The sequence below is a fragment of the Trichocoleus sp. AS-A1 genome (assembly GCF_039962015.1).
In the GTDB taxonomy this organism is placed as follows: domain Bacteria; phylum Cyanobacteriota; class Cyanobacteriia; order Cyanobacteriales; family FACHB-T130; genus FACHB-T130.
Genome location: NZ_JAMPKG010000032.1, coordinates 1 through 57671, shown reverse-complemented (window position 1 = coordinate 57671; position 57671 = coordinate 1). Strand labels below are relative to the sequence as shown.

Here is a 57671-nt window from a genome sequence, read left to right as displayed (position 1 = left end):
GCTTTTGACTGGTGAAAGCAGAGAATCGCTTTTATATGTTCTTCCAAAGAATGATAAGCCGCCCCCAAATTCGAGAGCGTTTGCACCTCACCTGGACGATCTTGGAGTTCCCGCACAATCGCTAACCGTTGTTGCTGGTACTCAATCGCTTTTGTATCCTCACCGAGAATGTAGTAAGCATTTCCCAGATTTCCCAGCGCATTTGCCTCGCCGCGCCTGTCTTGGATACGTTGAGCGATCGCTAAGTGCTGTTGATAGAATGCGATCGCCTGAGGTAAATCTCCTAAAGCCTTATACGCAGCCCCCAAATTGCCTAAAGCCGCTCCCTCAACGATACTCGCTTCGCTGCCTCGACAGAGGCTAAGTGCCTGTTGCCAAGACTGCATTGCCTCTTGTAGAGATGTAAGAACCTTTGTTTCTACATACGTCTGATATTGCTCAATTCCTTGTTTCAGTAGTCGGTTCGCTTCGTCGATCATCACCGCAATGTACAGATGAAGTAAAGCTTTTCGAGGCTCAAACTTTTCGCTCCCCGGCATCCTCTTCACTCCCGAATCCTCCCCTACAAGGCAGGAACAAAGATTAAATTTTTTTAGGCTGGAGAGGGGCTGGCTCCCCTTCCCCGTAGAAAACATTTATTCGGCTTCCCTCTCCTTGTAGGAGAGGGTTAGGGAGAGGTGGGAAGGGGCTGAGGGTTAGGTTTTTTTGAGTCCACTGAGAACCGCTAGCAGCAGAGATTTTCTCAGGCTTTTGAAGCCATGCGCTCCGCACAGGTTCCAGTCAAACAAGCTCGATCCAAAGTTACACCAGTCAAGTTAACACTATCTAACTCAGCGCAGAGCAAATTTGCTCCTGTCAAATTTGCTCCGGCAAGATTTGCACCCCGCAAGTCTGCTTCTTCTAGATTTGCTTCGCTAAGCAAAGCGCCACGTAAATCCGCTTGGCTTAAGTCTGCACCTTGCAGATTGGCTCCGCTCAAGTTTACACCCCGCAAGTCAGCGCTCCGCAAATCCACGCCTTGCAAGTTGACACTCATTAAGTTGGCACCGCTCAAGAAAGCACCAGCAAAAGACGCTTGAGTAAGCTTGGTTCCCATCAAGTTAGCGCCTCGCAGATTTGCCCCGCGCAAGTCAGCACCGCATAAGTCAGCTTGCATCAAGTTAGCGCCCAGCAGGTTTGCCCGCAAGTCAGCGCCTACAAGTTGCGCTTCGATTAAATTTGCACCATCAAGACGGGCGCGTTCCAAGTTGGAGCCACTAAAATTTGTGCCGACGAGGTTGGCACCGGCGAGATTGATACCTCGCAAATCTACTCCTGAAAAATCTTCATCTTCTAAATCTGTACCTGGCAGTTGCTTGAGTTTGCCGGAGCGAATTGCTTCAATGTCCATTTGCTAATTGCTAATTGCTAATTGAAGGATTGCTAATGAGGAAAAAAGTTTTAAGTTGTAAAAGGCTTGCGGTTATCGCGTCTGAGTATGGCATTAAAAAGCTCTCTTTTCACTCAAAACTCATAACTCATCACTTTCATTACCCATTGCCCATTAAGGATGGTTGCACTGCTGTCCCGGCATAAAGATTTGCATCCAAGAGCCACATTCCCGCCGTCACTTTGCTTGGCGTGACAGGTAGAGTCAAACCCTGTTGCATCCCCATGACGAGGAGTGAGAGCGTTTCAACCAATTTGGGATCGAAGCGATCGCCCTGTTGTTGCCGACACTCTTCTAAAGCTTTGGATAAATTCTCTTCGCTGTCGGGATTGGCATTTCTCGCTTGCGCCAGTCGCCACTGAAAGTCTGAGACTAATTCCAAAATTCTCGATTCCAAGGGAATTTCATCACCCGCTAACCCGGCTGGCTCACCCGTCCCGTTCCACCACTCGGTTTGGTGAGTGACGATTTGGGCAACTGCCCGCAATTGTGACATTCTTCTCAAGACTTGCGCTCCTGGCACCAACGGACAAGTCAGCGCACAACTCGGTGCCTCTTCGTCGTAGCGACTCGACTTAGCCGCAGCCAATACACTTTCCGCCCCTTGCAACGGATCGATGCGGTGCAGCAACCCGGCAAGGCGCAGGCGTTTCATCTGCCAAGCGGGTAAATCGAGCATTTGCCCGATCATTTCGGAGAACGCTACCACTTCTGCTGCTGCCATTGGGTTAGTGACATCTGCCATATCCATGAGTTGCGCCATCCGCAAGAATGCCTGGATTTCGTTGGAAACTAAGTTCCGATCCAGCGCTTGTTGGCGAGATCCGGCGGGGATGTCTAGATTGGTGCCGGTTGATATATCATCTTGCCCATGCTGGAGATACTCCACTACGGAAGACACCACTGCACCGAGATTGTGAGGGGTTCCTAAGGAGGGCTGCATGGACTCCTTGCAGGCGATGAGTTTTTTCTCTAGTTCCGGGTTGTAGCGACCAATATGGGCGATCGCTATATCCACCGTTTCTTTCACTAACTCTGGCTCAAACGTCCACAGCCCATAGAATTTGCGCTCCAAGTCAGACGCGGGTAGCCCTGCTGCACCATAATCTTCTTCCGAAAGCTCTTGACACAGCACCATCGCCGTGTATGTCGGCGAAAAGATGATTAAGTGCCACTCTTGGGCAACCGGATCGGAGGGATCTAAGCCCACTAAATCCACGTTTGGGCGTTGGCTAGTTGGGTGTTCGGTAAACCCCGAATCTGACGCCGCCATAATTGCGATCTGACCTGCTTTCTGTGCGATGTCTCCATAGCGATCGGCTTCTTGCAGATACCATTTGCCTCTTTGAAAAGCGGCAATGGTCAAGGGAGAACTGTCCTCCGTTAAGATGTGGTCTTCTAGCGCATGGCACAGGGCAACGAGGGTGTTTTTGTAGTACACCCCAAATCGAATTGGTCTTTTACTCGATCTGTGGGCAACTTCTAGCTGTTGCAGAATGGAGCCTTCTAACATAATTTTGGTTTTATTAAATGAACCGCAAAGACGCAAAGAGCAAGGGAAGAAGAGCAATGCAGGCTAGGGTGGGCAATCGCTACTTAGCTATTTATGAAGCTAAGATACCGTAACTAGGTGTTTTTCTTTTGGCTGAATCGGTGCCGCAAGGGCTTCTTCTAAGTCGGCACAACCAAGTTTTTCCTCTAGAATTTTCATCACTTCTCGCCCGAAATCGTTGGGGTTTTGCTGCCATGCTTGCAGGCAAACTTCCCCAAAGAATGAGCCGAGGGGTTCTGGATTCCAAAGTAATTTTTTGGCTGTCCACGGCATAATGCTCATGGGATTGTATCCGGGTTTAAGGACATTCTGATCGAAGGCATATTCTTCTAAATGAGTATGAGGTTGTAAGCCAATAAAGAAGATTGCCGGTTCGACTTTATCTGCACCAAAGATACGCTCTAGTTCCCGGTGGTAGGCAATGGTTTGGCGAATCGTTTCATGCGTTTCGTCGATTACATTAAATGAGTAATTGACGGAAACTAAATCGTTGAAACCTGCTGCTTTTAAGTCGCGGCAATTTTCTAAGACGGTTCGCAGGTTATAGCCCATCCGCATCTTCCGCACAAGTTCTTGAGAACCACTGGTGATGCCGATTTCAAAGTAGTTCATGCCGGTTTTCGCCATCAAATCGCATAACTCAGGCGTTAAATTGTCTGCCCGAATATAAGCTGCCCAATGGATGTCTTTCATCCCAGCATCGAGGATTTTCTGCAATAGCTCAACGGCGTCATCGATAAATTTCCGAGCTGGGATAAACTGAGCATCAGTAAACCAGAAGTTACGAATCCCTCGGTCATAAAGTTGTTGCATCTCTGCGACAACTTCATCGGCTGGGTTAATCCGTACCTGCTTGCCCTCAATCACTGTATAAATGCAGTAACAACAGTTGTGGGGACAACCGCGCTTTGTCTGCACGCCAACGTAGAAATCTTCGTCTTGCAGATAATATTGAAACTCAGGCCAAATGGTTTCGATGTAGTCGTAATTGCAGGCGGTTTTTTCGATATTCGTAGGACGTTCGTGGATCATGCGATCGCGTGGCGTTGTCTCTCCCACCACATAGCATCGTTCATCCCGAAAATCCTGCCCTCGCAGCATTTTCTCCAGCAGCGCTTCGCCTTCACCCACCGAAACAACTGTCCCGGATGGCAGACTCTTACCGAGTTGTTCGTAAAATACGCTCACAGCACCGCCACCGACAACGGCTTTGGCTTCTGGATGATATTTTTGAGCGCGTTTGAGTCCCCGTTTGATTAATCCCAGGTTGCGCCACAGTTCGGTGTAGTATGCCGTGGTGACGCGCAACCCTCCCAGTGCCCCGCGCAATTTCAGCAGCGGATTTTTGGCGTAGTAAAACTCAAAGGCGTGCTGGAGTGGGTTGCCACCTCTGCCGCCCACGGGCGCATAAATCTGAATATCGCGCCAGGAAAATACCAGCAATGTGGGTTTGAATTCATCAACACACGTATCCAACGCCCCAGTGAAATCCAGAGGCGGCACGGTTCCTAAGTCAAAGATCCGCTGTTCGACTTCTGGGAATTGCTTGTGTACGTGATCGGATAAGTAAACCACTCCGATAGGGAAAATCGGGTTGCAGGGGAGGCGGACGTAGAGAATTCGATTATTCATCGTGTCTTTTTGTATCTAAATTTACTACTACTGAGATGGAAAGCGACAAATGCGATCGCTTTCTCAAAAATTATTCTGGCTATGACTTGCTCTCAGGATTCGAGCCATGTTTGGTATCTTTAGCGACTAGATGTGAATCCGCCATTGACCCGCAGGACTTACTGGCGACAGCAGCACCTCTGTATCTATAAATGAAATGATTCTGAAAGGTCTTTATATAACTTTACGATAACATTGACTATCCTCAGTCTTGCCCTGATTTTGGTTCTGGAGCCAAAAAAGAAAGCCGAACACTGCAAAATCGATCTCTAGTGGCAGCCGGTTCTCAACAACAAGTCAAAATTCAGCACCAATTCATTGCTTATCCTGGAAAAACCTTGGCTTCGCTTGCATTTTCATCTGGCAATGCTGGCATGAGACGTGAGGGAGGTATTTTTACCGGGAGTCATAGTGCGAGTCGGAAGCTTAAGCACGGAAAATTGCCGTTACAATCGCCAGTAGCAAAGGTTACTAAAACGGGAATTTTTTCCTCTAACTTTGGGGGGATATCTCACCAGAATATTCAGTTGGTATTCGTGTTTACAACAAGCCGGGATCGCCGAATGTTAGCTTAGTTATGGTAATCCTAGGCAGTGGCGCAAAGCTCCTCAGCAGTTATGGCTCAAATACTCGATCCCCTTCCTTCTGGTAACAGCGATCGCATTCTGTGCTGCTACGTTAATGCTACAAGCCACATTCAAATTGCTCGGATCTCTAACATTCCGAACTGGTACTTTGAGCGCGTTGTCTTTCCAGGACAACGCTTAGTGTTTGAAGCAATGCCCGAAGCGAATCTGGAAATTCATACAGGGATGATGGCAAGTGCCATCCTCTCAGATACCATTCCCTGCGATCGCCTGTGTATCAGTGAAGGCAATGATTCCGAGTTGAATACAATCGACCTACACGATGAGGAAAAAAAGATAATAAACGATAATACCCGGAAGCTTGAAATCCAGAAAAAGAGAAATTTAGAAACCGTAGAATCTTTAACAACCGCTTATATTGGCTAGTTTTGCTGAAAAAATTCAGTAATTTCAGGGTTGTCATAAGCGACAGCTCTTTTTTATAGGATTTTTAGAGATTAGCGATTAGCTTTTCGGGAAATTAACTGGTTAATTCTCGTATACGTAGATAGACAAATTCTTTTTTCTCAGCGATCTAGCAGTCCTATTATGATTCGTAAAAGCGAGATCCTAGGGCACCTCTTCCGAAGTCGGGGAGCTGAAGGGCTGGTATCTCTCCGCTAAAAGTAGGATTGCTATTGCACCAAGCGAACAGCTTAAGATGAAAAGTAGATGCTGCTGTAGCTGAATGTAAGTAAGTAACGAGTGAATCTACCTTCTTTTCTCTGGCTCTGGAAAATTGCTGCATGGTCGATGGGCTTGTCGATATTAGCCTACCTATTGCTGGGAGTTACTGGCAGTTGGATGTTTGCGGCTCGTCAGCAAAGAAGTTCGCAACCGCGATGGTTGCGTCTTTTTCACTACGCCACTGGCGCAATTCTGGTGGCTCTCGTCTTGCTGCTGCTCGCCATTGGGATTGTCGGCACGTTAGGTCATTATGGCAGCCTCGCTCACTCGGCGCACTGGATTGCCGGGTGGGCAGTGGTTGTATTAGTGTTGCTCTCAGCGGGAAGTGCAATTCTGATTAATCCCAACCGAGCTTGGGCGCGTTCGGTTCATATTGCAACCAATCTAGTGTTATTCGTAGGATTAGCTTGGGTTTCGTTAACCGGCTGGAGCGTGGTACAAAAGTATTTACCCTAGATTTAACCTTACTAGGATGGTCACAGACTAAAGTCTATGCTGTTTAGATAACCATCTTTCTTCGCAAAGCCTGTGAGCATGGATGGGGAACCCCCGCCGCTACAGTGCTTTTTCACGGAGCAGGCTGGAAATCCGTCGGTGGGGTGAGTGGCACTAGCCGAAAATTCGTGAAAATACACAAAGTTATTTCCTTAAGCGAACAGCTTAGGGTTTTTGACTCGACTAAGATGAATTAAAGTAAGCCTTTACCGCTGAGCGATGCGCGATCAAATAATCCCAGGCGTGATTTTCGTAGTAGCTCTTGCTATTTTTTTAGGCGGTATCGTGGGCGTGCGCTTCCCCCTCGGTAGTGAGAGTGCGGGGCAAGTAGTTCCTGCGGGTAGTCAAACGACAACACCATCGCCCTCTCCTACACCGACCACTACGGTTAGCCCAGTTCCAACCGTAACCCCTACGGCAACAACCCCTCCAGTAACGCAACAGCAACAACAACAACAACAACAACCTGCAACCCGCAGCAATCCTTATACCCCATCGCAGGTAGACCTACCACCCGAAGAAGATCCGGTGCCAGCGTTGTGGTAATCGGCTTTTAGAAATTGCAAAGGAATACAACGTGCGATGGAGTCGCTACACGAGGTTCGTGTAAGCGATCGCATTCCTCTCGCCATAAAGTCGTATCGTCGCCTACAGTAAGACAAGCGCGAACCGACAGGTCGGCGCTTCGCTATCGCCAAGGTTAATACTCATAGAAATATGGGCGGCTTTAATCTCGCGTTCTGCAAGAAAATCAGCCGCTTATGCCTGCAACTTTAATAACGACAAACCTTTTTATAAGACTTTTAAAGTTAATTTTTTATTCTACGATTAGAGTTAAATAGCTTACGACCTATTCTTAACCAAAATCTAATTTTAATTAGTTAGAATTATTTCTATTTGTTTGTTGGCAAAAATTATGCGGCGACGCCATTTTTTTTGGTATTCCCTAATATTAATCACAAGCTGTACCGCAGCAAGTAACCCTAATGATAGAGATTCGCCTTCAAATGCCAGAAATTTCCCTGAAAAGCTCCGATTTACAGTAACCGAGATTCCGAGCCTTGAAGAGTTGCAGCGTAATTATGGGGGATTGCGGACGGCACTAGAGGAGGTACTGGAAACGAAACTTGAGTTTGTTCCCGTTGAAACATACATCGCCGCCGCCGCCGCCTTACAGTCAGATCAGCTGGATCTTGTTCTCACAGGCCCCTCGGAATATGTAATCATGCGTGCTAGGACAAATGCGGTTCCTGTCATCGGCATCACTCGACCAAACTACCATGCAGCTATCTGTGTCTCTGCTAACAGCAAGATCGAGTCAGTAGCACAGTTGAAAGGTAAAAAAATTGCCATGTGGCAGTTAGGCTCAACCAGCGGTTATCTGGGTCCCACCAAGTTTTTGATTGATGCTGGATTAGATCCTAAATCTGACCTAAAAATCCTCATGTTAGGAAGTCAGGGACTACCCGCCTTGAAAAAAGGTGAGGTTGATGCTTGGGGAGGGTCTACTGTTAAGTATGAGAAATTCCTCCAAGATGAAGGCTTATCTGAGAGTGAGTTACCGCTAATCGTGAAAGGGCCGCTTCTCCCCAAGGACTTATTTGTTGCTAGTAGTAAGCTCGCTCCTGAATTCGTTAAAGAGATGAGAGATCGCGCAATTAAAAATCAGGACAAACTAATTCAAAGTCTTTTATCCGTCGAGGAAGGTAAGTACAAAGGCTCTCAGATAGTTCCGGCGAATGATGCTGATTACAATATGATTCGCGAGGTCTATAAAGCTATTGGACAAGGTAGTTTTGTTCAATAGCTTTAATCGCTTGATTCGACTATTTTTGGATATTTTTTTTGTTTTTTTAAACCTCTAGACTTTCCTCAATGGATCTCAAAAGACATGGGGTTGCAGATAAGCCTAACTTAGATAACCAAGGGAACACCTTGAAATTTTCTACAAACTGGGTAAGACGCTTCATTCCGCGCTTGAGTATAGCCAAAAAAATTGGTTACGGTTATTCCTTGGCTATCGGCATAGCGGTTTTAGGAACAACGATTGGTCTAATTAGCGGAGACTATTACGAAAAGAAGGCTCAAAAGCAGCTAATAATTGCCGAGAAGCAGCAAAATCTCCTCAGTAACTTAGAAAATGCTGTTGGTGAACTGCGAGCGCACCCACAGCGGCTGGTTATTGTACTAGGAGAACCAATTTGGTTTGACTACGAAACTGCTAAGTTTTTTACAAGTGTTAGTCGGAGCCAGACAATATTATCAGAATTCCACTCTTTTATAGACAGCTACCCCGATAATTTAGCAACAAAGCCTACAGATTTAAAGAATTTATTGAATGGTTATGAAACCAATATCGAATCCTACACTCAGTTAATTAAGTTTCTCTGGCGGCAGATTGATCCAGCTAACTTGAAAACAGAAGAAATTTCGGTAGCGCAGCAAAAGTTCTTGAATTCTATCACAAGCAAAACAGCGACTAATATCATTGTTAGTTTCGACCGATTAGCAGAGAGTTTAACTAGGCTGAAAGAGACAGCAGAATCTCAACAGATAGAAGCAAAAAACAAGCTTGGGCAAGCCGAGACACTAAGGCTGCAAATTATTGTTGGGAGTATGCTGCTGTCAGTGGCGATCGCGGTGGCGTTGGCGATTATTACGGCTCGTGCGATCGCTCGTCCCCTCGAAGCAGTCACTCAAGTTGCCAGAGCCATCACTCAAGAATCTAATTTTGACCTCCGCAGTCCAGTTACCACTGAGGATGAAGTGGGGTCATTAGCAACCTCTCTAAATTGCCTAGTGCAGTGGGTAGGAGAATATACCCACGAACTAGAGTTAGCTCGTCAGACACTAGAGGAGCGAGTAGAACAACGAACCGAGGAATTGACACAAGCGCTTCAAGAACTCCAACAAACCCAATCTCAACTCATTCAAACTGAAAAAATGTCCAGTTTGGGAGAGCTAGTTGCAGGTATCGCTCATGAAATTAATAACCCCATCAATTTCATCTACGGTAATCTGGAACACGCTAACGTTTATACGCAAGAACTGCTTAATTTAGTACATCTGTATCGGCAGCAGTACCCTCACCCTTCCCCTCTTCTTCAACACGAGATTGAAGCAATTGACGTGGACTTCCTTACGGAAGATTTTACCAAAATCCTGTCTTCTATGAAGATGGGCACTGAACGTATTCGGCAAATTGTTTTGTCTTTGCGAAACTTCTCCCGGCTAGATGAATCTGAGATGAAACCAGTCGATATCCATGAAGGGATAGAAAACACGTTGTTGATTCTCAATCACCGCCTTAAGCGGGGAATTGAGGTAATCAAAGAGTATGAAGATTTGCCTCTCGTTGAGTGTTACCCAGCTCAACTCAACCAGGTATTTATGAATATTATCAGTAATGCAATTGATGCTTTGGAAGAGACCAAGAGCAAAAATGAGAGACAGGAAGAAGCGGAAGCAATAAACAAGGGATTTCCCATCCAAAATAAAAAAATAATAACCGAAAAATTGCAGATTCTGATTCACACGGAACGGTTCAAGTCTAACTATATTCGGGTAAGAATTCGAGATAATGGTTTTGGAATTCCTTTGGAAATTAAAGACAAGCTGTTTAATCCCTTCTTCACAACGAAGCCGGTAGGTAAAGGCACTGGCTTAGGACTCTCCATCTGCTACCAAATCGTTGAAAAGCACAAGGGGAAAATCGAGGTAATTTCGGAGTTTGGACAAGGAACAGAGTTTGCGATCGCATTGCCGATAAAAACTCACAACTAGCGTTAGCTCTTAAAAGAACTGCTATAGCAATCCGATTTGAGTTGTGAGATGCCAGCGAAAGCGAGATCCTAGGGCAACTCTTCCGAAGTCCGGGATCTCGGTTTCGCTGTGAAGAGCGCATCCCTTTGCTAAGGCTACAAAAAAGGAGGCAGAAGTTTATCTGTTGCAGACAAACAACAAAATAGTATATCGCTTCACGCGCAAACCCCGTCCTCTCTATCGTTGCCTCGCAGATGGATGTTAAATTGTTTAAGATCCTCTGCAAAGACTTTCACAGCTTGCCCCCAAAGAGCGGCTGCTGTCTTGAAAGCAAAGTTTTTTCTAAATAACTTTAGCAGGAGTCCTACGACCCACTCTCCCCCATTGAGATAGAGCAAAGATGAATCGTGCCTTTTCACCCCTCCAACAGTTTCTAATCACTTGGCTGCTCGTTCTGACAAGCGGTTGGGTGACGATTTTGGCTCTGAGATATGTGGGTGAGTTGATTAGCATTTTGCTGACCGCCGGACTGATTGCATTTTTTCTTAACTATGCTGTTGCCGTTTTGCAAACTTTCTTGCCCCGGAGTGTGGCAGCAATCTTAGTTTATTTAATAGCAGGCTTAACTCTGGTACTCATTGGTCTGACTGTAGTACCGCCAGTGTTTAATCAGGGGCGGCAATTGGTGACAAATTTACCTTCGCTCCTAGAGTCTGGACAACAGCAATTAGCCGCCTTCCAAGCTTGGAGTGCCGAACACAATTTACCGTTTGACGTGCGAATTTTGGCTTCTGAGTTGTTGGCACGAGTACAAGCGCAAGCCCAAGCGATCGCTACCAGAGGTTTTGGCTTAGTATTAGGCACTTTTAACTGGTTTTTTGACTTAATTCTAATTCTCGTTATTTCTTTTTATATGCTCATTGATGGTGAGCGAGTTTGGCGGGGACTGACGAGTATTTTCTCATCCAAAATTAAAGATGGTTTGACAGAATCATTGCAACGAAATTTGCAGCGATTTGTGTCGGGTCAGGTGTTATTGGGTGTGTTTATGGCAACGACTCTTTCCCTCGCATTTTGGGCATTGCACGTGCCATTCTTCCTAGTATTTGCGGTTTTTATTGGGTTGATGGAAATCATTCCCTTTATCGGAGCAACTTTAGGAATTGCCACGGTTGTGATTGTGGTAGCGTTTATCAATTGGTTTCAGGCGCTGCAAGTCTTAGCCATAGCGATCGCACTTCAGCAGATAAAAGATAATTTGGTCGCACCCCGAATTATGGGCAATTTGACAGGTCTATCGCCAGTGATTATCTTTGTCTCTCTCCTACTCGGAGCGAAATTGGGGGGATTGTTAGGAGTGATTCTAGCAATTCCCCTAACAGGTGTCGGGAAAAGTCTTGCAGAAATTGTCCTCGATCCCATGCTGCCACCTCAAACCGGATCGTTTTTTCACAACCCCTTTGCGAAGGAAGTCGTTATCACCACAGAGGAGCAAAGGGGAATTCCTAGCAATTAGCAATTCCTTAAATTTCCTTAACCCAAGATTGAATGCGGCTGAGCGCTGTTTCTAACGCAGATACTATCTCAGTCGTTCCTGCAAGTTGGTAGTGGGAGGCGAGTTCCTCCAGCTTTTGGGCATTGCTTCGCATCCCCTCTACTCCGACGTTGGCACTCGCACCTTTGATGTGATGAGCTTCTTTTGCAAGACTATCAAAGTCATTGATAGCGATCGCTCTTTTCACCGATTCTAGATGAGCCTGAACTTCCGTGAAGAACATTTGCAACAGTTCCAACTCAAACTCCCTGCTGCCCTCAGAAAGTTGATGCAGATGTTCCCAATCCACTAAATCTTGTAAAGACGAGAATCGCGTTTCTACATCTTCCCGTGTGGCAACACCCCCACTGCTGGCATTTGCATCTTGAAAAATGACTTTCGTCCAATGGTCGATTAGCAATGCTAACTGTTCCCTTGATACTGGCTTACTCAAATAGTCATCCATCCCAGCATCAAGACAGCGTTTGCGGTCTTCTTTCATCGCGTTAGCGGTTAGGGCAATGACAGTGGTACGGCGCGAACCTTCTCCTTGTCGCCGCCGAATCTCTCGCGTTGCTTCATAACCGTCGAGAATCGGCATCTGACAGTCCATCAGAACTAAGTCATAGGGAATTTTTTCCAATAACTCTACGACTTCCTTCCCATTCGCAGCGACATCGGCTTCATAACCCAAAGTATTTAGCTGCTTGAGGGCAACTTTTTGATTAATCAGATTGTCCTCAGCTAGCAAAATTCGCAACTTGCTTTGGGGAATTGGAATTCGGGAAGGTTGGGGTGAAAAATTCTTCTCCTCTACTTCTTTGCCTACCTCTTTGCCTCTGTCCCGCTGTTCCTCTTGCTTCCCCAAGATGGAGACAATGGTATCCAATAAGCGAGATGGCTTGACTGGCTTAATCAAATGGGCAGCAAATCCTGCCTTCGTCGCCCGTTGCGCCTCCCCTCGCTGATCGGCAGAAGTGAGCATAATCAAGGGTAAATTAGCCAGCATGGGATTTCCTTTGATTTGCTCGCCCAAAGTAATGCCATCAACATTGGGCATTTGCATATCAATCACCGCCACATCATAGGGAATTCCCCACTCCAGAGCTTCTTGCAAAACTCTCATGGCGGCGGCAGCACCATCCGCCTCATCTACTTGCATTCCCCAGTGCGCCGCCTGAGAGCGAACCACTTTGCGGTTCGTGGCATTGTCATCAACTACTAGCAGACGCCGTCCCGCTAGATTGGTAGAAGTTTGGATGGGTGGTGTTATCCGTTCCGCTTGCTTTTTGAAAGGCACTGTAAACCAAAACTTGCTTCCCTTCCCTGGTTGGCTCTCAAAGCCAATTTCTCCTCCCATTAAGGTGACGAGCTGTTTGCAGATGACCAGTCCCAAGCCGGTGCCGCTATACTGGCGCGTGGCAGAGGAATCTACCTGGGAAAAGGGTTGAAACAATTGGCTCATATTTTCTGGGGTGATGCCAATGCCCGTATCGGTGACAGAGAAGCGAATCGTTACCACGTCCTCTGATTCGCCCTTCCCAAGAGAATTGGGGGAGGTGTCTGATTGTAGTTCTGCCCTCACCACAATTTCACCGGCGTTGGTGAACTTAATGCCATTGCCAATCAGGTTGGTGAGAATTTGCCGCAGACGACCAACATCGCCTTGGAGGTGGGTAGGAACGTTGCGATAGACCAAGGCAGCAATTTCCAGATCCTTGGCATGAGCTTGGGGAGCTAATAAATCTAAGACTTCTTCTACACAAGTAGATAAGTCAAAGTCTAAAACTTCCAGATCCATCTCTCCAGCCTCTAGTTTGGATAAGTCCAAAATCTCATTAATCAGGCACAGCAGGGCATCTCCACTAATGCGAATCGTTTCAACAAAATCCTTTTGCTCTGTAGTCAAGGGCGTGTCTAAAAGCAGCCCAGTCATTCCCAAAACGGCATTCATAGGGGTACGGATTTCGTGGCTCATGTTTGCCAAAAAGGCGCTTTTGGCTTGAGAAGCTGACTCAGCTTGGTGACGGGCGATCTCTAGTTCCTGGCGCTGGAGGGTTTCTTCTTCTAGGAGTTGGGATTGAGCCAGGGCAATGCCGACTTGGTCTGCGAGTTGTTGCAGCAGTTCGACTTCAAAGCTAGACCACTGTCGGGGTGAGGTGCATTGGTGGGCAATCAGCAGTCCCCAAAGTTCGTTTTTCTGCAAGATCGGGATGACTAATTTTGCCTTGACTGCCAAATGCTGCAAAAATTCCCGATGACACGGTGAAATCTCAGCATTTTCTACGTCAGCCACGATCCTGATCTTTCCGTGGCAGTAGTCCTCATGGTAAGCTTCGGGGAAGATTTCCGCACTGAAAGTTTGCCCTAATAAGGCGGGCAGACCAGAAACGACATTTTCGGTGACGATGGTACCCGTTTTATCGGCTGCCAGACGATAAATCACTACGCGATCGCACGCGAGGGATTTTCTGACTTCGGTAACGGTGGTTTGAAGAATTTCTTCGAGTTGTAAGGACTGGCGAATTTTTAGGGTAATTTCGGAAAATAATTGCGATCGCAAGTTCTGTCGTTTTAATTCCTCTTGTGCCTGTTTACGCTCGATCCACAGGGCAATCCTGTCCGCTGCAAATTCCAGCGACTGGAGAACGGATTCATTTAGGGGTTGACGAGCAAATATTGCTATCACTCCCATTACAGAGCCTTCAATAATCAGGGGATATCCAGCGAAGGCGACCATTCCTTCCCGCACCGCCCATTCTCTATCCAGAATCTGAGGATCGTCTACGACAGAATTGGTTAGGTAGGGTTGGCGAGTTTGGGCGATTTTGGCGATTTTCAGGGTGCCGATCGGAACGCGGCGATATAAACCCTCAACCTGCGCGTACATCCCAGCACTGGCTTGCAGTTCCAGCATCCTTTCTTCCCGGTTGAGCGTCCAGATCCGCCCAAATGCTGCGTCCAAATACTTCACCATTGCCTCGGTGCAGCGCTGCAAAATGCTTTGCAGGGTGTCGCTTTGAGTGAGGGCAGAATCCACCTCGGCGCGGAAGTGAGCGAGACGGGCTTGCAGCGCTAATGCTTCTTGTGTCCTTTTGTGGTTGGTAATGTCCCGCGTCACTTTGGAGAATCCGCGCAGGTTTCCAGCGTCATCATATAAGGCGGTTACGACAGCGTGCGCCCAAAACCGCGAACCATCCTTCCGCACACGCCAGCCTTCGGCAACGCTATTCCCTTGAGCGATCGCAATTTCTAGTTCGCTTTGCGCGATCGTTTGTTGATTTTCTCCTGGCTCATAAAAACAAGAAAAATGTTGCCCGATGATTTCCTCCGCTCGATATCCCTTAATCCTTTCTGCTCCCGCATTCCAGCTCACAATATATCCCTTGGGGTCGAGCATATAAATTGCATAATCTTTGACCCCTTCTACGACTAAGCGGAAGCATTCTTCGCTTTTTCGCAGATCCTCCTGCGCCTGCTTGCGACTGGTAATATCTTCAGAAATCCTTAATAAATACTGTGAGTTTCCTTGGGCATCTAAAATCGGTAATTTTTTAGTATGTAATATTCTTAAACCTTTATCTTTTGTCTGTATCCGCTCTTCTGGGATATCTAAAATTTTTCCGGTTGCCAGCACTTCTCGATCGGTAGCGGTGAAAAAATCTGCTTCTTCTTTGGTAAACAAGTCATAGTCATTCTTTCCCAGCAACTCTTCAGGATTACGACCAATTAATTTTTGACCCGCTTTATTGAAACGCACAAAATTAAGTTCTTGAGCATCCTTGACGAAAATAATGTGGGGAATATTTTCGACAATTGAGTTCAGAAATGTCTGGGCATTCCGCATTTCTTCTTCATGACGCTTGCGCTCGGTAATGTCATGAGCGACTGCGTAGATTGCTTGCTGTTCAGACAAGGGCGTTGCTTTCCACAATAGCCATCGATAAGAGCCGTCTTTGCAGCGGTAGCGATTTTCAAAAGAAATTGTATCTATACCTGTAGCAAGTTGTTGCACTTGGGCAATCGTTGCTTCCCGGTCGCCTGGATGCACAAATTCGATAAACGGTTGGCTTTGAAGTTCCTCATTGGTGAAGCCGAGAGTCTTTGACCATGATGGATTTAGACGTTTAAAATAGCCATCCATCCCGGCAATACACAGCATATCTAGAGACAGGGTGAAGAATTGAAGCTGTTCTTCTTGTGCCTTGTCACGCTGTTTTATCGCCTGTGCCAATTCACGATTATTCCGTCGCAACTCCAGTTGCGTCATCACCTCCCGGCTGAGTGCTTGCAGCGCCACCCGCTGTTGGGGACTCAAATCTCGCGGTACGGAGTCAATCACACACAAAGTTCCCAGTGCCAAGCCTTCTGGGGTTAACAAAGTAGCACCCGCGTAAAACCGGATATTCGGATCGGAAGTCACGAGGGGATTATTGGCAAACCGCTCGTCAGTGGATGCATCGCGGATAACAAATAGGTCGGTTTGCAGGAGAGCATGGGCACAAAAAGCAATATCACGAGGAGTTTCCTGAGCCGTGATGCCAACTTTTGATTTAAACCACTGCCGATCCGTATCAACTAAGCTGACGAGGGCAATTGGTGTACCGCAGATGTGTGCAGCCAAAAGCGTCAGATCGTCAAATGCCTGTTCTGCGGCGGTATCGAGGATTTCATACTGCTGTAGCGCTTGAATCCGTTCTGGTTCGTTTTCGGGTAAAGGTGCTTTCATCTACGTTTTTGAAGGGTAGCATTCTAATTTTTACAGGTGTATTCAAAGCAATGCATATTTGTAAAGTTATTCAAATCGAGGGCGATCGCTATATCTCCTGCCTCGTTATGGCTTCCCTAAGAGCGATCGCCCAAATTTTCTGTTAACATCCACAAAAATGCCGATTGCAAGAAACTGCTGGAACGTTCCAGATTGCCTGCTAATGTAAGTAATTATACAGACAATAAATTTCCGCTCATTTAGGCAAGAGTGAAATCATTCATCATTTCTATGACCCAGCAAGAATACCTAAAAATTCTATTAGTTGAAGATAGCCTTGTGAGTCAGACCGTTGTATTTAAACAGTTAAAGAAGTTAGGGTATGAAGCAAATGTTGCTGCTAATGGTCAAGAAGCATTATGGATGAGATCCCAAGGAAAATATGACCTAATCCTCCTCGATTGCCAGATGCCGATACTAGACGGTTATGAAACTGCACAAAGAATTCGTCAATTAGAAGGTGATGCGCGACAGACAATCTTGATTGCAATGACTGCCAACGGCATGAAAGCAAATCGGGATCGCTGTCTAAAGGTCGGCATGGATGATTATCTACTTAAGCCGGTTCGTGAGGAAGAGTTGGCAGCTAAATTAGAAAATTGGATTGAAGTTATTATTAAAAATAAGCAGGCAATCGCATCCTCATATGCCTCCTCATCTATAGATTTAACAAGTAAAATTCTTCCCGTTGACTCCAGTGCCAACCCGGACGAGTCAAGCGTCAATGACTGGGTGGATTTAAATCGCTTAGACGATATAACCTTGGGGGATCTGAAATTGCGAAACGAAATTCTACAAGCCTTTTTAGAAGATACAAAAGTAAACTTATCATCGATAAAATCAGCAACTTTTTCTAAAAATTTTGAAGCGATTGAACATAAAGCCCATCAAATTCGGGGTGCTAGTGCGAATGTTGGCGTCAACAAATTAAAAAAATTAGCCGACCGATTAGAACTTCAGAGCCAACAAAAAAACTTTAAGGAAGTGACTCAATTGGTAATTCAAATAGAAAATCATTTCCAAAAGATTCAATCTTTTTTGTTTGAGATAATTGACTGGGAGAGGGTGGAGGGTGAAACTCCAGTCCTTCTTCACGCCAATCGGTCTGGAGGGACGCAGGTTGGTTCCACGTCAAAAATTTTAATTATTGATGACGATCCTAGCGTTCGGTTAGTCGTCAAAAACTCACTCCAACTTCTAGGTCATGAAGTCATAGTAGCGGCGAATGGTGAAGAGGGATTAAAGAAAGCAAAGCAGCTACACCCTCATCTAATTATTTGTGATTGGATGATGCCAGTCATCAATGGGCTGGAAGTGTGCCGCCAGGTTAAATCCGATCCAGAATTATCTTTGGCATTTTTTATTTTGCTGACGATTCGTGGGGATGTAAAAGACCGGGTGGAGGGTTTAGATACTGGCGCTGATGAGTATCTCCCAAAACCAATTGATATGAGTGAATTACGGGCGCGGGTGGGCGCGGGATTGCGATTGCAGCGGTTAACGCAAGAATTGAGCGAAGCGAATCAGGCACTGCGACAAGCGAATCAGCAATTGACTGCCCGTAATGAATTGCTAGAATCTTTGTCGCTGACCGATCAGTTAACAGGTTTATTAAATCGGCGGGCAATGGATCAGGCATTGCCTCATATGCTGCGGCAAGCCGGCAACCGCGATGCGAATACTCGCTACCGTTATTTGTGTGTATTTCTGATTGATGTGGATCATTTTAAGCGGGTGAACGATACGTATGGTCACACAGTGGGGGATTGTGTGCTGCAAGCGATCGCAGGACGACTACAATCCAATGCACGCCCTAGCAGCCTGTTGTATCGCTATGGCGGTGAAGAGTTTGTCTGCATCACCCTGGGACTGAATCTGCACAATGGTTTAGAGTATGGTGAAAGTTTACGCTCTTGCATCGCCGAATGCCCTTTCAAGATTTCTAACGATCTGCTGCTACCCATTACGATTAGTATCGGTGGCGCGATCGCTAGTGCTGTTAATTTAGTTGATTCTCAAGATTTATTACATCAAGCAGATCGAGCGCTTTACAGAGCTAAGCATGAAGGTAGAAATTGCCTACGAATGTTTTCCTCGTGGGAAAATATTGTTGAGATGGGTCACGCTTAAATTAGTTTGGAGTTGCTAATTCTCTCAACGATGCGATCGGAGCGTTACAGTAATGCTTGCACTTCAGTATTTACCGTTGAGCTTTATTAATAGAAATTTTTAATTTCAGGATAGTGAAAATAACAAATGCAACTATTTTTAAATTAAAACTATATAAACCAATGATTATATTTTATTTGATTTGATTGTCAACGTTTTTAGAAGATTTTACTTAAAATTACAATCATAAAAATCATAAAAAAATGAAATTTAATTTCTGATTCTCGATTGCTTATCAGTGGCTGTACAGGAAACAAAAAGTCAATAGCAGTGATTCCGAGCCTAGCAGAAGGATGCCCAAAAGTTTAGATTTGCCGCCAGTCATCAGAGTAAAATTAAGATGGTTTAAGAGCCTGACAAGAGAACTTCAGACAAGCGAGGAGTGCTAGTTGCAAGACCGCTGCGCTTACCCCGCATCCGCTTAGCGATGCTGTGAGGAGGGAGGAAATGAAAAATTTCAAACCAGGAAGCGTAGGAGCGATAACCGCAGGCCCCTTTAGTGATTTTCAGGGTGTGGTAGTTAAGTTGCAGCCTGGAGAAAAGATTGTTGTTGAAGTCGAAATATTGGGTCGCAAAGCAGAAATCACCCTAAATCAAGAGCAATTCGAGCTACTGGGTGAAGACCCCCGTCCCCGCTTCCGGGACGAGATTGAAAAAGATATCGACCAGATGCTTCAGGAGGAATTTGATAATTGGTGGCTAAAGCAGTTGGATCGACCAGAGGATGATTTAGTTGCCGAGTGGTCTGCTTTCCAAGCATTTCGTCAAGAATTTGAAGCGAAAGTTGCTGTAGAACGACAGACTTTGCTCAATGCTTTTGAAGCATCTTTTACCGCGATCGCAGAACATGGTGTCTCATGGGCAAAACAACGCTGGGAAACAGAAACAGAACGCTGGACGCCAAACGCCTATCGGCACGAAGAATTCTACAAAGCAGCGCGTCAGCAAATAAAAGAATGTCCTGATGATTCAGGTCATTGGACGGATATCTGGCGACATCTGTGGCAAGCGGCAAATGAACGTTCCTGGAAAGCGGAATATATGGCATGGCGTCAGGAAAATCTGCCCGATGCTGCCACGATTGAGCAGATGCGCTTGGACGCCCGACAAAAAGCACAAGCGTTGGTGGAAAGAGTGCGATCGCTGGTACAACAAACCCACGGCTTGACCTTACCCGACCATGTTTTTGCATTCTGGGCTTTCTGGCTCAGCTTAACTCCGATTGAGCGGCAAGAAATGCACTGGATTGCAACGCCTTGCGGTTTGTTTGATTTATTTACTGAAGAAGGTTTGCAACGAAAACCCATAGCAGAACTTGACCATCGCTTACATTACCGCTATTACCGCGATCCGCCGGAGTTTCTCACTTTGCTGTACGGGGGCGGCGATGGTCTGCATTTTGGTCTTTGGTACGATGACCCCAGAGAACTGCCCACGGGTGTGATGTATTACTGGAACAACGATGGCATTCCCGTCTGTGATGACGGTTGTCAAACATTGCTCCAACAGGTTCGCTTCCAAATCGAAAAAGCGGTCTCTCAGCTGGAATATGACCGCTATGACAACGATTCTCGGCATCGACGAGTTAGACTTTCAGCACTCCGCGATGCGGTGATGGCGTTTGAAACCGCGGAACGCCCTGAAATGGGAAGTCTGTACGAGAAAGCCTACAAGCAACCGCCGCTGGGTGCCAGGATTGCGACTGAGGATGGTGCGGGGGTGGCAATTCCCGGCTTCAGCGCCGAAACTTTCCCTCAGCGCGATCTTGAAGTAATTAGAACGGCTATCTTAGGGGATGCACCAATTGTCCAAGACTGGATTGTGGCAGCACTAGAAGCTTGTGCCGAGGGTCAACCGGCTGAGGCGCTGGCATTCGGTCGTGACTTGCACTGGCTTTCCGCTGGGAATCTAGAACGAGAAGCGGCTGCTGCCAAACTGCTGGATGCTGCCTACCGCGCACTCGGTCGAGATGCTTTGGCTGCGATCGCATCTGTCCATTTTCAAAAGCGATCGCTTCAGTCAGTGAATATTTATTAGCGATAAAGTTATAGCTACCAGAAATAGTCAGCGATCGCGCATTACGAAGCACGAATTTCTTGCCGTATTGGGTAAAGAACTTTTAAACAATACTCTTGCGTTGATGTCATTTAAAGCCCTTAATTTTAGCCCTCAATGACACCTGTAATCAAAGATACTGGGCGCTCATTGTGATAAAACAGGAAAATAATCATGTTGAATAAATTCAAGCTGGGTACCAAATTCACCTTACTTCTATCGCTAGTTTTTATCTTTGGGATCGTTGTTAGTGGGATTGCTTTGTCTAAGGCACTTCAGCACAGAGCCGAAAATGAAATTATCTCTAAAGGTGTAGTTCTCATGGAGACAATGAACTCACTGAGAGACTATACAAATACTCAGATTAGTCCTCTCTTAGCGCAGAGTGCAGAAGCTCAACCAGAATTTATTCCTGAAACAATTCCTAGCTTTTCTGTAAGAGAAGTTTTTGAAGGTTTACGCCAGAAAGGAGAATATAAAGATTTATTTTACAAAGATGCTACTCTGAATCCTACAAATTTGCTAGATAAAACAGATAACTTTGAAGACAAAATTGTAAACCGCTTTCGCAACGAACCAGAAACGAAAGAAATCTCAGGTTTTCGCTCTTTATTTGGCAAGCAAGTATTTTATAAAGCTTTACCGATTGCGATAGAACAAGAGAGTTGTCTCCGCTGCCATTCGACTCCAGCCGCAGCGCCGAAGAATTTGATAAAAACCTATGGCAGTAAAAACGGTTTTGGTTGGCAATTAAATGAAATTATTGGTGTTCAAGTCATCTATGTCCCCGCCGAGCAAGTTTTTGAGAGAGCCAACCGTTCTTTTTTCCTAATTATCGGAATTTTTCTCGGCATTTTTACTTTTGCCGTGCTTATAATTAATTACTTATTAAAACGAACTGTTGTTCAGCCAGTTAAACTCATGGCTAAGCTGGCTCAAAAAATTACTGCTGGTACAACTTCCGATAAAGTTGAGAAATTCGATTTAGAAAGTTTAAAAGATGTTGCCCGTCGTGCCGATGAATTGGGACAGATGGGGCGGGTTTTCGAGAGCATGGCGCGTGAAATTTACGCCCGCGAACAACGCCTGAAACAACAGTTACAGGAACTCCGGATCGAGATTGATGAAGCCAAAGCAGCGCGTCAGGTAGCTGAAATTACAGAGTCGGACTATTTTCAGGAATTGCAGAAAAAGGCTAAACATCTAAGGAAAAGATCCAAAGAATCCGATACATAAATTTAAATTTCCTATCTTGTGTAGCAGCTTAGCATTTAGTCTTTACTCAGCTAAAATTTACACATTTTCCAATGACTATTTACTTTTACAGTACCCGCGAAAAATATGGTTGTTTCTCTAATTTTTCGCCTCACGGCTTTGAATTAGATGGGTTTTATTGGCCTACCAGCGAACATTATTTCCAAGCGCAAAAGTTTGTTGGAACGCCTCACGCTGACCAAATTCGCCAGGTAAAGACACCGAAGGATGCGGCGAGAATGGGACGAGAGCGATCGCGGCCCCTGCGTCCCGATTGGGAACAGGTAAAAGATGACATTATGCGAAAAGCCGTGCTACGCAAATTTGAGACTCATGCCGACATTCGCGAAGAATTACTTTCTACAGGCGATGAGTTAATTGTTGAAAATGCACCTGGTGATTATTATTGGGGTTGCGGTGCTGATGGTAGTGGCAAGAATATGTTGGGGCAAATTTTAGTCGAAGTGCGAGAGATACTACGCCTTAGCAACCAGCAATAACAGAAAGAATCGGCACAAGCTAGAGCAGAGCAATTAGCAGAGAGATTGCGCTCAATGGGGATTAATCCAGATGAGGCGTGAGTAGGCGATCGCCTATGCCGTATGCACCCAAAAAGTTTGTGGCTCTGATGACCGCTCACTCTAACGACTAGATGTCTTTATAGGACATTATCTAGCTGTATTGAGAGCAGGAATCAGAGCCACAGTTTAGTTTTATCAGAAGTGCAAGCAGTCTAGGAAACTAGCACTTTATCCCTTAGCGGTTGCCACGCACGGGCACTCGGCTGAGGTAGTCAATGTCAAACGCAGAGACCCGTTGTGGGTAGTTGCGCTTGGTACTGAGCGACGCCGCAACCTCGCGGAACCGGCGGGGATCGCCTTCGGGAAGTTGCCGTTCTTGGTTCTTGCGGCTGTAGAACTTCTCCACAGTGAAGCGCCAATCGGTCTTGACTGTGCCAGCACTTTCGCGGAAGTCTTCGCCATAGCGAGGCGTCACCAGGTTAAAAGGACGCTGTTCCATCCGCTTGCGCTGGTAGGGTACGGTGAAGTCCCCAAAGTTGTCGGTATATTCTTCGCTGTTCACCAAGGCATCAACAAAACCGCTGAAGCCCAAAGTGGCAATTTTAATCGACCAAGCGATTTCTTCGGCTTTGTTGTAAGGCTCCCGACCTAAAAAGCGCTTGAGACAAATGTTTACAAGGCGATAGTTGTTATTGACCGAGACAACCACACGGTAAAATGCCTCTGACTTCGCCAGACCAGCAATAAATTCCCTTACTGTAATCGTCGCATTTTTCAGCTGAGATTCTAGGGTAATCTGACGGTTGAATCTGAGGATTTCATGCTCGCTGAAGACTTGGCGATAAGCCGCCCAAATCAGCTGCTCCATTTCTATCGGTGAATTGGCATCTTCCACGCGATAGATGTATGGGGTATCTTCGTTAAGATCCGCTTTTCCAAAGCTCTTAACTCGTTGGTTTTGGGTGGTTGGTTTGTATTCAAGTAATGGCAGTGCCATTTAAAAATCTCCCTTATAAAGTGGTTGAGACTTCCTATTTTCCAGCATCGGGGTATCCTCTGGTCGATGGAATCCCCGTGCTACCGGAGAGGAAAACTTACTTGCGAGTTAATCGAGACTCGTGTCTCTTGCGCTGTATTATCCCGTGTCATGTCGGGAATTTTGATGTTAGCCGTGTTAACGGTAACAGTATTGGTGACAGCTTTCGGGTTGATTGCCCGTGCCATATCCAAGAAGTTTTGCACATTGCCCCATTTGTAGCGTGCACTTTCTTCCTTATCGCGCCAGTAATCGGCGTAGCTAGGCGTCACCAAGTTAAAGGGTCGATCTTTGTAGCGACGACGCTGATAAGGCACCGTACTGTCGCCAAAGTTAGACTGATACTCCTCACTATCGACTAGGGCATCAATGAAGCCGCTCAGTCCCTTAGTGGCAATCTTAATTGACCAGGCGATTTCTTCGTCTTTGTTGTAGGGTGCCCTGCCCAAGATCCGTTTGAGGCAAACTTCGACGACTCGATAGTTGGAGTTTTTCTCAACAACCAAGCGGTAAAATCCCTCAGTCTTCGCCAAACCTCGGATGAAGTCGCGCACAGTAATGGCGCGGTTCTTCACTTGAGATTCCAGGTCAACCTGACGAAAAGAATTGAGGATTTCGTGTTCGCTGAAAACCTGACGGTAGGCTGCCCAGATTAATTCTTCAAGGTCGCTATTGTCAATGCAGTTTTCAAGGCGATAACTCCGGGGAGTATCTTCGTTTGGCACTTCGTAACCCGATACTCGCTGGTTCTGCGAACTGGGTTTGTATGAAAGCAAAGGGATTGACATAGGTAAATTGTTAGTTCCTATCTTGTTGGATTGCTAATTGCCATGAACCATGAACAATTAGCCATTAGCCTTTAGGCTTTGGGCGTTGGATAAAGGTAGCGGTAAGGAAGGGCTACGTCGGTGCGACCTACAGCAGGTTGCAAGTTGGCAGCTTTGCTCCTCGTGTCGGGAATCTCCATGTTTTTAATTTGAGAGAGTACCCGATCTCTGGTGCGCTGGTAGTTGACTTCGCTAGGGGCAATACTCCGAGCCATTTCCAAGAAGTTGTTTGGAATTGCTTGACGAACCGAGGTTTTACCCGTTGCGTTTTGACCCCCCACTTGGAAGTAACTCCGAGTATCTAGACCCATCATGCGACCGCGCCAGTAATCACTGTACCGGGGGTTGACCAAGTTAAAGGGTCGCTCGTTAAACCGGCGGCGCTGATAAGGTACAATCTCATCGCCGAAGTTCTGGCGGTATTCTTCGCTATCAACAACGGCATCGATAAAGCCATGCAATCCCTTGGAAGCAATTACAATTGACCAAGCAATTTGCTCGTCTTTGCCATAGGTAGCGCGTCCCAGAAACCGCTTGAAAGTGATGTCAACTAAGCGGTAGTTGGAGTTCGTGTCTGCCACCAACTGCCGATAAACATCGGACTTGCCCAATCCTCGAATAAACTCGCGCACGGATATGGCTCGATTCCGCAGTTGAGATTCTAGAAAAGGTTGGCGGTAGCTTTCTAAAATTAAATGTTCGCTGATGATTTGCCGGTAGGCAGCCCAGATCAAGTTATTAATTGCCGTGTCTGAGGTTGCATCTGTCAATCGATAAATCTGTGCGTCGTCCTCATCAGGTACTTCGTACCCTTCTACACGCTGATTCTGCGTGGTTGGTGTAATTTCAAGAAGTGGAATTGGCATATTTTTTGTTGTTAGTTGTTAGTTGTTAGCTGTTAGTGATGAGTCCATGAATAAAAGACGAATGGGCCTTTGCTAAGGACTCATCACTAATGACTGGTGAGCCAGCTGAACTCTGGCACGAACTGCTGGGTCATTATCTAAAGCCATTTCCGCTAATCGCTTTTGGATGGACGGGCGGACTTCCAACTGAGTGGAGAGTGCTTGCAAGCCGACGACAGCGGCGTAGCGAATCGCCCAGTCCTGGTCTTGAGAAATGAGCAGCAGGGTTTCCAATGCCCTAGCGATCGCGCTTTGAATCTGTTCGGCATTCAATGTGTGCCAGCGGAGGTTTCCCAGCCCTTTCGCAGCAGCGCGGCGAACGCTGGGCGCGAAGTCGGTGACTGCTGCCTCTACTAAGATGTCTAAAGCGCGAGGATCGGCGATTCCGGCTAGGGCACGAATCGCATAAGCCCTGGCACCGTAGTCATAGGCGTCCAGTTTCTCCAGCAAGGGTTGTACGGCAATTTCCCCTAACTGAATCAGCCCTTCTACTGCTGCTACTGCCGCTCCTGGGTTGTTGTAACCTAAGACGGCGATCAGGGTAGGAATCCCAACTTCTAGACGGGCGGCAGTTAAGGCTCGGACTGACGCCACCAAACGTCCGGGGGAATCTGCCTGTTCAATGGCACGAATCAGTTCTTGGGGCGAATCAGTCATTAGTCCATCATCGGCGCTCGGTGGTCAATGGCGAATTGCGAATTGTCAATTGCCATTTGTTAAGTAGCTGAGCATAAATAAACGAAGCAGTAGGGTGGGAACTGCCACCCGTGCCGTGCAATGGGTGGGCAGTGCCCACCCTACCTATAGGCTACGTGCTGTTTAAGTTATGTCTACCTACTTACTGATTGCTAGTTGTTAATTGCCATTTGCTACTTGCGATTAGCCATTAGAAAACGACAATTGACTATAACAAAGCATCCATCAGGGTCATCACCCTGATGGCGTCAGCAGATAGCGAATTCGGTTCATCTGGGTGTAAAGACGCGATCGCTCGCGCCTGTACGTGTTCCAGCAGCCCTTTGAGGGCAATGAGTTTGAAGCTATTTTCGGTGGCAGCACTGGCGATCGCTTCCGCTGCTGGCAGATAACCAATCGCACCCAAGTCTGATAATACGATGCGGCGCAGTTGCAGATCGCTGCCTTCCAATGCTTGAACCAAGCGTTCCCCATAAACGGAATCTTCCGTTAACTGGTACATTGCCCGCGCTGCTGCATATTGCACCCGCGCGACAGGATGCTCCAGAAACGGTTGAATCTGAGCAGTTGCTTCCGCCGCTTGAAGTGCTCCTAAGGCTTCCAGCACTGCTTCATAGGGTTGTGTCAGATGGGGTCGCCCTGGTACTGGCAGAGCGGCTGCCACACCCCCTTCTAGCAGTTGCATCAGTTCCGGAATGCAGGTGCGATCGCCTAGCATTCCCAAAGACTGAGCTGCGGCTTCTCGAACATAGAAGTCGGAGCAGCGCAAACAACGAATCAGCCCTGGAACGGCTCGGCGATCGCTTAGTTTCCCTAGCGCTCGTGCGGCATTGCGACGGAGGGGGTATCCACCTAGCTCTGTCCGATCCGATTCATCCTCCAAAGCTGTAATCAGAGCTTCTACAGCAGCAGACTCGCGCACGCGGAATTTACCCAGCCACCAGGCAGCATAGTAGCGGAGACTTAAATCTTCATGGCGGAGATTGGCAATTGCCTGCTCCACCGTTAGCGGTTCGCTACCCGGTGAATTTCCGGACGGTGAGTCTGATTCAGAATATCGATCGGGATTAGGCGATCGCATCGTAGGAGTGCAATGACTTGGCTTTTACGAACATGGCTGAATGGGCTTTCTGGGTAAGCTGAATCGGCTTAGCGCTTGCCTTCAGCGTCATGATTTTGATGGGCTGTTGTCGCTTGGCTTTTAGCTTCGCTGTCTCCATCCAGAGTTAAGGGCTGAATGTTGACGATTCTGCCACCCATGCGGTTAATCCGCTGCATTTCTTCATTCATGCGGCTGTAGGGCACTGTGATATAGAAACTGCCACTACGGCGAATGGGATAGCTGAGTTTGTCAGATTCGTAAGTCTGACGTAAACCTTCGACTTCGTAGCGAAATACCCGATTGGCAGCGTCACCCAAAGTACCGCTCCCAAGTGCAGTTTGTCCAAACATCGTTGAAATAGCTCCTGTAATTGGGTTGAAAACAGTTGAGGGGGTGATGACATGAAACTTGATAGTTGGTGTCATCACCATTGTCAAAAAAGACTCATTCAAAAAAGACTAAGTGCGATGACACTTAGAATCTGCTCACCTTAAGCGGGTGTAACGCTGACAATTTTGCCGCCCTGTTTCGTAATTTGCTGTAGTTTTTGGGACAGCTGCTCGTAGGGCACTAGGAAGGCGTTGCTACTGCGACGGACTTTCGGGTAGCCTGGGCTGAGAATTCCAGACACTTCAATGCGATAAACCCGTCCGCTTTGTTCCTTAGTACCGCCGAGGGCTTTTCTGGGGGCTGCGTCTTGAGGAATCGCTGCCGATCTCCAGGACGAAGAACTGCCAGAGGGTTGGAAAATTGTAGAAGCCTCATTTCGGCTCAATTCGCCCATCAGTCGGGGAGTTTTTCCTCCAACTTGGGAGCGATCGCTATTCGCATAACCCCGATACAGGCGGAACATACGAGTAAAGCCGGTCGTTCTCACTCCCGGCTCTACCATAAATCCACGATAATAAGGGACAACGTTGTTTCCGAAGTTGGCTTCATACTCAACGCTGTCGATGTAGGAATCGATTTCTGCGTCGTACCCCTGTTCCTCATAGATATTGAGGTGGGAGTTTATCTCATCCTCTGCGTAAGGTGCCCGCCCTAGCAAATGCTTGTAGTTGAGTTCGATCAAGCGGGTATTGGAATTGCGAAAGAAAAACTTGTTTTTGTATAGATCTGACTTAGCGATCGCGCGGACAAAATCTCTTACCGTTATATTTCCTTGCCGAAGCTGCGATTCAGCATAGGTTAGGCGTTCCGACTTCATGATGTAATCGTTGCCTAGTACCTGACGGTAAACCGCGCGGATTACCGCTTGCAGATCGTCCTCTGTCCAGTCAGGCCGCAGTTCCACCCGTGTTTCATCAAATGCAGAAAGACCTAGGCGGCCTGCTGCTGCTAAATTCGACGCCACTAAACCGGCCATTCTTGCTCTCCCAACGCAACAACTTTTTAAGATTTTTATACTCAAATTGAGAAAAACAATGCCCGGAAAAATTAGCAACTGCTAGCAAGCACGCCAACACTCGCTGATTCTTCCGGGCACCGCACCTGAATACTAGCTCAGGGCGTTAATGGCGTAGTCGATGTAGGTGTTGGCTTCGTTAGCAGCTTGACCAGTCAGACCATGATTGGCCTTGATGTTCTTGAGGGCTTCTACGTACCAGCTGTTGGACAGCTCGAATGTGCGGTTGATTTCATCCAAACCGGCAATCAGGTACTCGTCCATTGGACCTGTACCACCAGCAACTAGACAGTAGGTAACCATCCGCAGATAGTGACCGATGTCACGGGCACACTTGGATTTACCACGAGAGTCAGAAGCATACTGAGGCCCCTGCATCTGGGTGGTGTATGGGAACTTTTGGTACACGGCTTGAGCAGCACCATCAATCAGTTGCTGAGCCTTTTGGGTCAATGCACGGGCAGCTTCCATGCTGGCAGCGGCACGCTCAAAGCGACCGTTAACAGCAGTCAGTTCGGTGTTGCCTAAGAAACGACCTTGGGTATCGGCTGCGCCGATGGCTTCAGTAATCGGGGTCTTCATTGTTGAGGTATCTCCCTAAAAGTGTTTGCAAAGTTTTCGACTAAACAACGCGAATGTTCGCGTCTATCCAACAGCAAGCTTGCTAGTTGTTCTTAAGCAACAGCAGATGAGGCACGATCGAAGTAGCTAGCTACTTCAGACATCAGTTGGCTACAGTCGCCCTTGGTGATGCCAGTGGGGTCATTAGCGATTTTGACCGCAGCTTCTTTCATCTTTTGGACGCCAGCAGCAACAGAACCACCAGGAACGCCTAGAGCTTGGTAGGTTTCGCGTAGACCGTTCAAGCAGCGATCGTCCAACACGCTAGAATCACCAGCAATTGTGGCATAGGTAACGTAGCGCAGGATGATTTCCATGTCGCGGAGGCAAGCTGCCATACGACGGTTGGTGTATGCGTTTCCACCTGGTTGAATCAGTTGAGGCTGCTCTTCAAACAAAGCACGAGCGGCGTTGGCAACAATGCTGGAAGCATTGCTGGTGATGCGGTTAACGGTATCCAAACGCTTGCTGCCATCCTTGACAACATTGGTCAGGGCATCGAGCTGCTCGGTGCTCAAGAATTCACCGCGGGCATCAGCCTGAGAAACAACCTTGGCGAATGCATCTAACATGAACTCAATCTCCTACTACTGATTTGGATGAGTGTGGTTTTTTAAAACGTCGATATTTGTCAAGCAGAGCTACTTCAATCTATTGAATCAGCTCTTGGATTGGTCAAGCCCAGACATAAGTCCAACACGCTTTTTAAGTCGCTCTCCCATCCCTTCTGTTACTTTACCTGCAACAAATTGGTTTTCACAGAAATATGAGAAAAGTCCGTGCTTTTATGAGAGATTTGCAACCTTGATAAATCCGTGTCTTGTTTAACTTTTGTCTGTTATTGATCCCTCCGGTTATTTTTATACAACGCCTTCGCAGCTTTGTTTTTTAAGATTTATTAAGCAATCTCAAGAGCCATGAATAAAAGCTCAAATCCTTACCCTTCCAAGGGTCTTGGATTTTATTTCCCACATACTTCGTTACAATTCTCCAAGTATTTATACTCAAAAAAGCCAAGGTTTTTGTTTTTATGGTTTTTTAATATTTGTTTAAAAAGTTTCTCGGCAAGGGTTAGGGGTTTTTTGGAACTAAATGTAATTATGTAGTTTTATGTAAATATATAAAGCCTTATCGGTCTATCGATTGTGGATTAGTGGCAGCAATTCGTCTTCGCAGCACATCGAGAAGCTTTACAAATGCTGAGGGTAGGGGTGCGATCGCTTCTATCAACTCCCCGGTTACTGGATGCTGCAACCGGAGCCGCCAAGCATGGAGCGCTTGACCGGGAAGATTGACGCCGACAGAGTGACCAGAACTGTAAACGGGATCTCCCACAATTGGATAACCGATGTAGGCGCTGTGAACGCGAATTTGGTGGGTGCGACCTGTTTCGAGTTGGAAAAGCATCAACGTGTGGTTTCCCAGGCGTTCCTGCACCCGCCAGTGAGTCATCGCCGCTCGTCCCCCCTTCTCTACAGGTACGACAGCCATTTTTTTGCGATCGCCTGAATGACGACCGATAGGCTGGTCAATCGTGCCGCCCTCAGCGCGGGGAGAACCGTAGACGACGCCCAAATATTCCCGGCGTGCGGTTTTAGCTTTTAGTTGAGCTTGCAAGTGTTGGTGGGCTTGGTCGGTTTTAGCAACAACCATTGCCCCCGTCGTATCCTTGTCAAGACGATGGACAATTCCCGGACGTTGCACTCCGCCAATTTCCGCGAGAGGACAGTGGGCTAAAAGAGCGTTGACGAGCGTGCCTGCTTCGTGTCCTGCTGCTGGATGAACGACTAAACCCGCTGGTTTGTTGATGATAATCAGGGAATCATCTTCATAAAGAACATCTAAAGGGATTTCTTCTGGTTGCAGGTCTAGCGATCGCACTTCTGGAATCGTTAAAGATAGGCGATCGCCCATTTGCATGGTTGCTTTCTTGGACGTGCAGACGGTGCCGTTCAGTAGCACGTTGCCGTCTTCAATTAGTCTCTGGATGCGCGAACGGGATAAATCTGGTAGTTGTTGGGAAAGATAGCGGTCAATGCGACTGCCTGTTTCTTGAACTTCGAGAGAGATTGAATGGGGGGAATTCACGAATTCACTGTTTAAGTTGGAAACGAACCGCAGAGGACGCAGAGGACGCGGAGGAAGAGAAACAGGAACAAAGGTTAGTGAGGGCGGCGCGATCGCATTTTGGCACGAGTGGGAAGACTTGTCTTCTAAGAGTAGCAGTGCAGTTACTGAAACTACTCGAAAGGAATCAAATTTGTCTTTCTAACTTCCAATCTTCCCCACCTCGTAATTGGCTCAATTCCTCACTAATAACCTCGCTTAATTATTTCACTGAATGAAAATAGGTTAATTTGAGAGGTTTATGGGCTTCTATCATCTGCCTTTTGTCTATTATCCCTTGCAATTTAAATAGGTTTAATTTCTATTAACAGCTTCTACACTAAATACCTAAATAGCTTTTTCAAAAACATTTTTTAAGTCAAATTCCCATTCAGCTTGGTTAATACAATAGGGAATTTTATTTTCTTTAAAATTCAAAGCTTTGATTTTCAGGAGCAAAGCTTGAATAGAAACAGAGCGGGAATTAGTTAACGCTGCTCAACTTAATTTTTTTATCAAATAAACAAGCATTTTACTCAGAAAGCTTTTGATATTTTGCAACATAGCTTTTTTACTCATCCCTTTCAACTCATCCCTTAGGGACAAAGCATCTTCATATCTTCCTTCCAAAATGAAAACTCTTAAGCCAATGAGTTCTTGAGGCACTATTAACTGACCTCACTTACTACATCGCAAAACTTTATGGTGAACGGGTATAAACCAAGCTATTTACTATTGTAAAGATGCGATCGCTCTCGGCACTTTTCTGAGAGCGATCGCATCCTTACTTATACACACAATCCTCCTAAGTTCGGGGAACTTCCACTTTGGTTTCAGGCAGATTACTGCTTTGTTGAGGAATCTGTTGTTGCAAAAATGGTTTAACCCCCTCAGGTGAACTTGACCCTCGATAAGCGCCACAATAATACATACTTAGAACCGCTTTGAATGCCCAGTGATTCGACGGCACATCTGAGAAAGGATTGGGTAAAGTATCGGCTTGGTCTTGGGCGCAGGCTTCCAAAACTGGATCTGAAGCCGGTTGCGCTGGAGATGAGGGCGTTGTTGGGGCGATCGGTTCGGGATCTTGCGCCTTAGCTGGAGCCACGAAGCCAATAGTGGCAAGGAGTATAGCTGTTGCGATTTTGAGTTTCATGGTTTGCGAGGAACAACTGTACGGGCAACTTTCTCTTAAAGTTGCCCCTCCTCAAAACTAACAATTACTGGCGTTACATTGGCGGTTCCAATTTGTGGATAAACCCTAATTTCTCATCCAAAGGCTTTGCGATTGAAAGCCTTTTAGCTACAGCGTTCGGCGCACCAGATCGGCTAAACGTTCGGCACTGTCAGGAACTGCTAGCGTAGCAGCTTTTTGAGCCATTTGTTGTAGTTGTTCGGGCGACTGCAATAAATTCAATACCTTACTTTCTAGTAACTGAGGCGTCAGCTCTGACTGCCGGAATACCAAACCAGCCCCTGCTGAGTTAAAAATTGCCCCATTGTAGACTTGATGATCTTCAGCGGCGAAGGGGTAGGGAATGAGAATCGCTGGGGTTTGCGTAACCGCAAGTTCAGTTAATGTCCCAGCGCCAGCGCGGCTAATTGCCAGGTTCGTCCGTTGCAAAAGTGCCGCCATATTGTCATAAAACGGCATGGAAAGATACTGAGGATGCTGGAAACTTTGGGCATCAGGGTCATTATCGCCCGTCAGATGGACAATCCAGGCACCGGCATTCAACCACGCTGGGGCGCACTCGCGGACGATTTGATTGACGGCAACAGCGCCCTGAGAGCCACCGACGACTGCAATCAAGGGGACATCTTCAGGAATCGGCAACTCCAGCTTTTGGGGGGTGCGAAACTGGGCGCGAACTGGGGTGCCTGTGTAGGCGGTTCCAGCGCGGGGTAGGTAATGCGCTCCATATTCAAACCCCAGCGCCACGCTATTACACCACGGACTCAACCAGCGAGTCACTTTGCCGGGGAGTGCATTGGATTCGTGCATAATCACCGGGATTCCAATAGACCGCGCGGCAATAATCGCCGGTGCAGCAATGTAACCCCCTGTGCTGAATACACCCTGAAAATTCTTGTCTTTAAGTAGCTGGCGTACCTGCCGGATGGAACCCGTCAGTCGCAGCAGAATGCCCAATGTCCCCAGTCCAAACCCTTGTTGAAACCCTTCCACCTCAATGGTGTTGAGGGGATATTGAGCCGGAACTAACTGGGTTTCTAGGCGGTTCGGGACACCCAACCACTCAATTTCATAGTCTGGCAGTTTCTCGGCTAGCGCGATCGCGGGAAATAAATGTCCCCCAGTACCACTCGCTGCAATTAACAATCGTTTCGGTTCATTTGCCAAAGTTTCTATCTCCTACTGGCTGTCCTGGCTCGGATAAGATTAAAAATCAGTTATAAATTAGCCAATAGAGCATCCAGGATTTCTACTCTTTAGCACGTCTGTTGCTCGACACGGTTTTCTTTATCCAATTATTCAAACACGTCTGTGATGCGTAACCAGATAACTCCGTCTGTCAGCTTGTTCCAGTCTCTCATCAAGCAAAAGTCGAAAATTTTTGCCTTTATAATTTTTACGTCCCTGCTTCATCCAAACACTGTTCGAGCAGCGAGTCCAGAAACAGCACCCGCCGAGCTAAAAAATTCTCTCACGCAAATTGATGCAGCTGCCAATCGTCAGGATGTCAATGCGGTGATGCAGTTCTATAGCCAGAATTTTACCCATTCTGATGGCTTAAATCGTCAGAGTCTGCAACAGACTTTAACTCAACTCTGGAAGCGCTACCCAAACCTGAATTATCGTACAGAACTCAAATCTTGGGAAAAGGAAGGCGATGCGCTTGTTGTGGAGACGGTGACTCAGATTACGGGCACCCAGCGAATGGATGGCAAAAATATGAAGTTTGAGTCCGCCTTGCGATCGCGTCAGCGCTTTCAAGGTCAAAAAATTGTCCAGCAGGAGATTCTGGGAGAACGCACTCAGACGACCGCAGGCGTAAAGCCTCCCACGGTGGACATGAAATTACCGGAAGAGGTGCGTATTGGTCAATCCTATAGCCTTGATGCAGTGGTCCAAGAACCCCTAGGCGACGATTTGATGTTGGGAGCAGCAGTGGAAGAACCCGTGCGGGGCGATCGCTTTGCCAAACCCGCGCCTGTGGATCTGGAGTTACTGTCATCGGGTGGAATTTTTAAGGTAGGTCGTGCCCCCCTGACAAAAGGGAATTATTGGGTATCAACGGTTGTAATCCGCGAACAAGGCATGACAACAGTTACTCAGCGCCTGCGGGTTGTAGAAGGCAGTCGCCCTTCCAAATAGTTTTGAGTTTTGAGTTTTGAGTTTTTAATTTAATTAAAAACTCAAAGCTCAATTTTCAGAATTTATAGCAATTTTGTTTGATTTGCAAGGAATATTTTTAAAGACTGCAAAAAACGTGAATAAAAGAAAAAAGAGGGTTTTAAGATTTACTTAGATTGCCATAAAATTTAGTTAAACCGAATGATTTCTATCAAAGACAAAATCGTTGTAATTACTGGCGCGAGTAGTGGAATTGGTGCTGCTTGTGCCAAGATGTTTGCCCAAGCGGGTGCCAAACTGATCTTAGTGGCTCGACGCCAAGAGCGGTTGCAGGAACTCGCAGATGAACTTAGCAAAGAATTTTCTTGCCAGTTGCATCTACTAGCAGTAGATGTACGCGATCGCGCTTCTGTTGAATCCGCCTTTTCTTCTCTCCCAGAGGCTTGGTCTGAGGTCGATATCTTAATTAACAATGCTGGTCTTAGCCGGGGGTTAAATAAACTCCACGAAGGCAGCATTCAAGACTGGGAAGAAATGATCGATACCAATATTAAAGGCTTACTTTATTGCACCCGCTATTTAGTGCCAGGAATGGTAAACCGGGGTAAAGGCCATGTGGTGAATCTTGGCTCCATTGCCGGTCATCAAACCTATCCCGGTGGCAACGTCTACTGTGCTTCTAAAGCCGCTGTGAAATCTATTTCCGAAGGTTTAAAGCAAGACCTTTTAGGAACACCTGTGCGAGTGACTTCTGTAGATCCTGGACTAGTAGAAACGGAATTTAGTCAAGTGCGATTTCATGGAGATAGCGATCGCGCTCAAAAAGTTTACCAAGGTTTAACCCCTTTAACACCAGAAGATATTGCGGATGTAATATTTTTCTGCGTCACTAGACCTGCTCACGTTAATATCAGCGAATTACTTTTAGTCCCCACCGATCAAGCCACTGCTACCCAAGTTCACCGACGAAATTAATTTCGTCTTTTTAAACACAAAGGTTCCCAAAGAGCTATCTTTCCTCGGCGAACCTTTGCGTAAACCTTCGCGAACCTTTGCGTTTAAACTTCCACCGTTTCTTTACTCTTCAATGGCACGTAATAATCGCCGTTAGCGTCAACTCCTACCTTTCCAATTACCTCGTCGCCTGTAATCAATCTTGCCCCACGTTTGCGAGTCCAATAGTTCCAACCCCACTGGAGCATCACGATGAGTTTATTATCAAACTCAATTAAGAAGTAAATGTGAACAAATACCCAGGTGAGCCAAGCGAACAAACCGGAAAACTTCACATAACCCAAATCTACTACCGCAGCATTCCGCCCGATAACAGCCATACTTCCTCGGTCAAGATACTGGAAGGGTGCCATACTGTAACCGGCAATCCGCTGTTTGATCAGGTTGGCAACATATTCCCCTTCCTGCATCGCCACGGGTGCAACACCCGGTAGTGGTTTCTCATTTTGATGAGAAAAACTTGCCAAGTCGCCCACCACAAAGATATTAGGATGTCCTGCTATACTCAGGTCGGATTCAACGATAACCCGCCCCACCCGGTCGATTGCAGCGCCGGTGCGTTCTGCCAGAACTTTTCCCATTGGGGAAGCTTTGATTCCCGCCGCCCATAAGGTAGTTCTCGCTGGAATTTCTTCGATTTTATCCCCATGTTTTGTGGTGATAATATTCTCTGCAATATTCGTCACCAGGGTCTTTGTCTGCACAGTGACACCTAAGCGCTGAAGAGAAGCTTCTGCTTTCGCAGATAAGTCTGGTGCGTAGGGAGGTAGGATGCGATCCATCCCTTCCAGCAACAAAATTTTGGCTTCAGCGGTGTTAATGTTGCGGAAATCTCGCTTGAGGGTACTGTAAGCGAGTTCTGCGATCGCTCCCGCTAATTCTACCCCCGTCGGCCCTCCGCCGATGATCGCAAACGTCAACCAGGCACGCCGTTTTTCGGGATCGGTTTCCTTTTCTGCCGCTTCAAACGCCATAAAAATGCGACGCCGCATTTCCAGCGCATCTTCAACGGTTTTCAATCCTGGCGCTACAGTTGCCCATTGGTCATTGCCAAAGTAAAAATGGCTCACACCTGTAGCAACGATTAACGTGTCGTAGATCAGTTCTTCGCCAGCGAGGATGACTTTTCGCTGTTGTGGATCGATATCCTTTACCTCTCCCATCAGCACTTTAGTATTTTTGCTCTCGCTGAGTACCGCACGCAGAGGAGATGAAATATCTGCTGGGGATAGCGTTCCGGTAGCGACTTGATAAAGGAGTGGCTGAAACAAATGAAAGTTACGTTTATCGACCAGTGTCACATGGACAGGTGCGCCGCTCAATGCCTTGGCAGCATAAAGTCCGCCAAAGCCGCCACCGACAATCACAACATGGTGAGGAGACTGATTTTCCACTGCTACTACCATAAAATTGACATCCTTTGTTTTATGTTGCCCGTGGCTACGGTTGAACTAACATTTCTTTACCAACTGGCAAGGCTTCCGTTACAGATGTTCATATTAGCCTAGTGTGCCAGGGTTAAAACAGGCGTAGCGACGGCTACAGGTAGATTGTTGTGCCTGGAAAGTCTGCCTTAGGAAGTATTCAGCAAATGTTTAAGCGGATGCTTGGGAATGGCGCGACCGCGAAGCGCTGACTTGTCAGTTCGCAATGAGAATGAAAAAAGACGCGATCGCCCTTTTGACTTGCGTTGTTACTCTAAACTCGAATATTCACATTGCCTAAATTACCGATTCATTGCTTCCAAAGGGTTTTCCAAAAATTTCTCCTAATCAATTTTTATGAGTTTAGGAAAGGATTAATCAGCCTTATGATCAGACACTCCATGCTTTTCTGAGGCAGAACCTTTTTGTTGCGCTGCGACACGATGGTTAGGTGCGATACAAGGATTACAGTGGAGATGGAGGTATAAGCCCAATGTTTGCAGTTATCACACCAGAGAAAATCCAGTTACCCGCAGGCGCAGTGGTGCGGCTACCCGGTAGTTGGCAGGGCTATCAATCACTCACTCAGCAACTAGGCGATCGCTCGATTCCTCGTATCAAGTATCGACCCGGAGAAATTTTGTTAATGTCACCGCTACCTCGACACGGACGAGAAGCCCACATTATTGCAATGGTGGTAACAGCTCTCCTAGACCATTTAGGGCAGGACTACGAGGCATTTACCCCGATTACGATGGAACTCCCAGAGATTAGCGGCATTGAACCGGACTACTGCTTTTATATCGATAACTGGGCAGCAGTTGCAGGAAAAGACCGCATCAATTGGGAAATAGAGCCATCCCCCAATTTGGTAATTGAGATAGATGTAACCAGCTATACGGATGTAAACGACTACCTGCCTTATCAAGTGCCGGAAGTTTGGCTATATAAAAAGAATCAGCTTAAGATTTACAGCTTGCAGAGCGATCGCTACACGGTTGTAACCAGTAGCCGTTTTTTTCCCAATATTAATGTTTTAGCATTCATCACCGAGTGTTTCCGAATTGCCTCCGAGCGCAATACCAGCGTTGCGATTCGGGAGTTACAACAAAAATTAGCAAGTGAGAATTAAATCCGAAAAATACAGAAGATGATAGTGCGATCGCAATCGGGAGTCGCTGGTCAGCAGAGTTGTTAAAGTTAGTGGCTCTTATGTAAATCTATGGGTGGCGTCATAGAGACACCAAGGAACTCAAGGACAGTTTGCTTCAAGCGTTCTCAAAGAATTGTCAAATGGGGAGTTGCGTTAGATGAAATCAGTCTTGTTTCTTAATCTGCTCCCACTCCTCGCGCAATATTCCCATGCACAGCGTATCAATGTAGCTGCCGTCATACCACTCGTGCCCCCGGAGGCGACCTTCTTCCACAAACCCACAGGATTGATAACAGCGAATCGCTCGTTCATTCCTTGAGTTTGTCCTTAACCAAACTCGATGTAAATTCCAGTATCGAAACGCATAATTCAGCAGCAATGCGATCGCTTCACGACCGTAGCCGCGTCCCCAATATTCCTTATCCCCAATTGCAATGCCTAATTCACAGACACGCGCTACCCCCTGAAATATATCAAAACCAACCAAGCCGCACTGCCCAATGAACTTGCCATCTGCCTCGATCGCAAACCAGGTGCCATCTCGTCCACCTTTAGCGGCATTTTGATCAAACTCTGCTTGTAGCCGTTCCAGGGATTGGGGGATCGGCGGATCGCCTCCACCTGCCAATTCAACGGCTAAATCATTGTTAAACTCGCACAGTTTCGGCAGATCATCCCGCCGTATACCCCGTAGCGTTAGTCGTTCTCCCTTCAACATCGCTAATTGTCCTCGATTTTAGGTACTTACTCATCCATATCAAGTCTGTCAGGAGGTGGTCATGATTCATACACAAGAAGAAAACAAGTTGAGAGTTGGGAATAGCCTGGTGAATTTTAAAAGCTGTCGCTCTGTCTAAAATGTCCTGCTACCCTAAGGCAGCTCCTCTTGACACCTTCTATCGTAATTACGATGTTTAATCGTATCGATATTAATTGCTGTCCAGTTGTTGTGGAGCCAAGAGAAAACAATGACAACCACCAAACAAACGCGATCACTTGTAGGGGCTAAAGGAACCGTTCGATTTTCCAAAATTGGGATAACTATTTTTAAATTGCGATAGCCCTTTCCTAGGGCGTATTTAAGTTGCAATCTTTCATAACATGGTCAAGCGCTTTTACCATCAGATCAGTAATATCCAAATCTGTACAAGCCCTACCTATATACTGATTTACTAAACTTGAAAAGCCATATTCAAAAAGCTTGGTACGTGCCCTATCTGGATCTATAGGGACTCCTAAAATTTTGCTTAAATTCGAGATAAATTCCAGAAACAAGTTCACATACTCTTCTATCGCTGTTTCATTGATTCGAGGAGTCTTTTCGTTAACTGCTTTGATTCCTTCAATTAAACGAGCTGTAATAGCGTCAATTGGATAATAAAGTGTCACAAGAACTCTAAGCTCATTATAAAAGAACTGCTCCATTTTAGGGAGAGATGCAAAATATTGCACGCCTAATAATGGTAGAGAGAATTGCTTTGAGTCAAATTCAGCAAACAGTGCTTGAGGAGGTTTTTTAGAACCATGTGTATCTTCAGCAACATATAAGATCGCATCTGGCCCAGAATAGTTTTGAGCAATGACAACTGTCCTCTTGACTCGATGAAGGATAGTCAACACACCAATGACCATCTTCAGATGAGAACACCAATAAACCTCTACTGAGTTATGGTGAACACCTAACCCCAATTTGCTTGCCGCATGTTCAGCTATAGAGAAAAGTTGCTCGACATTGACTGCAAAAAACCTCCAATCACCTTGATCATATCGTGCAAATTGTTGAGCAGGTTTAGTCAAATCACTAGAAACCCACTCTGGTAAATAAAATTTGAGGCACTTGAGGATTGTATGAGCCGATGAACGATACTGCTCCCGAAGATTTAGCCTAGAAGAAAATTGCTGCGGCCTAGCATCTAGCGCATATGGAGTTGCCTGCTTAATTAATTCCTTGAAATATTTCTGTTCTTCTGCTAATGGTAATCTTCCTAGCCAAGTAGCCATACCGCCTTCTTCTATCCAATGGTTGGCTTGACTCCTAGAATTAAAAACGAAATATTGCTCAATCGTTCCATCAGGCTGAAGTTCATCTTCAATGATTGCATTTTTAAGCTTAAGTATCCCTCCTTTATCTAAAAAATAATCTCCTTCTAAGATAATTTTTGGTACATCTTTATGGCGTTCACCTTTAAACGACCAAGAATTCATTACAGCCTCTACATAAACAGAAAAAGCTGGACTGTTTTTGTTGAGAAGCTAATATTACATTCATTACAAATCAAGTATCCTGTTTTGTGTGAACCGCCCCAAGATGAATTAAAAATATGTTCTTTTGCTATGGCTGGTAGAGAATTCCCACAGTAGAAGCAAGTTTTCAATTCTGATACCCGTATGGGCAATTTTTCAAAGCGAGTAAACATTAAATTTACTTTAATCACTACCAAATTTTTACCATACTACATAAGTAAGACAATCAGCAGGAACTGGTGTCTGGTTAATTGAGAATGAGAGTTTGTAGTTCATTGTCTACAGAAGTATCGTCAGAGTCAGGCAATTCTGCACTAGACGGCAGATTATGCAGCAGGTTGCCGTCTAACATAGTGACTTTCTGTGGCAATTTACTGTATGGATCTTACCTTTGTCAGGGAGGAGGAAGCGATCGCATCATTCTTGAAAATCCGCAAGTGCTTCGCTCTATCTCCACACCACCTGCGATAGATGTTTGACGATAATCAATCAACACAATCTAAAGTCAGCCTGTTTTGTCCCAGCAAGTCTGATAATTTAATTAGGTTAAAAGAAGATAAGATGCCTTGCCGTGTCAGCCTGTCGCACCTTTAGTGCGCTTACGAGCTTAGGCAGGCTTGGTTTGTGTAGCCACAGGCTAAAGCCTGTGGGTATATCCTAGGCAGGATTGTGAGAGAATTATGGCGTTAATTGTCCAGAAATACGGTGGCACTTCAGTTGGTTCGGTGGAACGCATTCAGGCAGTCGCTCAGCGGGTTTTAAAAACAGCCCAGATGGGCAACTCGCTGGTTGTCGTAGTTTCGGCAATGGGGAAGACGACTGATGGATTGGTGAAATTAGCCAACCAAATCTCTACAAATCCCTCTCGTCGGGAAATGGATATGCTGCTCTCTACTGGCGAGCAAGTCTCAATCGCCTTGCTGAGTATGGCATTGCAGGAATTGGGACAGCCAGCGGTTTCTCTCACTGGCGCACAGGTTGGAATTGTTACCGAAGCCGAACACACCCGCGCCCGGATTCTGCATATCCAGACACATCGGATGGAACGTCACTTAGACGCGGGTAAAGTGGTTGTGGTGGCGGGTTTCCAAGGCATCAGCAGCACCGAAGATTTGGAAATTACCACCTTGGGGCGCGGCGGTTCCGATACTTCGGCGGTAGCACTGGCGGCAGCTTTACGAGCAAGCTGTTGCGAAATCTACACCGATGTGCCAGGAATTTTTACGACCGATCCCCGGTTAGTGCCAGAAGCCCAGCTGATGGAGGAGATTACCTCCGATGAAATGCTTGAGTTAGCCAGCTTAGGGGCAAAGGTGCTGCATCCTCGCGCGGTGGAAATTGCCCGAAATTATGGCGTAGAGTTGGTGGTACGTTCCAGCTGGACGGACGATCCGGGGACAAGGGTAATTTCTCCAATGCCCAAGCCGAGATCGCTCCAAGATTTAGAAATTGCCCGTCCTGTCGATGGGGTAGAATTTGATACCGACCAAGCGAAAATTGCGCTGTTGCGGGTGCCAGATCGTCCGGGAGTAGCGGCGCGGCTATTCGGTGAAATTGCCCATCAAGCCTTAGATATCGACTTGATTATCCAGTCGATTCACGAAGGCAATACCAACGATATTGCATTTACAGTTAGCAAAAACGTTATCAATCGGGCAGAAGCTGTAGCCGCAGCGATCGCGCCCGCCCTCCGCAGCTCAAACAACCCAGAAGACGGAGAAGCCGAGGTGATGGTAGACAGGCAAATTGCCAAAGTCTCGATCGCGGGTGCGGGAATGATTGGGCGTCCGGGTGTAGCAGCGCAGATGTTCGCTACGCTTTCTAGTGCTGGGATCAATATTCAGATGATTTCCACCTCGGAAGTGAAAGTTAGTTGCGTCATTGATGCGGATGATTGCGATCGCGCGATCGCTCTTTTGTGCCAAACCTTCGAGGTCAACAATTCCCCACTCCACCAAAACAGAATTGTAGAAAGTAGTGTAGAACAACAGGGCAAAATTTCTCAGTCCTCAGCCCTGAGTCCTCAGCACTCCGCTCCCCCCGTGCGCGGTGTTGCCCTTGATTTCAATCAAGCGCGTCTCGCCATTCGTCATATCCCCGATCGTCCAGGGATGGCAGCTCAAGTGTTTGGACTCTTAGCCGAGAAAAATATCAGCGTGGATATGATTATCCAATCCCAACGCTGTCGCGTGGTGAATGGGATCGGGACCCGCGATATTGCCTTCACCGTCGCCCAAGCAGATGCAGCAGAAGCGAAAGCAGCACTCGAAAAACTCGCACCATCCTTAGGCTGCGGTGAAGTTTTAGTGGATACAGCGATCGCTAAAGTAAGTATTGTCGGTTCCGGTATGGTCGGGCAACCCGGTGTCGCCGCCCAAATGTTTGAAGCACTCTCCCAACACCAAATCAATATTCAGATGATTACAACTTCTGAAATAAAAATCAGCTGCGTCGTCGCGGAAAATCAGGGCGTCACCGCCTTACAAGCCATCCACGCCGCTTTTGGACTTGCCGGTAGCCAAAAAATTCAAGTTCCCGCTTAAAGTTCTTGCAACTTTTTCATCGCCCCCTGGAACAAGGGAGCGATGAGGGATCTCCAGCCGAAAAACTGACCAGCAAAAAGCCCGGTTTCTATCAGAAACCGGGCTTTTAAAGTTATTGGTTAGTTTACGCTAATTGATACCTACCCCTCGATCGACTCTTTACGCAATTGCTGTTGGCTGACCAATCACAACGCTGGTAATAAAGCTGCTGACAGCGGCGAGAGCGATCGCACCGATGACCGCACTCCAAATCCCTTTTTCCAAACGAAAGCCTGTAATCAATCTCGCGGCTATTGTCAGTGCAATGACATTAAGGACAAAAGAGAATAAACCCAAAGTCAGAAGCTTTGCAAAAAATCCGTAGATGCCAAATGTTAGCGTATTCGGCAAGGTAAAAAATACAAAGCTAATCGCTGCATTTAAAATTCCAAAAACGGCTGCCGAAATATAACCAATTCCTGGGTTATCAATTTCAACTCCGAGTGGCAGCTTGCTAATAATTAACAAACTGGCGGCTGTTACCAACCAGGTAATCAGCACATCAATTAAATCCATATTTATAAACCTCCTATCCAGAAGTTGAGGCGTGAAAAAATCTTTTGATTATCCCTACCTTAAACAAACAATCGCGCCTCGACCTCTGTAAATTGACAGAATTGTCCCTACCTCTTGGGAGCAGAATCAGTCCCTTGGGGAGCCGGAACCGTCGGTGTCACGGGTACAGTACCGGGAATCGTAGTACCGGGAATCGTGGGATTAATCTCTGGTTGTCCCGGAGCCACCGGCAATTGCGGCTGACCCAGATTGTATGGATTGGCTGATGGACTGGGTGGCGCATAAGGATTATAAGGTTGGATAGGAGCGTTGCCGGAATAGGGCGCTAAACCGGGACTAGGAGCCGTAGGAACCTGCGTATTAGAGCCAGCCGCCGCATCACCGGAACCGGGTAGAGTCGCTAAAGACACGCGATCGCCTCCCACATCTCTTAGCAAATCCAGTACCTGGATGACATCGTTGTAACTTGCAGTCCGAGAAGCGTACAGCACCATCAATCCATTTGGATTTGTCGAGCGGTAATTCTGCAAAGACTGAGTCAGCTGATCTTTTGAATTGATCTGCTGCTGTTCCACATAGATTTGACCAAAATCATCTAAGCTCACCATCAACATCTCTCGCATCTGCGGAGTGCCACTACTCGCTTTGGGCAAGTCTACGCTAATTGCTTGCTGACGAGTTAATTGCAACCCAGCCAACAGAAAGAAAGTCAGGATACAAAAGATGACATCTATTAGAGGAACAATCTCAATTCGGGCGTCATCACCCGGACTATCTAAGTTAATCTTCATAAGTTCAAACAACAGGGGAATTTAAAAAGTCATGAGTCCTTAGCCCCTAATTCTTCGCTACTGACTAATAACCCATGACGAATGACCAATGACCAATGGCTTCTAGGATTCAGCCGTATCTGAAGTTTCTACTTTCGCCTTCATCGGATGACGATCGATACCAAGTTTGGGCCATTCCTGGCGGTACATTAACTCCAGCTCATTTCCCGCTCTCCGGAAAATTTTGACTTGGTTAAACAAAAAACCTTGAAACAGTCGATAGAAGACAAGGCTGGTAATGGCGACTATCAGCCCAGTTGCCGTACTGATCAGAGACTCGCTAATCCCTAAAGTCACTCCAGCGGTTGAAGACGTTCCGAGATCGCCGAGGCGAATCCCACTCAGGGATCTGATCAATCCCAACACAGTTCCCAGCAATCCTAGTAGAGGCGAAAGGGCAATCACCGCTTCTAAGATTTTATCGCCCTGGCGCATTGAAGCTAATTCCTCGTCTGCGGCTGCCTCCAGTGACAGCCTAAACATTTCTGGATCGGGGTTAGAGAGTCGTAAGGGAGCATACAGATAACGCCCTATCGGCTGTTTTCTAGCTTGGTGAGCAATCTCAGTGGCAACTCCCCAGTTGCGAGTTGCTGCTTCTAGCACCCGATCCACAGTTTCTCTTTCTTTGGTCAAGATTCTTGCCCAAAACCACAGGCGCTCAAAAATAGTGCCTAGAGACAGCAGCGATAAAGCCAGCAGAGGCCACATCACTGGTCCACCTTTCTCGATTAGTTCTTGAAAAGTCACGGTCGATTCTTTCCTCCTACACTCCCCAAGCTTTTAATTTTCTTTAACAACTTGAAGCCATTCCAATTTTAGACAAGCATTGTCATTCAGACTGAACTAAAGGACGAGGTTCTCCCGCTAGTGTCGAATCTTCTAGTCAAACTTCGGGTGGATATCCACACCTACATAATGCTGGTAGATTTGTCAATATTAAAAATAACTAGAGGATTCAATAATGAATAATTTTTCAATCCAATCAATTTACAACTGGTATCGCAACTCGATCCGCAATCCCAAATATCGCTGGTGGGTGATTCTAGGGTCATTACTTTATCTTTTCAGCCCGATTGATATTGCCCCGGATTTCATACCCATCATCGGATGGATTGACGATGGTGTGATTCTGACGCTCCTGGTTGCTGAAGTTTCCCAAATGCTATCTCAGCGCCTCAAGTCTCGTGACGAGCAAGCGGTCTCTGAAGCGGATGTTGCAGGTGTTGGGTCAACTTCCAATTCAGACACGGTTGATGTAAAGGCTGTTCCCCTCAAGTAGTGTGCGTCACAACAATAATATTAATAACCCCTCCCAGTGTTGCAGCCATATTCCGCAGGCTTCTGGAGAGGGGTCTTTGTTTGTAGTAGTCGCACCCAAAAGTAATGACTTTTGAGAGACGGATGATCTACGTCTATACAAGAGCCAGGGCGAACGAGGGGACTTGAACCCCCGAGTGGTGGAACCACAATCCACTGCCTTAACCACTTGGCTACGCTCGCCATTTCAGATTTTTAATATAGCATTGTGCTTGCCAGTTGATCCAGTCTTTCGTCAGTTAACCTGGAACTCAGACGGCGATCGCCGTAGTCAAAGGCTACAAAAGAATGGTTTTAATATCCCATGAAGGGTTTACAGGTTATTACAACGATTGCGGGAGTCGCTTTGGCTGGACTTGGTGTAGCGATGGCGCTGACGAATCCCACTCAGGAGGAGTACGAAGAATTTGCCTTACAGCAACTAACGGTGTACATAAAAGACAATGTTTGTGAAAAGGCTCCAGAAAACTTTGAGAATTTTTTGAAGCGTCAATGTATGTTATTAGTTGAGACGGGCAGCCCGCAGGTGAAGCGGCTGATTGCTGAAACGACAGAGCGGCAAAATTTTATCTTTTTTAGCATTTATCGCACCGATTTGTCGGTTAGTTCGTTCCTGCCTTCTTATCATTTTGAGTCGGTAGGAGCTTTCGACAATGTCTATATTTATCAAGCAGAGAAGCAATAATCTTGTTAGCAAAGAATTATTGTTTCAAGCTGTGCGATCGCTTCTAAAGTGCTGAGAAACGGGTAAAGCCGCCAGTTAACCACACTCAGCTTTATAACAGATACACCCTATGGTCATCTCTCCAATTGAGGATATCTTGGAGATGAATATCAACAGGGAGTGCGATCGCGGCTGCCATGATCTATTGTGTTAGCGCTGGATGTCAAAGACCCCAAAATCCTTCTGACCAAAGATTTTGCCTGTGTTGTGGGCAAGCATTATTGCTGAAAGACCGCTATCGCCCAGTTAAACCAATCGGCAAAGGCGGCATGGGAAGAACTTTTTTGGCGGTGGATGAGCATATTCCCTCCAAAACCAAGTGTGTTATTAAGCAACTCTGCTTCCCACAGCAAGAGCCGACCAGTTTTAGAAAGGTCGTTTCCTTATTTCGTCAGGAAGCGATACACCTCAATGAACTAGGGAAACATCCGCAAATTCCCTCCCTCTTCGCCCACTTTGAACAGCAGCAGCAGCTGTATTTAGTGCAGGAGTTGATTTGCGGGCACACTCTAGCGGAGGAATTGCAGCAACGGGACATTTATAACGAAACGCAGATTTGGGAATTTTTGCAGGATTTGTTGCCAGTTTTGCAATATATCCACGAACATCGGGTGATTCACCGAGATATTAAGCCAGCGAATATTATCCGACGCACCCCCTCAACCTCCTCTTACCCAGGAGAAAGGGAAGGTCAGTTGATCTTGATTGATTTTGGAATTGCCAAGCTATTCACAGACACTGCTGTGTTCAACACCGGCACGATCGTTGGTAGCCCGGATTATATGGCACCCGAACAAACGCGAGGCAAAGCCCTGCCCTCCAGCGACCTCTACAGTTTGGGCGTCACTTGTATCTACTTGCTCACAGGCGTTTCGCCCCTGAATATGTATGACATTATGAATAACGGGTGGGCGTGGCGCAATTTTTTACCCAAGGAGAGAAAAGTTAGCGATCGCCTGGGTCAAATTTTGGATCGGCTGCTACAAAATAACATTAAAGATCGTTACCCAGACGCTGCCTCTGCCTTGCAAGCGGTACAGCAAAATTTAAACCCCAGACCTACATCTCCGGTTCCAACTCAATCTCAACGACCGGGTGGTAGTGCCTTGAATTCCGAGGTTGGAGTTGACTATACAAAATTGCGGGATTTACTCGCTAAAAAGAAATGGAAAGAAGCCGATCGGGAAACCTGGGCAGTGATGTGTCTGGTAGTCGGCAAGTCAAGCAATAACTATCTATTCAACAGCGATATTCAAAAGTTTCCTTGCGAGGATTTATGGACGATTGACCAGTTATGGGTAAAGTACAGCCAGGGGCGCTTTGGTTTCAGCGTGCAAAAGCAAATTTTTCTGGAGGTTGGGGGAGAATATAGCAATTTTTGCGATCGCGTTGGCTGGCCTACCCACAACCCGTATATTCCTGACTCTGGTTTGAAATTTAGCGACAAGGCACCCATTGGACATCTACCATCGCGGCGGTGGGCGGGTGGTTATGAATGGTGGCGTCACGCCAGTGCAATGGCTGTAAAGCTAGAACAGTGCAGTATTGCTTAGCTTTTGCTGCCTTATCAGCGATTTTCATCCTCGGTTGAGCGATTGGAACGGTTTTAGCTAAAAAATTGCCTCAACTGAGATTTCAATTTTGTTTTTTGTGTCCTCCTCTGGTTATAGAAAAATCCATGAGCTAAGTCTACCCGATGAGGCAGGAATACCTTTGACAGCCGATCTAAAGTATGGGTATATACCTTGATTTGTGAAGGAAAAAGAATCGTTTTTTTTGAATTCCTTTACAAGAAATATTGGCAAGCGCTCAACGATCCGGCAAATAGAGGAAAGGAATCCATTCATGTTTTTCCATAAAAAAGAACCCATTCATACTGTTAATATCACAGAGCCGAATCCACGTTATGCCCAGCTACTGCTAGAGCAGTTTGGGGGAGCAACGGGTGAATTAACAGCCGCTTTACAGTATTGGGTGCAGTCGTTTCATTGCGAAAATCCTGGTATTCGGGATATGCTCCAAGATATTGCAATCGAAGAGTTTAGCCACTTAGAAATGGTTGGCAAACTGATTGAATCACATACCAAGAATGTCGATCAAACAGAAGCGTACCGGAGTACGCTCTTTGCTGTACGCGGCATGGGACCACACTTTTTAGATAGCCAAGGAAGCGCTTGGACAGCGAACTATATCAATGAAGGTGGGGATGTTGTGCGCGATCTGCGGGCAGACATCGCCGCTGAGGCTGGGGCACGTCAAACCTATGAGGAGCTGATCAAAATGGCTCCAGATCAAGGTACAAAAGACACCTTGGTACATTTGTTGACTCGCGAAATTTCTCATACGAAGATGTTCATGAATGCACTTTCTTCGTTGGGCAAATTAACAGATCCTTTCTTTGGCAATATCCAGCCGGATGAAACGGTCAATCTTTACTTCAACTTGTCTACGAATGGTAAAGATGAGCGCGGGCCTTGGAACTCGGAACCGGATTTTCAGTATGTCGCCGATCCATCTGCTGAAGTTAAACAGTAAATCGTCAGCAGTAGAACTCAATTAAAAAAGATAGAGTCACGGGGAGGTGTAGCCCAGTGGCTCTATTTTTATGAATAAGTTATTAATAATATTAGAAATCCTCTAAGCCTTAGCGGTGCCCAAATGGGTAAACCACCGGGAGAAATTGTCAATTGGAAACGATTGATACAGAAATTGTTGCTGGAAACGATATCAAATTGAATAAAGAAACTGCTCAAAAGCCTGTAGTTACACACTTGCCCAAGTCATCTGCCTATCTACTGGTCTCTCACGGAAGCCGCGACCCTCGCCCGCAAGCCGCTGTAGAACAGCTGGCAGCCCTGATCTACGAGAAGGCACAAAGGTCAGAGATAGCCTGGGTGCAGGCATCTCAACCCGTTCGCCGCTTAGGTGCATCGCCCATGCTAGAGACGCGAAATTTTACGTCTTTACAAGAACCACTGGTGGGTACAGCAGTGCTAGAATTGGCAACCCAGCCGTTGCACGAGCAAATTCGGCAATTTGGCGTTCGCGTAGCGTCTGCGAAGCAGAATCGCGTGGCGTCTGTAAAGCAGAATCGCGCTGTTGCATCTGAGTACCATTCTGAGAACCCCTGCATTCAGGTGTTGCCGCTGTTTCTCCTGCCGGGAGTTCACGTCATGGAGGATATCCCAGAGGAAGTTGCGATCGCTCAAGCAGCGTTTGGCTCTAAATTAAAACTTGACATTCGTCCTCACTTAGGCACTCACCTTGGCTTGAGTCGTCTGTTAGCCAGTCAATTCGCTTCGATAACAGCAGACGCTCGGATTCTCCTAGCTCACGGAAGCCGCCGTGCTGGGGGAAATCAATCAGTAGAAACCATTGCACGGACTTTGGACGCGGTGCCTGCTTACTGGTCAGTGCCACCCAGCCTAGAGGACAGGGTGAAAGCGTTGGTTGAGGCGGGGAAGGAAAAAATCGCCATCCTGCCTTATTTTCTATTTGCTGGGGGAATTACGGATGCGATCGCTCAAACAGTTGAGCGATTATCCCAGCAGTTTCCATCGGCAAAACTCCAGATGGCTGAACCAATCGGCGCTAGCGCAGAATTAGCGGATTTAATTTGGGATTTGAGAAGTCAATGAACCTCACACTGTCAGAGAACACACAGGTAAACAGGAGAACGTGTTTGGGTAAAGTATATCTAGTGGGTGCAGGGCCGGGAGATCCCGGTTTGTTAACCCTTAAAGGGAAAGGGCTGTTGGAGTGTGCCGATGTCGTAGTTTACGACGCTCTGGTGAGTCCCCAAATTTTGGCAATGATTAATCCCCAAGCCGAAAAAATTGACGCTGGAAAGCGGATGGGGCGTCATTCCCTGTTACAGGAAGAAACGACTCAACTATTAATTGAAAAAGCCCAAACTGCGGCAATCGTGGTGCGCCTCAAAGGTGGCGATCCCTTTGTGTTTGGTCGAGGCGGCGAGGAGATGGAAGACTTGGTAAATGCGGGAGTGCTCGTGGAAGTAGTACCGGGAGTGACATCTGGGATTGCTGCACCCGCTTATGCCGGAATTCCATTAACTCACCGTGCTTATAGCTCCTCGGTGACATTTGTTACCGGACACGAATCCGCCGGGAAGTATCGACCCGAAGTGAACTGGCAAGCGATCGCCCACGGTTCTGAAACCATTGTCATCTACATGGGCGTTCACAACTTACCTTACATTACGGAACAACTTCAGACAGCAGGCTTAAGCCCAGAGACGCCAGTAGCGTTGGTGCGCTGGGGAACCCGACCGGAACAAGAAGAACTGATCGGCACCTTGGATACGATTGTGGCGCAAGTCGAGGCGACTGGATTTACAGCACCCGCGATCGCCATTATTGGTGCTGTCGTGAATATGCACCAAATTCTGTCAGGATGTCGTCCACTCAGCTTGAAGATTGAGGGCTGAGGATTGAGGACTGAAGACTGAGGGCTGAGGACTGAGGACTAAGAACTGAGGGCTAAAATCTCAGTAAAAAGCTATAAAAAGCGATCGGTAGTTAATTGGTACGTCTGATTTAAGACCTTTCATACCTTACTCAGCCCGTGCTTCGCACTGCTTTGCTAACAGTCCTCAGCACTCAGTCCTCTCTCCTCCCTCAGTCCTCAGCACTCAGTCCTAATTTATGAGCGTCGAATATTAAAGCAGCACCACTCTTGACGCCGCCAGAGGGTGGCAACAATCCAATCGTGTTGCTCTAAAGTATCGGCAATGGGTTTCGCTTGTTCCAGCAAAACGCCGCTAATAATCCCCCAAGTGCTGGGTTTAGCCATCTCTGTCATCTGCGGGATCAAGTCGATAATCACCTCCGCCAGAATATTGCAAAGAATGCCATCGACCGGCTCATGTAACAATTGCATTAAGCGGTCGATACTGCCTTGCTCCACAATCAACCGATCGGGGCTAATTTTGTTGAGTTCTCGGTTGCTGTGAGTGGCTCGCACCGCCATCGGATCAAGATCTGCGGCATAAACTCTTTCCGCACCTAACAGCATCGCGGCAATTGAGAGAATGCCAGATCCACAGCCAATATCTGCCACAACGATATCCGGGGTGCCCAAACCCAATCGCATTTCCAATGCTTCCAGACACAGCTGAGTCGTCTGATGGGTGCCGGTGCCAAAAGCGGCTCCGGGATCGAGGCGCAGGGTAATCCGTTCCGTCTGCGCTGGAGGGGGCAACCAGGCAGGGTAGATTAATAAGCGATCGCCAACTTCTTGCGGTTGCCAGTATTGCTTCCAGCTACTTGCCCAATCTTCCTCATCAATTAAATGCCAATCCATCACCGGCATCGGCATTCCCACATTCAGCGCATCTTGACGCAGCCACAGAGACAGCGCCGCCAAATCTAATAACTGCGCTTGGAGTGCGGATAAATAACCACACACTAGGCGCGAGTGTCCTTTAACCTCAATGGATGTGCCGCGACAGCCAAATTTTTCCAGCCGCCAGAAAATTAAATCTTCTAAGGCTGGGTCGCAGAGAACTTGAATTTCCCACCAGGTGTTTGCCATACATCAGGGCTGAGGGCTGAGGACTAAGGACTGAGGTATGAGGGCTGAGGACTGAGGGCTGAGGACTGTTAGCCCAATGGTGCGAAGCACTGGCTGAGGACTGAGGAAGGTTAGAACCTAGAACTTAGCAATATAGAGTAAAGAGAAACTAAAAAGAATTTACTCTTTGTGTACCTCTTTTCTTCATCCTCAGTCCTCAGTCCTACATCCTCAGTCCTACATCCTCAGCCATCAGCACTTATAAAGTTACCGTATAGGCATCTCGAATGCCGGGAATCTTGAGAATTTCTGCCAAAATTCCCTCTGGTAGGGGATCGTCCAGGCTTAACACCATTACTGCATCGCCGCGCACGATTTTACGACCCACCTGCATACTGGCAATATTGACATTAAAGCTGCCCAATAGGGAACCAATATTCCCGATAATTCCTGGCATATCGCGGTGCAGCGTAAACAGCATATTAGAAGTGGGGGGGACGTTGATGGGAAAATCATCAATGCTAGTGATCCGAATTTCGTTATCGCCCAATAAAGCACCAGTGACCGAGTGTTCTCCTAGGGAACCCTTTGCCGACAGTTGCAGCGAACCCGAATAATCTCGAATCGAGGCATCCCGCGTTTCAATCACGCGAATTCCCCGCTCCTTTGCCTCAATACTGGCATTCACGTAGTTCACTCGCTCTCTCAACGCTTGAGAGAGCAGCCCTTTCAGTGCTGCTACGATGAGAGGCTGACTTTGATTAGTTGCCAATTCTCCCTGCAAGCTGATATTCAACAACTCAATCCGTCCTCCAGCCAGTTGCCCGACCAAATGACCCAGAGTTTCCGCCAAGAGGAGATAAGGTCTGAGTTTTTCCAATACGTCAGGCCGCAATCCAGGAATATTCACGGCTGAACGCGCTGGTAGGCCCAGCAGAACGTCCCGAATCTGCTCGGCAACATCGATAGCAACATTTACCTGAGCTTCTGCTGTAGAGGCTCCCAGATGGGGAGTCAGGATGAGATTTTTCCCCAGCGATCGCAACTCCGACTCGCCAAGCGGTTCTGTCTCAAAAACGTCCAACGCCGCCCCAGCAATTTTGCCAGCTTTTAACGCCTCCGCCAAGGCTGCCTCATCAATAATGCCACCACGGGCACAATTGATAATCCGAGTCGTGGGTTTCATTTTAGCGATCGCCTCGGCGTTAATCAGATGAGTCGTTTCTGGAGTTTTAGGGATGTGCAGGGTAATGTAATCGGATTCCTGAAACAGCATATCCAGATCGACTAGACGACAACCCAGTTCATCTGCCCGTTCTACCGAGATGAAGGGATCGTAAGCTAGCAGTTTCATCCCCATCGCTTTCGCAACGCTGGCGACATGAGAACCAATTTTCCCCAAACCGACAACACCCAGCGTTTTCTTGTAAACTTCAGCCCCGATAAAACTCTTGCGATCCCACTGACTGCTTTTCACCGACTGATTGGCTTCGGGGATATAACGGGAGAGCGATAGCATCATTGCCAAAGCGTGTTCTGCTGCTGCAATGGTGTTACCTTCGGGGGAATTGACGACGACAATTCCTTGTCGGGTGGCGGCTGGAACATCGACATTATCGACGCCAACTCCAGCACGACCAATAATTTTTAGCTGGGTGCCCGCTTCGATAATTTCTTTGGTGACATGGGTTCCAGAACGAATCATCAGAGCGTCATACTCTGGCATAATTCGCACCAGTTCTTCTGGAGAAAGACCTGTTTTAATGTCAACTTGGGCAACTTGGGAGAGGATATCTATTCCAACTTGGTCTATGGGATCGGAAACAAGAACCTTGGACATGATGGGCAGGTGAGTCTAAATAAAAATTCCATTACGACACGCACGCACGACCCCTAAAAGGTCAAAACCGCAAGTCGCGCGTTGCGTTGCATCCACTTCGCCAGGATAGCTCCCTTGCGTTACGCGATCGCGTGCCGGTAAAACCTTGGGAGCAAGCTTGCCTGATGGGAGCTGGCTTAGACATCGCGTCTAATCACTCTCCACCACGAACAATACAGGCAGAAGGTCATTTTAACTGTATCAGGTGTCTTTGTACGGCTGGTTGGCTGAAAGTTTTTAACTTTCATTCGCGTGGGCGAAGTGCTTCTTGCCGATGGCGGAAGGAAACAAAACACAGCCAAAGATATCAGCTACCCATCGCACAAATGCGATTGCTTTCGCATATACCCCTCCTAGCGACTTCTCGCGCAAGTGCATCCTAATTACGGTAGAAGATTTGCTGTCCCTTGCACTGCTAGGCTTTAACTAAGGCTATCTCAGCATTTTACGAATCACCATGAATTATCTCGTTGCCGTACTGGCAGACCGCATCCAGGCAGAAGCCGCCTATTCCGCTTTAGAGAAAGAAGGCTTACCGATGAATAAAGTCAGTATCCTAGGCAGAGGATACAAAAGCGCCGATGAATTTGGCTTAATTGACCCCAACGAGCAAGCTAAAAAGCAATCAAAGCTGATGGCTTATTGGCTGATCCCGTTTGGATTTTTTGCTGGTATAGCTTTCAACATCACCACGGGTTTAGACACTTTTGCCTGGGCAGGTCCAATCGGCAATTACCTGATTGCTGGACTTTTAGGTGCCGCCTCTGGTGCGATGGGTAGCGTGTTTGTGGGGGGAGGAGTAGGCTTGGCGCTGGGAAGTGGTGATGCCTTGCCTTACCGCAACCGCCTCAATGCCGGTAAGTATCTGATTGTCGTCAAAGCTTCCGAAACGATCATCCGCCAAGCGACTCGGATTCTCCGTCAGTTTGAACCCGAAAATATCCAAGGCTACGTTGACTCAGAGGGAGTCTAGAAAATAAGCACCTTCCAACCTTTCGATCTGGCTGGGTCTTCCATCCACGGGCAGAGGAAGTAACAAACACAACATTGTTACTTTAACTACCAGCCTGAGCGCAAGTCACTGGAAGGGGGTTTAGATGCAAATATTGCCAACTTGTTTGGGAGTTGCGCTCGTCGGCTCGATCGTAGTTGATGTGCTTTGGACAACGATCGCCGTCGGCGGCGGTGGGGGGCCGATTACATCTAGATTGTCCAATTGCTTGTGGAAATTGCTTCTCCATCGACATCGCTCCTCTCCCTCTCATCAGATGCTTTCCGTTGCAGGCTACAGCACCATTGGCATTTCTACGCTGCTGTGGATTTTGGCTACTTGGGCAGGATGGGTCTTAATTTTTAGCGCCAGCGATCGCTCTTTGGTTTCTGCGGATACAAAGCAGCCTGCTGACATCTGGGAGAAAATTTACTTTACAGGTTATACGTTAGTTACCCTCGGTCTCGGAGACTACCAACCCCAAGGAAAAATTTGGCAACTGGCGACAGCCGCAGCAGCAGCGAATGGGTTTTTCCTGATTACTCTGTCGATTACCTATCTGCTTTCTGTGGTGTCAGCCGGGACTCAGAAGTGACAGTTGGCAACCTACATTTCCTGTCTTGGCTATACTCCTACCGAAATCGTAACTAAAGCTTGGAATGGCAAAGATTTTGGGATGCTGTCTCAGCACTTGGTCGCGATCGCGCCCATGCTAGCGTTATACGGGCAAAGTCATTTCGCTTATCCGGTACTTCATTACTTTCATAGCACCGGGCGGGAGACAGCGGCGGAAGTTAACATAGCTGTCTTGGACGAGGCATTGACCTTGCTCAAATTTGGAATCAAGCCGGAATATCGACCCGATTCGGTGGCGCTGTACCCGGTGCGGCAAACGCTGTCAGTCTTTCTAGAAACCCTGACTTCTGCTTACATTAAGCCAGCCTCAGACGTGCCACCCCTGGCAGTTCTCGATGAGTTACGTGCGAATGGAATTCCCACTGTTAGCGATGAAGCCTTTGCATTAGAAGTCAGCAACTTGACGAGACGACGACGTTTGCTCCTGGCCTTAGTGAGAAACGACGGGTGGTCGTGGAAGGAGGTCGGGAATCGGTTTGGGTAAAGGGGAATGATTCAGTTTAACCAAGCGCGAGGAGCCGCTAAAAGCAGCATCCGCGAAAGCGATCGCACTCATCGCATTGTCCGTCAGGTTCCGCTCCCAACGATAGAATCAAGAAAGTTTCACCTCAATCTAGCGTCTGCTGTATGTTGCCAAGGGAAGAACTCCTCAAAGGAGTCGAAAATCGAGAGACTGTCGCTCGTGTTATCGATCTAGCGGATCAAGCGATTAAGACGTGGGAAGTAGTCTTTACGGATTTTCTGTCTCCTCCAGAACTCGCTGAAATCCAGCAAGCGTTTAATCGGTTAACAGAAGTCCAACTGGTTGCTTGGGGAGGTTATCCGCAAGCTGAACGACAGCGGATTGCGATCGCGCGTGCAGAATTGCCCCTCGATTCGTCCCAAGTCTCTATTGCTGCTATCGATATTTCCGGGAATTTTTTGTTTGACCAAGCCACCCACCGAGACTTCCTCGGCGCGATGTTGGGGTGTGGGATCGTGCGAGAAAAGACTGGCGATGTAATTGTGCTGGGAGAGCAAGGAGCGCAGGCGATTGTTGTTCCAGAAATGGTGGACTTTTTGGGAATGCATCTCAATCAGGTGCGTTCTGTCCCGGTAAAAACTCGGCAAATTGAGTTAAGCGAGTTAAAAATTCGGGAACCGAAAAAGAAAGAATTGACGACGGTTGAGGCTTCTTTGAGGTTGGATGCGATCGCTTCCGCTGGCTTTGGGATGTCTCGCAGCAAAATGGTTGATTTTATTGACGGCGGTGATGTGCGATTGAACTGGAAAGAAGTCACCCAGCCAAGTCATCTTCTGAAGTCTGGAGACTTAATTGCGATTCGCGGCAAAGGACGGTTAGAGGTTGGGGAAATTGCTGTCACTAAAAAAGAACGCTACCGCGTGCAGCTAACAAGATTCATGTAAGCGTGTTTTATAGCGTTTCTCTGTTGGGTGGAATATATCGCGGTTCTGACGTTACCGCGACCAAGGTTAGGGACAATGCCGTGTCCCTACTGATTTTTCGCACTTTCACGAATCCTTTAGGGGCGCTTAGCAAGGAGTGAGATGCTTTAGCGGGACTTAAACAAAATTTAAGTCCAAACAAAGCCTAAAGAAGCTTTATAAAGGGCGAATACGTCCCGATTGTGGTTCAACCACTCGAAAAACCGAAAAGACATTGCTGTACGAAACGCTTCTAATGCATCAACAAAGGTGTTTAAAGGTTTATTCAGCTAGCTTCGTCTTAATCCTCCAGTTAAGGTGTGCCACAAAATGAAAGTGTAAGCACAAAACACTAGAGTGAAATGTCTGCATAAGCTTCGATAATCTCTAACTTGATATTCAGATAGCCCCAACCAGCCCTTAGCCTCGCGGTAGAAAACTTCCACCCAATTTCTTTGAGCATAGGTAGTGACTATCCACTCATTTGTGGTAATTGAATAGTCAACATTGGTAATCAAATAATCAAGCTCACTAGCTTCTTGGAAGGAGGAGGCATTCATGACGATAGCAATTGTTCGGGTTCCTTTAAGCCGTGAGAGTTCAGCTTCAACAGTGGCCACCCAAATGGTTTTCGGTTTCTCCTGATTAAGTTGAACAGGGGTAAAAGCCTCAATGGGTAAAGCTTGGGCTAACTTATCTAATCGAATTTCTTCTCGATTATTTGCTTGGTAGTGCTAAAAAAGTAATGATGCATTAGACCTCCTGCATGAATCAGGAAGCATGTGCCAGTTCATAGTTGAGTAGCCCAGCAATCAAGTTTAAGCGCAAACCAAATCGTTTCCTACGGTTAGGATAGCGCCCTGAAAA

The 57671-nt window shown here is 47.0% G+C and carries 52 protein-coding genes, 1 tRNA gene and 3 pseudogenes (1 of these 56 running past the window's edge); 26 read left to right on the top strand and 30 right to left on the bottom strand.

The genetic code is table 11. The features are described from left to right. From NC994_RS21335 to NC994_RS21320, 4 genes are all read right to left on the bottom strand, one after another. A protein-coding gene (locus NC994_RS21335; RefSeq protein WP_242032517.1) for a pentapeptide repeat-containing protein crosses the window boundary here: on the bottom strand, positions 1–539 show its beginning. It extends 715 nt beyond the left edge of the window; 539 of the gene's 1254 nt are visible here — the first part of the coding sequence; the start codon lies at positions 537–539; its stop codon lies off the left edge, out of view. 203 nt (positions 540–742) lie between these two features. Next, positions 743–1390, bottom strand: coding sequence for a pentapeptide repeat-containing protein (locus tag NC994_RS21330; RefSeq protein ID WP_190411776.1), 648 nt, complete (start codon positions 1388–1390; stop codon positions 743–745). Between the two features lie 139 nt (positions 1391–1529). Next, positions 1530–2942 (bottom strand): DICT sensory domain-containing protein, encoded by a 1413-nt coding sequence (locus tag NC994_RS21325; protein WP_190434034.1) that lies wholly within the window; start codon positions 2940–2942, stop codon positions 1530–1532. Between the two features lie 99 nt (positions 2943–3041). Then, positions 3042–4613 (bottom strand): photosystem II high light acclimation radical SAM protein, encoded by a 1572-nt coding sequence (locus NC994_RS21320; protein ID WP_190434032.1) that lies wholly within the window; start codon positions 4611–4613, stop codon positions 3042–3044. A gap of 35 nt (positions 4614–4648) precedes the next feature. On the opposite strand from NC994_RS21320, the gene NC994_RS21315 reads away from it, so the two are divergent. The 8 genes from NC994_RS21315 to NC994_RS21280 all read left to right on the top strand — a co-directional run bounded on the left by NC994_RS21315 (position 4649) and on the right by NC994_RS21280 (position 11738). Beyond that, entirely contained in the window at positions 4649–4804 is a 156-nt protein-coding gene (locus tag NC994_RS21315) for a hypothetical protein (RefSeq protein WP_190429912.1), read from the top strand. A 120-nt stretch (positions 4805–4924) separates the two neighbouring features. Next, on the top strand, positions 4925–5227 hold the full coding sequence (locus NC994_RS21310; RefSeq protein ID WP_190434030.1) for a hypothetical protein: 303 nt from the start codon (positions 4925–4927) through the stop codon (positions 5225–5227). A gap of 42 nt (positions 5228–5269) precedes the next feature. Then, positions 5270–5665 (top strand): DUF1830 domain-containing protein, encoded by a 396-nt coding sequence (locus NC994_RS21305; RefSeq protein ID WP_190434028.1) that lies wholly within the window; start codon positions 5270–5272, stop codon positions 5663–5665. A gap of 318 nt (positions 5666–5983) precedes the next feature. Further along, positions 5984–6421 (top strand): DUF4079 family protein, encoded by a 438-nt coding sequence (locus NC994_RS21300; RefSeq protein WP_190411781.1) that lies wholly within the window; start codon positions 5984–5986, stop codon positions 6419–6421. A 258-nt stretch (positions 6422–6679) separates the two neighbouring features. Then, positions 6680–7006 carry a hypothetical protein gene (locus tag NC994_RS21295; RefSeq protein WP_190434026.1) on the top strand — a complete coding sequence of 109 codons (327 nt, stop codon included), beginning with the start codon at positions 6680–6682 and terminating at the stop codon, positions 7004–7006. 358 nt (positions 7007–7364) lie between these two features. Beyond that, positions 7365–8267, top strand: a complete 903-nt coding sequence (locus tag NC994_RS21290) for a PhnD/SsuA/transferrin family substrate-binding protein (protein WP_242029110.1) — start codon at positions 7365–7367, stop codon at positions 8265–8267. A gap of 68 nt (positions 8268–8335) precedes the next feature. Then, entirely contained in the window at positions 8336–10243 is a 1908-nt protein-coding gene (locus tag NC994_RS21285; RefSeq protein ID WP_190434024.1) for an ATP-binding protein, read from the top strand. Positions 10244–10622: 379 nt separating this feature from the next. Then, positions 10623–11738, top strand: coding sequence for an AI-2E family transporter (locus NC994_RS21280; RefSeq protein ID WP_190411785.1), 1116 nt, complete (start codon positions 10623–10625; stop codon positions 11736–11738). A 7-nt stretch (positions 11739–11745) separates the two neighbouring features. Here the strand turns inward: NC994_RS21280 and NC994_RS21275 are convergent, their stop codons facing one another. Further along, entirely contained in the window at positions 11746–16485 is a 4740-nt protein-coding gene (locus tag NC994_RS21275; RefSeq protein ID WP_190434022.1) for a PAS domain S-box protein, read from the bottom strand. Between the two features lie 270 nt (positions 16486–16755). On the opposite strand from NC994_RS21275, the gene NC994_RS21270 reads away from it, so the two are divergent. From NC994_RS21270 to NC994_RS21255, 4 genes are all read left to right on the top strand, one after another. Further along, a complete protein-coding gene (locus NC994_RS21270; protein WP_190434020.1) occupies positions 16756–18654 on the top strand; it encodes a response regulator in 1899 nt (632 codons plus the stop codon). 486 nt (positions 18655–19140) lie between these two features. Next, entirely contained in the window at positions 19141–20730 is a 1590-nt protein-coding gene (locus NC994_RS21265; RefSeq protein WP_190434019.1) for an ADP-ribosylation family protein, read from the top strand. Between the two features lie 192 nt (positions 20731–20922). Beyond that, entirely contained in the window at positions 20923–21984 is a 1062-nt protein-coding gene (locus tag NC994_RS21260) for a DUF3365 domain-containing protein (protein ID WP_190434017.1), read from the top strand. A 71-nt stretch (positions 21985–22055) separates the two neighbouring features. After that, complete coding sequence (locus NC994_RS21255; RefSeq protein ID WP_190429919.1) at positions 22056–22502, top strand: NADAR domain-containing protein; 447 nt, start codon at positions 22056–22058, stop codon at positions 22500–22502. 256 nt (positions 22503–22758) lie between these two features. Here NC994_RS21255 and NC994_RS21250 read toward each other — a convergent pair whose 3' ends face one another. The 13 genes from NC994_RS21250 to murG form a co-directional block, all read right to left on the bottom strand. Continuing rightward, the gene (locus tag NC994_RS21250) at positions 22759–23520 is read right to left on the bottom strand and encodes a phycobilisome rod-core linker polypeptide (RefSeq protein ID WP_190411791.1); all 762 of its coding nucleotides are present in this window, start codon (positions 23518–23520) and stop codon (positions 22759–22761) included. Between the two features lie 80 nt (positions 23521–23600). Beyond that, positions 23601–24347 carry a phycobilisome rod-core linker polypeptide gene (locus NC994_RS21245; protein ID WP_190411792.1) on the bottom strand — a complete coding sequence of 249 codons (747 nt, stop codon included), beginning with the start codon at positions 24345–24347 and terminating at the stop codon, positions 23601–23603. Between the two features lie 71 nt (positions 24348–24418). Further along, complete coding sequence (locus NC994_RS21240; protein WP_190434015.1) at positions 24419–25252, bottom strand: phycobilisome rod-core linker polypeptide; 834 nt, start codon at positions 25250–25252, stop codon at positions 24419–24421. A 72-nt stretch (positions 25253–25324) separates the two neighbouring features. After that, positions 25325–25948: a HEAT repeat domain-containing protein gene (locus tag NC994_RS21235; RefSeq protein WP_190434013.1), complete on the bottom strand. Its 624-nt coding sequence runs from the start codon at positions 25946–25948 to the stop codon at positions 25325–25327. 247 nt (positions 25949–26195) lie between these two features. Then, complete coding sequence (locus tag NC994_RS21230; protein WP_190434011.1) at positions 26196–27068, bottom strand: HEAT repeat domain-containing protein; 873 nt, start codon at positions 27066–27068, stop codon at positions 26196–26198. Between the two features lie 68 nt (positions 27069–27136). Further along, positions 27137–27514, bottom strand: coding sequence for a phycobilisome linker polypeptide (locus NC994_RS21225; protein WP_242030379.1), 378 nt, complete (start codon positions 27512–27514; stop codon positions 27137–27139). A gap of 65 nt (positions 27515–27579) precedes the next feature. Continuing rightward, the gene (locus tag NC994_RS21220) at positions 27580–28455 is read right to left on the bottom strand and encodes a phycobilisome linker polypeptide (protein WP_190411796.1); all 876 of its coding nucleotides are present in this window, start codon (positions 28453–28455) and stop codon (positions 27580–27582) included. Between the two features lie 132 nt (positions 28456–28587). Continuing rightward, positions 28588–29076: a phycocyanin subunit alpha gene (gene cpcA, locus NC994_RS21215; RefSeq protein WP_190411797.1), complete on the bottom strand. Its 489-nt coding sequence runs from the start codon at positions 29074–29076 to the stop codon at positions 28588–28590. A gap of 92 nt (positions 29077–29168) precedes the next feature. Next, complete coding sequence (locus NC994_RS21210; protein ID WP_190429926.1) at positions 29169–29687, bottom strand: phycocyanin subunit beta; 519 nt, start codon at positions 29685–29687, stop codon at positions 29169–29171. A gap of 556 nt (positions 29688–30243) precedes the next feature. Next, entirely contained in the window at positions 30244–31203 is a 960-nt protein-coding gene (locus tag NC994_RS21205) for an RluA family pseudouridine synthase (protein ID WP_190434009.1), read from the bottom strand. A 516-nt stretch (positions 31204–31719) separates the two neighbouring features. Next, positions 31720–31887 (bottom strand): hypothetical protein, encoded by a 168-nt coding sequence (locus NC994_RS21200; protein WP_190434007.1) that lies wholly within the window; start codon positions 31885–31887, stop codon positions 31720–31722. A gap of 139 nt (positions 31888–32026) precedes the next feature. Beyond that, positions 32027–32377 carry an S-layer protein gene (locus NC994_RS21195; RefSeq protein ID WP_190434004.1) on the bottom strand — a complete coding sequence of 117 codons (351 nt, stop codon included), beginning with the start codon at positions 32375–32377 and terminating at the stop codon, positions 32027–32029. A 147-nt stretch (positions 32378–32524) separates the two neighbouring features. After that, positions 32525–33583: an undecaprenyldiphospho-muramoylpentapeptide beta-N-acetylglucosaminyltransferase gene (murG, locus tag NC994_RS21190; protein ID WP_190434002.1), complete on the bottom strand. Its 1059-nt coding sequence runs from the start codon at positions 33581–33583 to the stop codon at positions 32525–32527. Between the two features lie 147 nt (positions 33584–33730). On the opposite strand from murG, the gene NC994_RS21185 reads away from it, so the two are divergent. Beyond that, the gene (locus NC994_RS21185; RefSeq protein WP_190434001.1) at positions 33731–34558 is read left to right on the top strand and encodes a nuclear transport factor 2 family protein; all 828 of its coding nucleotides are present in this window, start codon (positions 33731–33733) and stop codon (positions 34556–34558) included. A gap of 180 nt (positions 34559–34738) precedes the next feature. Further along, positions 34739–35512 (top strand): SDR family oxidoreductase, encoded by a 774-nt coding sequence (locus NC994_RS21180; protein WP_190433999.1) that lies wholly within the window; start codon positions 34739–34741, stop codon positions 35510–35512. Between the two features lie 83 nt (positions 35513–35595). Here NC994_RS21180 and NC994_RS21175 read toward each other — a convergent pair whose 3' ends face one another. Beyond that, entirely contained in the window at positions 35596–36957 is a 1362-nt protein-coding gene (locus NC994_RS21175; RefSeq protein ID WP_190433997.1) for an NAD(P)/FAD-dependent oxidoreductase, read from the bottom strand. A gap of 511 nt (positions 36958–37468) precedes the next feature. On the opposite strand from NC994_RS21175, the gene NC994_RS21170 reads away from it, so the two are divergent. After that, the gene (locus NC994_RS21170; protein ID WP_190433996.1) at positions 37469–38107 is read left to right on the top strand and encodes a Uma2 family endonuclease; all 639 of its coding nucleotides are present in this window, start codon (positions 37469–37471) and stop codon (positions 38105–38107) included. Positions 38108–38291: 184 nt separating this feature from the next. On the opposite strand, the gene NC994_RS21165 is transcribed toward NC994_RS21170, so the two are convergent. The 3 genes and pseudogenes from NC994_RS21165 to NC994_RS21155 all read right to left on the bottom strand — a co-directional run. Next, positions 38292–38846, bottom strand: coding sequence for a GNAT family protein (locus NC994_RS21165; RefSeq protein WP_190433994.1), 555 nt, complete (start codon positions 38844–38846; stop codon positions 38292–38294). A 350-nt stretch (positions 38847–39196) separates the two neighbouring features. After that, entirely contained in the window at positions 39197–40333 is a 1137-nt protein-coding gene (locus tag NC994_RS21160; protein ID WP_190433992.1) for a hypothetical protein, read from the bottom strand. 295 nt (positions 40334–40628) lie between these two features. Further along, positions 40629–40724 (bottom strand): annotated as a pseudogene (locus tag NC994_RS21155) (Uma2 family endonuclease); the annotation flags it as partial. Positions 40725–41052: 328 nt separating this feature from the next. Here NC994_RS21155 and NC994_RS21150 point away from each other — a divergent pair. Beyond that, positions 41053–42915: an aspartate kinase gene (locus tag NC994_RS21150; RefSeq protein ID WP_190433988.1), complete on the top strand. Its 1863-nt coding sequence runs from the start codon at positions 41053–41055 to the stop codon at positions 42913–42915. Between the two features lie 159 nt (positions 42916–43074). Here NC994_RS21150 and NC994_RS21145 read toward each other — a convergent pair whose 3' ends face one another. The 3 genes from NC994_RS21145 to NC994_RS21135 form a co-directional block, all read right to left on the bottom strand. After that, on the bottom strand, positions 43075–43470 hold the full coding sequence (locus NC994_RS21145; protein ID WP_190411809.1) for a phage holin family protein: 396 nt from the start codon (positions 43468–43470) through the stop codon (positions 43075–43077). A gap of 107 nt (positions 43471–43577) precedes the next feature. Further along, positions 43578–44261, bottom strand: a complete 684-nt coding sequence (locus NC994_RS21140; protein WP_190427993.1) for a biopolymer transporter ExbD — start codon at positions 44259–44261, stop codon at positions 43578–43580. Positions 44262–44363: 102 nt separating this feature from the next. Continuing rightward, positions 44364–45047: a MotA/TolQ/ExbB proton channel family protein gene (locus tag NC994_RS21135; protein ID WP_190427991.1), complete on the bottom strand. Its 684-nt coding sequence runs from the start codon at positions 45045–45047 to the stop codon at positions 44364–44366. 214 nt (positions 45048–45261) lie between these two features. Here NC994_RS21135 and NC994_RS21130 point away from each other — a divergent pair, with 214 nt between their 5' ends. Next, positions 45262–45579, top strand: a complete 318-nt coding sequence (locus NC994_RS21130) for a YkvA family protein (protein WP_190433986.1) — start codon at positions 45262–45264, stop codon at positions 45577–45579. A 148-nt stretch (positions 45580–45727) separates the two neighbouring features. Here the strand turns inward: NC994_RS21130 and NC994_RS21125 are convergent. Beyond that, positions 45728–45800: transfer RNA gene (locus NC994_RS21125), tRNA-His, on the bottom strand. 121 nt (positions 45801–45921) lie between these two features. Between NC994_RS21125 and NC994_RS21120 the strand changes: the two genes are divergently transcribed. The 5 genes from NC994_RS21120 to cobA all read left to right on the top strand — a co-directional run bounded on the left by NC994_RS21120 (position 45922) and on the right by cobA (position 50788). Further along, complete coding sequence (locus tag NC994_RS21120) at positions 45922–46302, top strand: DUF4359 domain-containing protein (protein ID WP_190411813.1); 381 nt, start codon at positions 45922–45924, stop codon at positions 46300–46302. Positions 46303–46478: 176 nt separating this feature from the next. Further along, positions 46479–47894, top strand: coding sequence for a serine/threonine-protein kinase (locus NC994_RS21115; RefSeq protein WP_190433984.1), 1416 nt, complete (start codon positions 46479–46481; stop codon positions 47892–47894). 292 nt (positions 47895–48186) lie between these two features. Next, on the top strand, positions 48187–48876 hold the full coding sequence (locus NC994_RS21110; RefSeq protein ID WP_190411815.1) for a manganese catalase family protein: 690 nt from the start codon (positions 48187–48189) through the stop codon (positions 48874–48876). Between the two features lie 236 nt (positions 48877–49112). Then, on the top strand, positions 49113–49979 hold the full coding sequence (locus tag NC994_RS21105; RefSeq protein WP_190434050.1) for a sirohydrochlorin chelatase: 867 nt from the start codon (positions 49113–49115) through the stop codon (positions 49977–49979). Further along, positions 49976–50788 (top strand): uroporphyrinogen-III C-methyltransferase, encoded by an 813-nt coding sequence (gene cobA / locus NC994_RS21100; protein WP_190433983.1) that lies wholly within the window; start codon positions 49976–49978, stop codon positions 50786–50788. The genes NC994_RS21105 and cobA overlap by 4 nt, the downstream gene beginning before the upstream one ends. A gap of 215 nt (positions 50789–51003) precedes the next feature. On the opposite strand, the gene prmA is transcribed toward cobA, so the two are convergent. Both prmA and serA read right to left on the bottom strand, forming a co-directional pair. Next, the gene (prmA, locus tag NC994_RS21095; protein WP_190433981.1) at positions 51004–51894 is read right to left on the bottom strand and encodes a 50S ribosomal protein L11 methyltransferase; all 891 of its coding nucleotides are present in this window, start codon (positions 51892–51894) and stop codon (positions 51004–51006) included. A gap of 238 nt (positions 51895–52132) precedes the next feature. Further along, positions 52133–53713, bottom strand: a complete 1581-nt coding sequence (gene serA / locus NC994_RS21090; RefSeq protein WP_190411818.1) for a phosphoglycerate dehydrogenase — start codon at positions 53711–53713, stop codon at positions 52133–52135. 496 nt (positions 53714–54209) lie between these two features. On the opposite strand from serA, the gene NC994_RS21085 reads away from it, so the two are divergent. From NC994_RS21085 to NC994_RS21070, 4 genes are all read left to right on the top strand, one after another. Then, positions 54210–54725, top strand: coding sequence for a hypothetical protein (locus NC994_RS21085; protein ID WP_190411820.1), 516 nt, complete (start codon positions 54210–54212; stop codon positions 54723–54725). A 124-nt stretch (positions 54726–54849) separates the two neighbouring features. Then, positions 54850–55338, top strand: coding sequence for an ion channel (locus tag NC994_RS21080; protein WP_190433978.1), 489 nt, complete (start codon positions 54850–54852; stop codon positions 55336–55338). Between the two features lie 3 nt (positions 55339–55341). Next, entirely contained in the window at positions 55342–55863 is a 522-nt protein-coding gene (locus NC994_RS21075) for a hypothetical protein (protein WP_190433976.1), read from the top strand. Between the two features lie 143 nt (positions 55864–56006). Further along, positions 56007–56786 (top strand): photosystem II S4 domain protein, encoded by a 780-nt coding sequence (locus tag NC994_RS21070; RefSeq protein ID WP_190433974.1) that lies wholly within the window; start codon positions 56007–56009, stop codon positions 56784–56786. Positions 56787–56953: 167 nt separating this feature from the next. On the opposite strand, the pseudogene NC994_RS21065 reads toward NC994_RS21070, so the two are convergent. Both NC994_RS21065 and NC994_RS21060 read right to left on the bottom strand, forming a co-directional pair. Continuing rightward, a pseudogene (locus NC994_RS21065) lies at positions 56954–57520 on the bottom strand (IS701 family transposase); the annotation flags it as partial. A gap of 55 nt (positions 57521–57575) precedes the next feature. Then, a pseudogene (locus NC994_RS21060) lies at positions 57576–57671 on the bottom strand (IS5/IS1182 family transposase); the annotation flags it as partial.

What these genes read in the sequence shown, in the direction of transcription:
- NC994_RS21170 (WP_190433996.1), top strand. Translation starts at nt 37,469, where the DNA reads ATGTTTGCAGTTATCACACCAGAGAAAATCCAGTTACCCGCAGGCGCA.
- NC994_RS21305 (WP_190434028.1), top strand. Translation starts at nt 5,270, where the DNA reads ATGGCTCAAATACTCGATCCCCTTCCTTCTGGTAACAGCGATCGCATT.
- NC994_RS21180 (WP_190433999.1), top strand. Translation starts at nt 34,739, where the DNA reads ATGATTTCTATCAAAGACAAAATCGTTGTAATTACTGGCGCGAGTAGT.
- NC994_RS21225 (WP_242030379.1), bottom strand. Translation starts at nt 27,514, where the DNA reads ATGACACCAACTATCAAGTTTCATGTCATCACCCCCTCAACTGTTTTC.
- NC994_RS21195 (WP_190434004.1), bottom strand. Translation starts at nt 32,377, where the DNA reads ATGAAACTCAAAATCGCAACAGCTATACTCCTTGCCACTATTGGCTTC.
- NC994_RS21230 (WP_190434011.1), bottom strand. Translation starts at nt 27,068, where the DNA reads ATGCGATCGCCTAATCCCGATCGATATTCTGAATCAGACTCACCGTCC.
- NC994_RS21330 (WP_190411776.1), bottom strand. Translation starts at nt 1,390, where the DNA reads ATGGACATTGAAGCAATTCGCTCCGGCAAACTCAAGCAACTGCCAGGT.
- NC994_RS21175 (WP_190433997.1), bottom strand. Translation starts at nt 36,957, where the DNA reads ATGGTAGTAGCAGTGGAAAATCAGTCTCCTCACCATGTTGTGATTGTC.
- cpcA (WP_190411797.1), bottom strand. Translation starts at nt 29,076, where the DNA reads ATGAAGACCCCGATTACTGAAGCCATCGGCGCAGCCGATACCCAAGGT.
- NC994_RS21250 (WP_190411791.1), bottom strand. Translation starts at nt 23,520, where the DNA reads ATGGCACTGCCATTACTTGAATACAAACCAACCACCCAAAACCAACGA.
- NC994_RS21110 (WP_190411815.1), top strand. Translation starts at nt 48,187, where the DNA reads ATGTTTTTCCATAAAAAAGAACCCATTCATACTGTTAATATCACAGAG.
- NC994_RS21275 (WP_190434022.1), bottom strand. Translation starts at nt 16,485, where the DNA reads ATGAAAGCACCTTTACCCGAAAACGAACCAGAACGGATTCAAGCGCTA.
- NC994_RS21270 (WP_190434020.1), top strand. Translation starts at nt 16,756, where the DNA reads ATGACCCAGCAAGAATACCTAAAAATTCTATTAGTTGAAGATAGCCTT.
- NC994_RS21130 (WP_190433986.1), top strand. Translation starts at nt 45,262, where the DNA reads ATGAATAATTTTTCAATCCAATCAATTTACAACTGGTATCGCAACTCG.
- NC994_RS21285 (WP_190434024.1), top strand. Translation starts at nt 8,336, where the DNA reads ATGGATCTCAAAAGACATGGGGTTGCAGATAAGCCTAACTTAGATAAC.
- NC994_RS21255 (WP_190429919.1), top strand. Translation starts at nt 22,056, where the DNA reads ATGACTATTTACTTTTACAGTACCCGCGAAAAATATGGTTGTTTCTCT.
- NC994_RS21315 (WP_190429912.1), top strand. Translation starts at nt 4,649, where the DNA reads ATGGAAAGCGACAAATGCGATCGCTTTCTCAAAAATTATTCTGGCTAT.
- NC994_RS21160 (WP_190433992.1), bottom strand. Translation starts at nt 40,333, where the DNA reads ATGAATTCTTGGTCGTTTAAAGGTGAACGCCATAAAGATGTACCAAAA.
- NC994_RS21115 (WP_190433984.1), top strand. Translation starts at nt 46,479, where the DNA reads ATGATCTATTGTGTTAGCGCTGGATGTCAAAGACCCCAAAATCCTTCT.
- NC994_RS21150 (WP_190433988.1), top strand. Translation starts at nt 41,053, where the DNA reads ATGGCGTTAATTGTCCAGAAATACGGTGGCACTTCAGTTGGTTCGGTG.
- NC994_RS21325 (WP_190434034.1), bottom strand. Translation starts at nt 2,942, where the DNA reads ATGTTAGAAGGCTCCATTCTGCAACAGCTAGAAGTTGCCCACAGATCG.
- NC994_RS21235 (WP_190434013.1), bottom strand. Translation starts at nt 25,948, where the DNA reads ATGACTGATTCGCCCCAAGAACTGATTCGTGCCATTGAACAGGCAGAT.
- NC994_RS21280 (WP_190411785.1), top strand. Translation starts at nt 10,623, where the DNA reads ATGAATCGTGCCTTTTCACCCCTCCAACAGTTTCTAATCACTTGGCTG.
- NC994_RS21295 (WP_190434026.1), top strand. Translation starts at nt 6,680, where the DNA reads ATGCGCGATCAAATAATCCCAGGCGTGATTTTCGTAGTAGCTCTTGCT.
- NC994_RS21245 (WP_190411792.1), bottom strand. Translation starts at nt 24,347, where the DNA reads ATGTCAATCCCTTTGCTTTCATACAAACCCAGTTCGCAGAACCAGCGA.
- NC994_RS21210 (WP_190429926.1), bottom strand. Translation starts at nt 29,687, where the DNA reads ATGTTAGATGCATTCGCCAAGGTTGTTTCTCAGGCTGATGCCCGCGGT.
- NC994_RS21320 (WP_190434032.1), bottom strand. Translation starts at nt 4,613, where the DNA reads ATGAATAATCGAATTCTCTACGTCCGCCTCCCCTGCAACCCGATTTTC.
- NC994_RS21080 (WP_190433978.1), top strand. Translation starts at nt 54,850, where the DNA reads ATGCAAATATTGCCAACTTGTTTGGGAGTTGCGCTCGTCGGCTCGATC.
- NC994_RS21260 (WP_190434017.1), top strand. Translation starts at nt 20,923, where the DNA reads ATGTTGAATAAATTCAAGCTGGGTACCAAATTCACCTTACTTCTATCG.
- NC994_RS21085 (WP_190411820.1), top strand. Translation starts at nt 54,210, where the DNA reads ATGAATTATCTCGTTGCCGTACTGGCAGACCGCATCCAGGCAGAAGCC.
- NC994_RS21140 (WP_190427993.1), bottom strand. Translation starts at nt 44,261, where the DNA reads ATGAAGATTAACTTAGATAGTCCGGGTGATGACGCCCGAATTGAGATT.
- NC994_RS21265 (WP_190434019.1), top strand. Translation starts at nt 19,141, where the DNA reads ATGAAAAATTTCAAACCAGGAAGCGTAGGAGCGATAACCGCAGGCCCC.
- NC994_RS21120 (WP_190411813.1), top strand. Translation starts at nt 45,922, where the DNA reads ATGAAGGGTTTACAGGTTATTACAACGATTGCGGGAGTCGCTTTGGCT.
- cobA (WP_190433983.1), top strand. Translation starts at nt 49,976, where the DNA reads ATGAACCTCACACTGTCAGAGAACACACAGGTAAACAGGAGAACGTGT.
- NC994_RS21220 (WP_190411796.1), bottom strand. Translation starts at nt 28,455, where the DNA reads ATGGCCGGTTTAGTGGCGTCGAATTTAGCAGCAGCAGGCCGCCTAGGT.
- NC994_RS21185 (WP_190434001.1), top strand. Translation starts at nt 33,731, where the DNA reads ATGCGTAACCAGATAACTCCGTCTGTCAGCTTGTTCCAGTCTCTCATC.
- NC994_RS21240 (WP_190434015.1), bottom strand. Translation starts at nt 25,252, where the DNA reads ATGCCAATTCCACTTCTTGAAATTACACCAACCACGCAGAATCAGCGT.
- NC994_RS21165 (WP_190433994.1), bottom strand. Translation starts at nt 38,846, where the DNA reads ATGTTGAAGGGAGAACGACTAACGCTACGGGGTATACGGCGGGATGAT.
- serA (WP_190411818.1), bottom strand. Translation starts at nt 53,713, where the DNA reads ATGTCCAAGGTTCTTGTTTCCGATCCCATAGACCAAGTTGGAATAGAT.
- NC994_RS21070 (WP_190433974.1), top strand. Translation starts at nt 56,007, where the DNA reads ATGTTGCCAAGGGAAGAACTCCTCAAAGGAGTCGAAAATCGAGAGACT.
- prmA (WP_190433981.1), bottom strand. Translation starts at nt 51,894, where the DNA reads ATGGCAAACACCTGGTGGGAAATTCAAGTTCTCTGCGACCCAGCCTTA.
- NC994_RS21145 (WP_190411809.1), bottom strand. Translation starts at nt 43,470, where the DNA reads ATGGATTTAATTGATGTGCTGATTACCTGGTTGGTAACAGCCGCCAGT.